Origin of the sequence: Microvirga sp. CF3062 (assembly GCF_036314045.1) — a bacterium.
Lineage (GTDB): Bacteria > Pseudomonadota > Alphaproteobacteria > Rhizobiales > Beijerinckiaceae > Microvirga.
In genome coordinates this window covers 226008-283678 of sequence record NZ_JAYGGN010000002.1, presented here as the reverse complement: position 1 = coordinate 283678, position 57671 = coordinate 226008, and the positions used below count along the sequence as shown (strand labels likewise).

Annotated in this window: 55 protein-coding genes (2 of these 55 cut by a window edge); 20 read left to right on the top strand and 35 right to left on the bottom strand. The window is 60.8% G+C overall.

Annotated elements, in window-relative coordinates:
* The 5 genes in view from VB618_RS04795 to VB618_RS04775 are tightly spaced (at most 4 nt apart) and all read right to left on the bottom strand, a layout consistent with a single transcriptional unit that may run on beyond the window.
* A protein-coding gene (locus VB618_RS04795) for a chemotaxis protein CheA (protein ID WP_329795415.1) crosses the window boundary here: on the bottom strand, positions 1–1833 show its 5' portion. 162 nt of this gene lie to the left of the window's left edge; only the first 1833 of its 1995 coding nucleotides appear in the window; the start codon lies at positions 1831–1833; its stop codon lies off the left edge, out of view.
* Positions 1826–2713, bottom strand: coding sequence for a CheR family methyltransferase (locus tag VB618_RS04790; protein WP_329795414.1), 888 nt, complete (start codon positions 2711–2713; stop codon positions 1826–1828). Before VB618_RS04790 ends, VB618_RS04795 begins: the two co-directional genes overlap by 8 nt.
* Complete coding sequence (gene cheB, locus VB618_RS04785; RefSeq protein WP_329795413.1) at positions 2710–3810, bottom strand: chemotaxis-specific protein-glutamate methyltransferase CheB; 1101 nt, start codon at positions 3808–3810, stop codon at positions 2710–2712. The genes VB618_RS04790 and cheB overlap by 4 nt, the downstream gene beginning before the upstream one ends.
* Positions 3807–5246, bottom strand: coding sequence for a chemotaxis protein CheW (locus VB618_RS04780; RefSeq protein ID WP_329795412.1), 1440 nt, complete (start codon positions 5244–5246; stop codon positions 3807–3809). The genes cheB and VB618_RS04780 overlap by 4 nt, the downstream gene beginning before the upstream one ends.
* Positions 5247–5250: 4 nt before the next feature.
* Positions 5251–7194, bottom strand: coding sequence for a methyl-accepting chemotaxis protein (locus VB618_RS04775; RefSeq protein ID WP_329795411.1), 1944 nt, complete (start codon positions 7192–7194; stop codon positions 5251–5253).
* A gap of 523 nt (positions 7195–7717) precedes the next feature.
* Here VB618_RS04775 and VB618_RS04770 point away from each other — a divergent pair.
* Together VB618_RS04770 and VB618_RS04765 are read left to right on the top strand one after the other, a co-directional pair.
* Positions 7718–7864: a hypothetical protein gene (locus VB618_RS04770; protein ID WP_329795410.1), complete on the top strand. Its 147-nt coding sequence runs from the start codon at positions 7718–7720 to the stop codon at positions 7862–7864.
* A 793-nt stretch (positions 7865–8657) separates the two neighbouring features.
* Positions 8658–9092 (top strand): hypothetical protein, encoded by a 435-nt coding sequence (locus VB618_RS04765; protein WP_329795409.1) that lies wholly within the window; start codon positions 8658–8660, stop codon positions 9090–9092.
* Positions 9093–9190: 98 nt separating this feature from the next.
* On the opposite strand, the gene VB618_RS04760 is transcribed toward VB618_RS04765, so the two are convergent.
* Complete coding sequence (locus tag VB618_RS04760) at positions 9191–10384, bottom strand: hypothetical protein (RefSeq protein WP_329795408.1); 1194 nt, start codon at positions 10382–10384, stop codon at positions 9191–9193.
* 470 nt (positions 10385–10854) lie between these two features.
* Positions 10855–11082 (bottom strand): hypothetical protein, encoded by a 228-nt coding sequence (locus VB618_RS04755; protein WP_329795406.1) that lies wholly within the window; start codon positions 11080–11082, stop codon positions 10855–10857.
* Positions 11083–12042: 960 nt separating this feature from the next.
* On the opposite strand from VB618_RS04755, the gene trhA reads away from it, so the two are divergent.
* Entirely contained in the window at positions 12043–12690 is a 648-nt protein-coding gene (gene trhA / locus VB618_RS04750) for a PAQR family membrane homeostasis protein TrhA (protein ID WP_329795405.1), read from the top strand.
* A 92-nt stretch (positions 12691–12782) separates the two neighbouring features.
* On the opposite strand, the gene mmsB is transcribed toward trhA, so the two are convergent.
* The 8 genes from mmsB to ytfQ form a co-directional block, all read right to left on the bottom strand.
* Positions 12783–13928, bottom strand: a complete 1146-nt coding sequence (gene mmsB / locus VB618_RS04745; protein WP_442931693.1) for a multiple monosaccharide ABC transporter permease — start codon at positions 13926–13928, stop codon at positions 12783–12785.
* Between the two features lie 55 nt (positions 13929–13983).
* Positions 13984–15513, bottom strand: a complete 1530-nt coding sequence (gene mmsA, locus VB618_RS04740; protein ID WP_329795403.1) for a multiple monosaccharide ABC transporter ATP-binding protein — start codon at positions 15511–15513, stop codon at positions 13984–13986.
* 92 nt (positions 15514–15605) lie between these two features.
* Positions 15606–16709, bottom strand: coding sequence for a multiple monosaccharide ABC transporter substrate-binding protein (gene chvE, locus VB618_RS04735; protein WP_442931648.1), 1104 nt, complete (start codon positions 16707–16709; stop codon positions 15606–15608).
* A gap of 214 nt (positions 16710–16923) precedes the next feature.
* Entirely contained in the window at positions 16924–17805 is an 882-nt protein-coding gene (locus tag VB618_RS04730; protein ID WP_329795401.1) for a FadR/GntR family transcriptional regulator, read from the bottom strand.
* On the bottom strand, positions 17712–18677 hold the full coding sequence (gene yjfF / locus VB618_RS04725; RefSeq protein ID WP_442931646.1) for a galactofuranose ABC transporter, permease protein YjfF: 966 nt from the start codon (positions 18675–18677) through the stop codon (positions 17712–17714). The genes VB618_RS04730 and yjfF overlap by 94 nt, the downstream gene beginning before the upstream one ends.
* Positions 18674–19678: a galactofuranose ABC transporter, ATP-binding protein YtfT gene (ytfT, locus tag VB618_RS04720; RefSeq protein WP_329795400.1), complete on the bottom strand. Its 1005-nt coding sequence runs from the start codon at positions 19676–19678 to the stop codon at positions 18674–18676. Before ytfT ends, yjfF begins: the two co-directional genes overlap by 4 nt.
* Entirely contained in the window at positions 19679–21187 is a 1509-nt protein-coding gene (ytfR, locus tag VB618_RS04715) for a galactofuranose ABC transporter, ATP-binding protein YtfR (protein ID WP_329795399.1), read from the bottom strand.
* A gap of 96 nt (positions 21188–21283) precedes the next feature.
* Complete coding sequence (gene ytfQ, locus VB618_RS04710; protein WP_329795398.1) at positions 21284–22246, bottom strand: galactofuranose ABC transporter, galactofuranose-binding protein YtfQ; 963 nt, start codon at positions 22244–22246, stop codon at positions 21284–21286.
* A gap of 159 nt (positions 22247–22405) precedes the next feature.
* Between ytfQ and VB618_RS04705 the strand changes: the two genes are divergently transcribed.
* The 12 genes from VB618_RS04705 to VB618_RS04650 all read left to right on the top strand — a co-directional run bounded on the left by VB618_RS04705 (position 22406) and on the right by VB618_RS04650 (position 35303).
* Positions 22406–24139, top strand: coding sequence for an IlvD/Edd family dehydratase (locus VB618_RS04705; RefSeq protein WP_329795397.1), 1734 nt, complete (start codon positions 22406–22408; stop codon positions 24137–24139).
* Between the two features lie 32 nt (positions 24140–24171).
* A complete protein-coding gene (locus tag VB618_RS04700) occupies positions 24172–25110 on the top strand; it encodes a dihydrodipicolinate synthase family protein (protein WP_329795395.1) in 939 nt (312 codons plus the stop codon).
* Positions 25111–25574: 464 nt separating this feature from the next.
* Positions 25575–27038, top strand: a complete 1464-nt coding sequence (locus VB618_RS04695; RefSeq protein ID WP_329795693.1) for an aldehyde dehydrogenase — start codon at positions 25575–25577, stop codon at positions 27036–27038.
* A 121-nt stretch (positions 27039–27159) separates the two neighbouring features.
* A complete protein-coding gene (locus VB618_RS04690; RefSeq protein ID WP_329795394.1) occupies positions 27160–28359 on the top strand; it encodes an ABC transporter substrate-binding protein in 1200 nt (399 codons plus the stop codon).
* An 88-nt stretch (positions 28360–28447) separates the two neighbouring features.
* On the top strand, positions 28448–29119 hold the full coding sequence (locus VB618_RS04685; RefSeq protein ID WP_329795393.1) for a glutathione S-transferase family protein: 672 nt from the start codon (positions 28448–28450) through the stop codon (positions 29117–29119).
* Positions 29116–29868 carry an ABC transporter ATP-binding protein gene (locus tag VB618_RS04680; protein WP_329795392.1) on the top strand — a complete coding sequence of 251 codons (753 nt, stop codon included), beginning with the start codon at positions 29116–29118 and terminating at the stop codon, positions 29866–29868. Before VB618_RS04685 ends, VB618_RS04680 begins: the two co-directional genes overlap by 4 nt.
* Entirely contained in the window at positions 29858–30565 is a 708-nt protein-coding gene (locus VB618_RS04675; RefSeq protein ID WP_329795391.1) for an ABC transporter ATP-binding protein, read from the top strand. The genes VB618_RS04680 and VB618_RS04675 overlap by 11 nt, the downstream gene beginning before the upstream one ends.
* A gap of 3 nt (positions 30566–30568) precedes the next feature.
* Positions 30569–31456, top strand: a complete 888-nt coding sequence (locus tag VB618_RS04670; RefSeq protein WP_329795390.1) for a branched-chain amino acid ABC transporter permease — start codon at positions 30569–30571, stop codon at positions 31454–31456.
* A gap of 5 nt (positions 31457–31461) precedes the next feature.
* On the top strand, positions 31462–32454 hold the full coding sequence (locus tag VB618_RS04665; protein WP_329795389.1) for a branched-chain amino acid ABC transporter permease: 993 nt from the start codon (positions 31462–31464) through the stop codon (positions 32452–32454).
* Positions 32454–33677 carry a CaiB/BaiF CoA transferase family protein gene (locus VB618_RS04660; protein WP_329795388.1) on the top strand — a complete coding sequence of 408 codons (1224 nt, stop codon included), beginning with the start codon at positions 32454–32456 and terminating at the stop codon, positions 33675–33677. Before VB618_RS04665 ends, VB618_RS04660 begins: the two co-directional genes overlap by 1 nt.
* A gap of 3 nt (positions 33678–33680) precedes the next feature.
* The gene (locus VB618_RS04655) at positions 33681–34610 is read left to right on the top strand and encodes a hydroxymethylglutaryl-CoA lyase (protein WP_329795387.1); all 930 of its coding nucleotides are present in this window, start codon (positions 33681–33683) and stop codon (positions 34608–34610) included.
* Positions 34611–34685: 75 nt separating this feature from the next.
* Complete coding sequence (locus tag VB618_RS04650; RefSeq protein WP_329795386.1) at positions 34686–35303, top strand: helix-turn-helix domain-containing protein; 618 nt, start codon at positions 34686–34688, stop codon at positions 35301–35303.
* Positions 35304–35421: 118 nt separating this feature from the next.
* Here the strand turns inward: VB618_RS04650 and VB618_RS04645 are convergent, their stop codons facing one another.
* From VB618_RS04645 to VB618_RS04560, 18 genes are all read right to left on the bottom strand, one after another.
* Positions 35422–36384 (bottom strand): catechol 2,3-dioxygenase, encoded by a 963-nt coding sequence (locus VB618_RS04645; RefSeq protein WP_329795384.1) that lies wholly within the window; start codon positions 36382–36384, stop codon positions 35422–35424.
* A gap of 75 nt (positions 36385–36459) precedes the next feature.
* The gene (locus VB618_RS04640; RefSeq protein ID WP_329795382.1) at positions 36460–37593 is read right to left on the bottom strand and encodes a 5-methyltetrahydropteroyltriglutamate--homocysteine S-methyltransferase; all 1134 of its coding nucleotides are present in this window, start codon (positions 37591–37593) and stop codon (positions 36460–36462) included.
* Positions 37594–37617: 24 nt separating this feature from the next.
* A complete protein-coding gene (locus VB618_RS04635) occupies positions 37618–38352 on the bottom strand; it encodes an ABC transporter ATP-binding protein (protein WP_329795381.1) in 735 nt (244 codons plus the stop codon).
* Complete coding sequence (locus VB618_RS04630; RefSeq protein ID WP_329795380.1) at positions 38345–39097, bottom strand: ABC transporter ATP-binding protein; 753 nt, start codon at positions 39095–39097, stop codon at positions 38345–38347. The genes VB618_RS04635 and VB618_RS04630 overlap by 8 nt, the downstream gene beginning before the upstream one ends.
* 1 nt (position 39098) lies before the next feature.
* The gene (locus VB618_RS04625; RefSeq protein WP_329795379.1) at positions 39099–40133 is read right to left on the bottom strand and encodes a branched-chain amino acid ABC transporter permease; all 1035 of its coding nucleotides are present in this window, start codon (positions 40131–40133) and stop codon (positions 39099–39101) included.
* A gap of 19 nt (positions 40134–40152) precedes the next feature.
* Entirely contained in the window at positions 40153–41007 is an 855-nt protein-coding gene (locus tag VB618_RS04620; protein WP_329795378.1) for a branched-chain amino acid ABC transporter permease, read from the bottom strand.
* A 65-nt stretch (positions 41008–41072) separates the two neighbouring features.
* On the bottom strand, positions 41073–42230 hold the full coding sequence (locus tag VB618_RS04615) for an ABC transporter substrate-binding protein (protein WP_329795377.1): 1158 nt from the start codon (positions 42228–42230) through the stop codon (positions 41073–41075).
* Between the two features lie 60 nt (positions 42231–42290).
* A complete protein-coding gene (locus tag VB618_RS04610; RefSeq protein WP_329795376.1) occupies positions 42291–43052 on the bottom strand; it encodes a GntR family transcriptional regulator in 762 nt (253 codons plus the stop codon).
* A gap of 39 nt (positions 43053–43091) precedes the next feature.
* Complete coding sequence (locus VB618_RS04605; RefSeq protein WP_329795375.1) at positions 43092–44066, bottom strand: PDR/VanB family oxidoreductase; 975 nt, start codon at positions 44064–44066, stop codon at positions 43092–43094.
* A gap of 7 nt (positions 44067–44073) precedes the next feature.
* Positions 44074–45156 carry an aromatic ring-hydroxylating dioxygenase subunit alpha gene (locus VB618_RS04600; RefSeq protein WP_329795374.1) on the bottom strand — a complete coding sequence of 361 codons (1083 nt, stop codon included), beginning with the start codon at positions 45154–45156 and terminating at the stop codon, positions 44074–44076.
* Between the two features lie 176 nt (positions 45157–45332).
* The gene (locus tag VB618_RS04595; RefSeq protein ID WP_329795372.1) at positions 45333–46508 is read right to left on the bottom strand and encodes an ABC transporter substrate-binding protein; all 1176 of its coding nucleotides are present in this window, start codon (positions 46506–46508) and stop codon (positions 45333–45335) included.
* Positions 46509–46612: 104 nt separating this feature from the next.
* A complete protein-coding gene (locus tag VB618_RS04590) occupies positions 46613–47629 on the bottom strand; it encodes a Bug family tripartite tricarboxylate transporter substrate binding protein (RefSeq protein ID WP_329795370.1) in 1017 nt (338 codons plus the stop codon).
* A gap of 144 nt (positions 47630–47773) precedes the next feature.
* Positions 47774–48088, bottom strand: a complete 315-nt coding sequence (locus VB618_RS04585) for a YciI family protein (RefSeq protein ID WP_329795369.1) — start codon at positions 48086–48088, stop codon at positions 47774–47776.
* 4 nt (positions 48089–48092) lie between these two features.
* Positions 48093–48959: a class III extradiol dioxygenase family protein gene (locus tag VB618_RS04580; protein ID WP_329795368.1), complete on the bottom strand. Its 867-nt coding sequence runs from the start codon at positions 48957–48959 to the stop codon at positions 48093–48095.
* Positions 48959–49312 (bottom strand): extradiol ring-cleavage dioxygenase, encoded by a 354-nt coding sequence (locus VB618_RS04575; protein ID WP_329795367.1) that lies wholly within the window; start codon positions 49310–49312, stop codon positions 48959–48961. The genes VB618_RS04580 and VB618_RS04575 overlap by 1 nt, the downstream gene beginning before the upstream one ends.
* A 4-nt stretch (positions 49313–49316) precedes the next feature.
* On the bottom strand, positions 49317–50072 hold the full coding sequence (locus VB618_RS04570) for an alpha/beta fold hydrolase (RefSeq protein WP_329795366.1): 756 nt from the start codon (positions 50070–50072) through the stop codon (positions 49317–49319).
* Between the two features lie 50 nt (positions 50073–50122).
* Complete coding sequence (locus tag VB618_RS04565; RefSeq protein ID WP_329795365.1) at positions 50123–51109, bottom strand: Bug family tripartite tricarboxylate transporter substrate binding protein; 987 nt, start codon at positions 51107–51109, stop codon at positions 50123–50125.
* Positions 51110–51145: 36 nt separating this feature from the next.
* Entirely contained in the window at positions 51146–52024 is an 879-nt protein-coding gene (locus VB618_RS04560; protein ID WP_329795364.1) for an amidohydrolase family protein, read from the bottom strand.
* Between the two features lie 137 nt (positions 52025–52161).
* On the opposite strand from VB618_RS04560, the gene VB618_RS04555 reads away from it, so the two are divergent.
* From VB618_RS04555 to VB618_RS04535, 5 genes are all read left to right on the top strand, one after another.
* The gene (locus VB618_RS04555) at positions 52162–53124 is read left to right on the top strand and encodes a LysR family transcriptional regulator (RefSeq protein WP_329795363.1); all 963 of its coding nucleotides are present in this window, start codon (positions 52162–52164) and stop codon (positions 53122–53124) included.
* Between the two features lie 96 nt (positions 53125–53220).
* Entirely contained in the window at positions 53221–54309 is a 1089-nt protein-coding gene (locus tag VB618_RS04550; RefSeq protein ID WP_442931644.1) for a 4-oxalomesaconate tautomerase, read from the top strand.
* A 33-nt stretch (positions 54310–54342) separates the two neighbouring features.
* Positions 54343–55062, top strand: a complete 720-nt coding sequence (locus VB618_RS04545) for a PIG-L deacetylase family protein (protein ID WP_329795691.1) — start codon at positions 54343–54345, stop codon at positions 55060–55062.
* On the top strand, positions 55059–55751 hold the full coding sequence (locus VB618_RS04540) for a 4-carboxy-4-hydroxy-2-oxoadipate aldolase/oxaloacetate decarboxylase (RefSeq protein ID WP_329795362.1): 693 nt from the start codon (positions 55059–55061) through the stop codon (positions 55749–55751). The genes VB618_RS04545 and VB618_RS04540 overlap by 4 nt, the downstream gene beginning before the upstream one ends.
* A 39-nt stretch (positions 55752–55790) precedes the next feature.
* Positions 55791–56621 (top strand): DUF1932 domain-containing protein, encoded by an 831-nt coding sequence (locus VB618_RS04535; protein ID WP_329795361.1) that lies wholly within the window; start codon positions 55791–55793, stop codon positions 56619–56621.
* 42 nt (positions 56622–56663) lie between these two features.
* Here VB618_RS04535 and VB618_RS04530 read toward each other — a convergent pair whose 3' ends face one another.
* The gene (locus VB618_RS04530; protein ID WP_329795360.1) at positions 56664–57398 is read right to left on the bottom strand and encodes a response regulator transcription factor; all 735 of its coding nucleotides are present in this window, start codon (positions 57396–57398) and stop codon (positions 56664–56666) included.
* A 58-nt stretch (positions 57399–57456) separates the two neighbouring features.
* A protein-coding gene (locus VB618_RS19770) for a DUF1236 domain-containing protein (RefSeq protein WP_442931692.1) crosses the window boundary here: on the bottom strand, positions 57457–57671 show its 3' portion. It continues 43 nt past the right edge of the window; 215 of the gene's 258 nt are visible here — the last part of the coding sequence; the start codon falls outside the window, past its right edge — the gene reads right to left on this strand; it ends in the stop codon at positions 57457–57459.

The window sequence follows — 57671 nt, the reverse complement described above, 5'->3', positions numbered from 1 at the left end:
GTCACCCACCTCCATCACCACCACCTTCATGCCTGACCGCGGCTCTGCCGGACGCGGAATGTCCAGCAGGTCGGCAAGCCTGACAAAAGGCAGTGTCCGGTCACGCAGAACGAAGGCTTCGGCATCCCGGACAGGAAGGATGCGGGAGGCAGGCACGAAAGCGGCCTCGACGATTCCATCGAGGGGAATGCCATAGAGCTCGCGACCGACCCTGACCGCCATCACCCTTGTCATGACCACCGTCAGAGGCAGGGAAAGGCGAATCGTTGTGCCGCGGCCTTGTGTGCTTCGAACACTGGCCTGACCACCCAGGCTCTCCACAGCAAAGCGCACGGCATCCATGCCGACACCCCGGCCCGACAGATCTGTCACCTCCGATGCCGTTGAGAAGCCCGGGGCAAAGATCAGCTCAATCACCTCGGCATCACTCATGCACTCGAGATCATCTGCGGAGGAAACTCCACGCTCGCGAGCCACCCGCCGGATTGCAGCCGGGTCGATGCCGCGACCGTCATCCTCGACCTCCACCATGACCCGTTCGCCAATGCGACGGGCCCGGAGCACGATCCTGGTTCTTGTAGGCTTTCCGGCCTCCTGACGTACATGTTCAGGTTCGGCGCCATGACCGACGGCATTGCGGAGCACATGGAGCAAAGGCTCGAACAAGCCCTCCACGACTGCCTTGTCGGCCTCCACGTCCTCCCCTTCCATGGAGAAGTCGATAGCCTTACCCAGATGACCTGCGATATCGCGCACGACGCGGGGAAACCGCCGGAAGATGTCCCGCATAGGCATCATGCGTACATCCATGACGGCCCTGTGCATTTCGGCCACGAGACGGTCGATGGCAGCCTGACTCGCAAGCAGCCCGTGGGCAAAATCCTTCCTGTCCAACCCGTCGGCCGCAAGGCCTGCCAGGTGCGCCAGGGCGTTCTTGGCAACGACCATCTCACCGACAAGGTCTGCCAATCGGTCGATCCGTGCCGCATCGACGCGAAGCATTCGCGCGCTGGCTCCTCCGGTCGTGCCTGCCGCCGGTCCGGCAAACTGATGTCCGGCTTCTGCCACGTGAGCATGATCGCCTGGACTCTGGGCGATCTCATGAATTTTTACCTGATCCGGGACGAAGCGGAAGGCAGCCTTCACAGCATCAAGCCCTGCACTGGAAAGCACCTCTATCCTGAGATTGCAGGCGAAGGGATCGATCTCCGCCGCAGGGGGCCACGGATCCCGGGTCGCGAGGCGGACAGCCACGAGATCCGGCACTGAGCGCAGGAGCGCAATCGGATCATCGCCGGCGAAGAAGCAATCGGCGCGCGGCGTGTACCGGACCGCCACGAGAGGTTTATCCTGCTCCCTCGAGGGAGTCGAAACATCGCTCCGGGCCATCAGTTCGCCGACCCACCCCAGATCGGCCTCAGGAATTGCCGGAGCCACACTGGTGGACCCATTATCAAGCTGAGAACGCATAAGGCGCGCCAGACGGTAGCCTTCCTCGGCAGCATCTGAAGGCAGCTTACCCGTCTGCTCGATCGTTCCAGCCCAACGCTCTGTTTGATCGATACAGTCGAGAAGGCTGTCGATCACGTCGCTATCGATATGTCCCTGGCCTGCCCTGAGGGCGCCCAGCAGATCCTCGGCAGCATGGAGAGCAAGCCCCATCGGCGCGAAGTCGAACAGGCCAACCGATCCCTTGAGCGTGTGAACGGCCCGAAAGGCGCTGTCCAGGTGCATAGTCCCGGAAGGATCGCGCTCCAGAGCCAGAAGGTCATCCGTGGCCTGCTGGATCAGCTCGTGTGCCTCGACGATGAAGTGCTGAAGAAGATCATCCATCGCGGTCACTTCCCGGCCGCTGGTAGACGATCGCATCCTCGAAGCGGCGAAGGTCGAACCGTTTCGAGATCCGGGTCATCGACTCGGTATGGCCGAGGCAAATGTAACCTCCCGGATGTAGGGCGTCGTAGAGGCCGTTGACCGCCAGGAGGCGGGAGGCATCGTCAAAATAGATCAGGACATTTCGGCAGAAGATGACATCGAACCGACCCTGCTTCGCAACGGACGCCGCGTCGATGAGATTGGCCGACGTGAGTTTCACCGACTCCCGCAGATCCTGGATCAGCTGACGCTGTCCATCACAGGCTGGTTCAAAGTAGCGCGCGACAACATCCGGAGACAAGCGCGAAAGGGCACGCTCGCCATAATGTCCGGCCTGCCCCTCCAGCAGCACCCGCGTATCGATGTCGGAGCCGACGATCTCGATGTTGTAGGCGTCGACCAGAGGCCAATTCTCGAGGAGCCAGATGGCAATTGAATAGGGCTCCTCGCCAGACGAGCAGGGCACTGACCAGATGCGCACGAGATCACCCGGCTTCCTGTTCTGCACGATGCCCGGCAGGAGCGAGCGGCTTAGACACCGCAGCTGGTGCTCCTCGCGGTAGAAATAGGTTTCATTGACCGTGAAGCTGTTGATCAGGTGCTCGACTTCGCTCTCGTCGGATTCGAGATGGGCGAAATAGGCAGGGAAAGGCAGCACCCTGGTCGTCGCCATGCGGTCGGCGACACGCCTTTCGATGTAATAGCGCTTGCTTTCTCCGAAGATCATTCCGGTGCGGCGATAGAGGAACGTGCAGAGATGACGCAGTTCATCGGCAGAGAGAGCGCGCGCCTTTCTGGTGCTGGCGGCCTTGTCCGTCGCCCCGGGAGGTCTCCTCATGAGCGCCCGACCATGCTCAGGATCCGATCGACAATCTGCTCCAGGGGTGCGACGACGTCCGCGCCACCACGGCGAACCAGTTCGCCGGGCATGCCCCAGACAACCGCACTCTCTTCTGCCTCCGCAATCGTTCGGCCGCCGCTCTCGTGGAGCCTCGCCATGGTCTCGGCTCCATCACTCCCCATCCCGGTCATCAGCACGCCGATCAGGCTTCCGGGTGCAAAGTGCTGCATGGCGCTGTCGACCAGCCGATCAACGCTTGGATGCCAGCGATGCTCCGGCAGCGAGGGAGCGGCCATCACCACAGGACCATCCGGTCGAACACTGATGATGACGTCAGCGTCCCCCTTGCCGATATAGACATTGCCCGGTGCGAGCGGCATCGCATGGGTCACTTCTGTCACCGTAAGGGCGCACAGCTTGTCGAGCCGGCGTGCCAAGGGGCCCGTAAACGAGCCCGGCATGTGCTGAGCCACCACAATCGGCCAAGGAAAGTCTGCAGGCAACCGGGACAGCAGAGCATCAAGTGCCGGCGGACCTCCGGTGGAGGTTCCGATCAACACAATTCCAAGCGCTGGCGCAGCCTTGATCTCTCGCATCGTCGGTGCGGAAGGCGCGCGCATTCGTGGCGCTGCAACCGGCGCCTGGCGTGCCAGACCACTGCGCATTCGGACCCGTTCAGCCAATCTCAGACTGCTCGGCAGACGGGCCTTCAATGCCGCCCGGACCCTCTCGATGAGTTGGGGGGCGAGGGTTTCCATCTCGAGAGAGACCGCACGATCAGGCTTTGTAATGAAGTCGACGGCCCCAAGCCCGAAGGCTTCCAGCGTGACGCTCGCACCTGCCTCTGTGAGGGATGAGACCATCACCACCGGGCATGGCTTCTCCAGCATGATCCTGTCGAGGCAGGCAAGGCCATCCATCTCGGGCATGTTCACATCAAGCGTGATCACGTCCGGCTTGAATGCGCTCAGCTGCTCCAGGGCCTCGACGCCGTTGCGGGCGAAGGCGATCTCGAAATCTCCCTCGTCCGTGAAGACGTTGCCGAGGAGACGTCGCATCAGGGGGGAGTCATCAACAATCAGCAGCCGGATCACGAAGCGGGTCGCTCTGCATCATCGCCCAATGCTGCGAGCAGATCCCTCTCTGCCCTGTCCAGCAGTTCGCGTGGATTGAGCAGGAGGATCATTCTCCCTGCTATCTCTATATTGGCAATGCGATCAATCACCTGACTCCCGTCTGCAGCCAGATCGGGCGTCGGGCGAAGCTGGATCTGGGGGATTTTGAGCACCTCCGACACGCCGTCGACAATGAAGCCTGCGTGCATGTGGTCAATCCTGACGACGATAATGCGTTCCCGTCGCTTCTCACCCTGCCCTTCGAACTGGAACCGGCGGCGCTGGTCGATGACCGGAACGACACGGCCCCGCAAATTCATGACGCCGTCGATGAAGGCAGGAGCCTTGGGCAGCCGCGTCAGCGCGTCCGGGACGCGCACCACCTCGTTGACGGCCGCGATGGGCAGACCGTATTCCTCGCCGCCGAGCTGAAAGACGATGAATTGCTCGTCGGCTGTCGAGAGCCCGTCGGCTGCGCCCATGTCGTGGCTATCCTCCCTTTGAGCCGAAATCTGCTCCACTAATGCCTGATCGCGGAATAGATGCTCAGTCGACAAGATCGAGACCAGCCGCTGCCCGCCCTCAAGTCGGCAGATGCCTTGGATCTGGGCCTCAGCGTCTCCCCGGGTCAGGATGGTCGGGACGGGATCGATCGTATGAGATGGGACGCGGAGAATCTCCCGCATCCTATCGATGGCAAGGCCCACCAGCCCCTGCTCGATCCGCGCCACCACAACACGGGATCTGCCGTTCCCCAGCCCGTCTGCCTGAAGCCCAAGGAGCCCGTGAAGTGAAACCAGAGGCAGCAGACGTCGGCGAAGGGTCATAACGCCGAGCATCAACGCATCCGTCTGCGGAACCGCCGTAATGCCATCGGGAAGAGCCACCACCTCATGGACTGACGTGAGGGGGAGCGCGAAATCCTGGCCTGCCACGGCAAAGCACACGAGGGCGATTTCGTCCCGGTCCGCAGCGGACTGCTCCCGAATTGCTTGAGGGGAGAGGAACTGTTTGTGCTGCCCCCGGCGGCTGAATCCGCCGAAGTCTCTGGCTAGCAGTGCATCCAGATCAATCTGCCGTGTCGGCTCGCTGCTGTCGACAGCATCATCCGTCGCTATTCCCAGCGACGCGACCCTATCAATCACAAGTCCGACAGGAGCGCCGCGATCAATCACGACGACGCGCGCATTTGAGGAGGGGCTGCCGTCACGCCCGAGAAGTCTATGCAGCGACACCACCGACATGACTGCACCTCGCAGGTTAGCCACTCCGAGCAGACTTGGAGGACCGAGCGGGACGCGGGTCACAGCCGGAGGCCGTATCACCTCGGCAACATCGGAAGCAGGCAGGGCGAAGCGCTCGTCTCCCACATGCACCGTTAGGAACGACTGCTCGACAGCCGAAGGGACCGTCACGGTCTTACGACTCCACCATCTGGAGTTCATCAGCCAGAGAAGCGATCTCCTCGATGGCAGCTGCCAAGTCCTCGGCTCCTCGCGCCTGCTGGCGTGCCGCGGTAGCGGCCTGCGCCGCGGCACTTCCGGCTTCCTCGGCGACAGCCGCAACCTGCTCTGCGCCAAGCCTAATTTCGCGTATGGCGGTCATAATCGTCTCCGAGCCTGACAGGATGGCGACGCTGCCCTGACGGAGTGCGCTGACATCGGCTTCCACGGCTCCCACTCTCTCGGCCACCAAGGTGTTCTTGGCAGATTCCGCCTCGGCCATAGCGGCGCTCTGCTCCAGATCGCGCCGGACGATGGTAATCTGGTCGCGGATTTGGCGTACGACATCCTTGATGCGGTCGGCATTTTCGGAGGCATCGCGAGCCAGGTTGCGAATATCCCCCGACACGATCGCAAAGCCACGCCCTGCTTCACCGGCCCGTGCGGCCTCGATGGAGCCGCTCACGGCCAGCATGTTGGTCTGCACTGCTACGAGAGCGATGCCATCAACGATCTTCTCGATCCGTCTGCTGGACTCGTCCAGGCCACCCATTAATCCGATAACCGCCCGGGTCTCACGCAACCCATCTTCAACCCCTGAGGCCAATCGCATGGTCGTGGTGCGATTGGACTCCAGGTCGGTCGCCAGGGTTCCGATGCGCTCGACGGCTGCGGTGGCGACCTCCCGCGAGGAGGTCGTTACGCGATCGATCTGCTGCATGGCCACGTTGGCTTGGTGCGTGGCCGCAGCCTGTATCTGGGCACCCCGGTTGATCTGATCGACAGCCGTCATGATCTCACCGGCCGCTCCCGAGATCTCCTGAATGGCCGCCGACAGTTCCTCGGCGGCCGATCCGACCTGCTCGGCGCTGGATGATCCTGCGGTATTTGCCTGTAGATCATCCGCCAGAGCAGCAAGCGCCTGTGCGGTCTGCTGGCTCTGGTCCAACGCCACACTCTGCTGCTGCACAGCCCGCTGGGCTTCGGCTGCTGCTGCTGCCTGCTCCTCGGCGGCGCTGGCGACCTGCTCGGCCCCACGTTGCGCCTCGCGGATGGCAGCCTCGGCCTCGACGGCAGCAACGAGAATGGATTGGCTGCCCTCAGCCAGGAGCGCGACATCGGTTCGGATCTTGTCCAGAGCCGCGACCACCGCGCGCCCGATCTGAGCCTCGCCGGTCGCGGCTTCGGCTGCCGTCCGGATCCTCTCAGCAACGGACCGCACCTCGCGGACAATGCCTTCCGCCAGGGTCTGGATGTCCTGCGCACTTCTCTCTGAGGTGCCGGCGAGAGCCCGGACCTCATCGGCCACGACGGCAAAGCCGCGTCCGTTCTCCCCGGCTCTGGCCGCCTCGATGGCTGCATTCAAGGCAAGAAGGTTGGTCTGGTCGGAAACATCGCCGACCACCCGTGTGATCTCGCCGATCTCGGTCGCCTGCTTTTCGAGGAGAGAGACAATGTCCACCATGGCCCTCTGGCGTGCCGCGTTGGTTCCGACAGCGACAACGGAGGCGTCGATCTGGGCTCCGGTCTCAATCAGCAAGGACTGGAGGCTGGTGGTTTTGGCCCGCGCAGCCTTGGCATGTGTCCGGGCCTCGGAAAACGAGGTACCCAAACTCACGATCGCCGAGAGCGACTGCTGGGAGGCACCGGCCGCCTCTTCCGCTCCGGTGGCGATCTGCTCCATGGCGCGCCGCAACTCCTCGGCGGCCGACGACGCCTCCGCTACCCCGCTCGCCAGTTCCTCGGTAGCGACACCGATACGCTCCGCGGCCTTCTGTTGCCGAGCCCTGATGCGCTCAAGGGTTCGGCGCTGGGACGCCGCTCCTGGCGTGGGGGCTTGAGCGCCCTGGGGAGTTCCCTCATCGCTTAGCGGCCGTAAGCCACCCCTGTCCGACAGTGCGGACGTCTTGACCAATGCCATCGGGATCCCTTGAGATTTATCAGAGAGTGTCAGGCCGCACCGCCTCGACCAACCAAGCCAACTGCTGGTTTAATCGAAATGAGCGAAGAAAGCTTATGTTTTATAGGCCTCTATACTCTCCAAGCAAGGCGCCGGGTGGATTGCTCTCCGACATAGGAGCGGCAGGGTACTCCGTGGTCTCCCAGGACCTGTTGTTCGGTAGCCTTGCCTCTTAAGAGACCGGGTTAGGTCAATAGCCGATATTGGAGTTCTATGACGAAGGTCTGCTTTCTGATTAAGACCAGAACCTGGGGGAGTTCTAGTCAGACCCATTTGGGATTGGTGGCCTAATCCCTTACGGCTCTTGGATAATACCTACCTGACAGGCCTTGCAGATCGCTGATGTTCCGCTTCTTGATAACCGACATTCAGGCCATTGAGCGGCCAAGCTCCGGAAACACTCATACACAGTTTGTGAAGGAATAGCCCGACGGTTGCCTGCGTTTGCCAGCCATGCATTCGCACTCAAACGCAGGATAGGCTCATGACCCTCGGCCAGGACTCACAGGATATCAATTCGAAGCAGATCGATGGCTCCCACACTGGCCCCTCCCTCGGGCGGGCTTCGATCCTCTTCGTTACCTCCGTCAGTTCCTTAATCGGGGCGAGCCTCTTGCTCGCCAGCATCTGACAAGATAGCGCCAGAACATCCCTACCCTCTGGAGCAGGAGGCCTCATTATGGGCAAAATCGGAACTGACCATACAGTGGAGCTCGTGGCTCGAGCGATTTACGAAGCTGAGCAACACGCACGCTCATGGGACAACGGGTCTGCTACGAGCAAAGAGCGCTCCAGAGAGTATGCTCGGAATGCGATCAGGCTGCTGAATGACGATATTGGTGTTCTTCTGTTCGCGTTGAATGAAGCTGCAGCAAAACATTCTTCGAGAGGCTCGGAAGCGGTGACCTAAATCCGAGGCTGACGCGAAGGCGTCAACGCAGAGCCACGACCGAACCTGCAGCATTGAGCCGGCACCCAACGCGGGACTGGCGAACCTGACGTGCATTCGCACGGGCATACACGATGCTGACCTGGAGAGGAGCCATGACCCCGCCATCCGGCAGACGGCTTGTCCGCCCAGCGCCTGCCGCATCCACCCGGATGGCTCCAAAGCGAAGTGCTGCTGCTGCGATGGAAGTGCGACATACCTCGACAATCTGGCCTGAAACGCCGTTTCGCGGAGTACGCGCGTCAACCGAGCCTCCCCTCTCCGCATCAGAGGGTTCAAAACGAGGGATAAGTGACGATGGCAGGCTCAACTCGGCCGAGCTCGCGCGAGTTGGGAGCGATGCCGTTGCTGCCGGTACATTTCTTGAGGCCCTCGCATTTGGCGCAGCCTGCACGCCCACACCCCTGGCTTCCCGATTGTCGATACCCCTGACGCTGGCGGATCCTCCTTGTGCACGGCCAGTGCTTCCGTTGTCTTGGCTGCTGGCTCCTCCGGCAGTTCCGCCGCCGATATTGTTTCCCTGGCTGCCACGGCCCTCAGCGCCCCCTCCGCTCTTGCCGTTGCCTCCCCCATGGCCTCCGTTACTGTGCCCCCCGTTACCGTGAGCGGCACCGCTGCTTCTCCCGCTATCTTGATCGCTGCGTCCACCACTGCCGGTGTTGCCGCCAGCACCACTGTTTCCGCCACGGTCGCTATTGGCGTTGCCACTGCTGTTACCGTTGCCGCCACTGTTTCCACTGCCATCGCTGTTTCCTTGACCCTGGCCACCACCGTTTCCATTCCCTTGGCTGTTCCCACCGTCTTTACCCCCGTTGCCATTGCCGTGCCCCCCGCCATTCCCACCGCCGCTTCCTCCACCATTGCCTCCGCCGTTGCCCTCATTCTTGGCGACGACAGGATGAGCGGCTAACAACGCAGCGATGACGATTGAAGTGAGAGGTATCCGGAGCATGGCTCCTCCTGATGTAGGGGTTCCTGTGACCACTGAGACTGAAGGCCGACGAGATTTCACCAAAGCCTGCTGTCAGGCAGTAAATCACTCGGCAGGTTAAGAGCGCCAGGGTCGCGCAGCTTGTGAGTGTCATGAACAAGCAGTCGAGACTGCTGACTTGCTCCTTGCGAAGGCTTTCCAACTGACCGCACACTTTGGTTTCCTGGCTCGTGTCGCGGTTTCGTCAGTCTTGATGCGTCGGGCTCAAGCGTGCGAACGGAAGCTGCCGCGGTCTTGTTGACTGGTCTGGTCGGCGGTTTGACCCCAGTATTCAAGAGAACTTGACGAGGTTTTTCGATCAGCGCCCTCTCACTTTTGTCCGATCGAACACTTTGGAGCGGAACTGGTCTTTGCTTGTGAGATGAGGTCGTGCTTGTCCCAGTAGGCAGAGGGAGCTTGGAGACTCGCTCTGCTGGATGGGCATCTCTAGGGTTACTTGAAGAGGGCTCATCAACAATCTGGTCGTCTTTTGCCCGCCGTTGGCTGTTGATCTCTGTCCCGTCATTATCCCGCACAGTGACAGCAGCCAGCTGACGTTGCACAGCGTCCAGTTGCTCAAGCGCAGAAACAGCTCTCACCTTCTCGCTCTCTGCTGCTGTCTTGTCTTTAAGGATCTCTGTGCTCAGAATCGCCAGTTCCTCCTGCAAGGCGGCCACCCTCAAACGTGCACTTTCCGCCGATTTCTTCTGCTCAACCTCCGGGCTTGAGCGCTCGGTCATCTGCTTTGCATGCGCCTCTGCATCCGCGAGCTGCTCTCGGAGAACCAGGACCTCCTCCCGCTTTTCCCGCATGTCATTCAGTTGCTCCTGGAGGGAGACGACCTGCAGTTGCGCAGCAGTGGCGCTGCTTCGCTCCCTCTCAAAAGCTGCCTGGAGTGCAAGAAGCCTGACCTCACCACCTGCAGCAACCTCTTCGGAGCCTTGCGACGCGAGCAGGGGCAGGCGCTGCCATTCCTGCGCTGGCGAGGAATACAAGTTGAGCGGAGTGCGGCTGGCAACCTCAGCGTTGTTCGGAGCGGGCTGAATATCGGCCACATCCGGCAAGTGACCTCCTGTTTCACGCCGCCCATCTGCAAAACTTGGCAATAGATATGCCGTGGCGCCTCCCGCCATCAGAGCACCAACCATGCCCCACCACTTCTTGCCGAAGGCAAACTGGGCGAACCTTCCCTCGTGCCCCATTCTAGAACGCCGAAATATCTGCCGGATCATAGGCGTCTCTCTGTTATCTAGTCGTCAGCCCAGCAATGGATAATAAAAAGGGCGACCCGCCATCTCGGTATGAAAATTCTCGCTTCGATTACTTCGCCTAGGTAGTCACCTAATACGGGACTGCATTGTGGCTTCGTCATGTACCCTTATTGGGAATTCTGAACGATGATACCTTTGAGCTTACCAGTGCCCATAAGGAGGGCCAGGATCCCGAGCACAGAATCTAAAGACTGTAGTGTCAACCGGCTTTACTCTCGGCGTGATGCTTTGAGGCGGAAGACATTCCGTCAGATATGGCGATGGCAGAAGAGCCCTTTCACTGGATCCGCACGACGCAGCAAACACGCCTTCACATTCGTCAGCGCGAGCCCAACCAGCAGAGGCGCGACCTGCGAGGCGCAGGCGACTCACCTGTAGTATCCGGGCATCTTCATGCGCCATATTCACAACCTGATAGGATGATTTTCTTTCTACGGGGCTTTCTCAACATTCGGAGGCGCAGGACGCGGCATCCAGTGGGTTGCGTCATCCACGTCGATGTAATCGCGCAGATGAATGTCGTAGAAGACGAACGCACCCTGAGGAAAATCAGGGCCGTGATGCCAGAACACGTCGATGTAGCGGATCCCATTCTCTGTCCATACATCGAGCCTGGATCCGTCCCGAGGCGCGGTCTCTAGCGGCCGCCACTCGCACATTGATGGCCTCCTGAAAAGGAAAGAGCTTCAGTTTGGGTCAACCCACAACATCCCAACCATGGCTTCGTTATAGCGACAGCTGGCTCTCAAAGAGACAGGACGCAAGAACGATACTTTATAGGTATGGCTGGAACCAAGGTAAGCTTTGCATTATTTCGAGGGCACGGCCAGTTGTTGGGGAAGGGTGAGCACGCACGTGACCGGCGGATTAGAAAGCGATGCTCGAGCTTTGATGCCCATGAGGGATCGACGAAGCCCTCTGCATTCGCCCAGAACGAAACCTTTTTTTCGACGCCGGTGAGAGAGCTGCGCTTAGAACCTCGCTTAAGCTCTGGAGTCCCTCCTGAAGGGACTTAAGGCGCGTTAGCAACTCGGCATCTGACATTCTGGCGGCTGATCCATTAACGTTCAAGGGCTGCTGCTCGCCCGTGGCTTGGCGGATGATCGCCAATGCAGTCCGCCCGATCCCCGGAACAGCTAACCAGCTTCTATCACAGATCCGGTCGACCTCTCGAACAGTAGGCCTGCGTCCTTTGAATTCGCGCAGGATGGCAATCCTCACCCAGGATGGAACGATATCCAGCGGGAATAACTTGTGCTCATGCATCTCAGATCTCCGCACACCCCAACGACGCTCAATAAGTCAAAGACCAATCGAGGCAAAGGCGCGACGAGAGTTAGACTGATTTGAGATCTTGCATCGCCATATACAGAAGAGCTCAGCCTCCCTCCTTATGCTTCAGCGTCTGCATAACCATGGTTAGCACGCAGGCCGAGAGAATTTCCATAAGCATGCAATCATCTTTCGGGATTACTCTATACTGAATCCACTCTCCCAATTTCAGGGCCTCGCCTTGAAGCGATTCAAAATAGATCTAAATACCCGCAGAATGTTGTCGCATTTACATTTCGTAAGCTGAGTTAGTATTATGCGATCACCCTACCGTAAAGGACGCAAATTTGAGATGGGACTACGATAAGCAGGAGGTGATCGCGGATGGCATTGTACATGCTGTAGGCGTGACAGTCGGAACTGTCTCCATCATTTCCTTACTCATCATGGCCGCCCCATCCGTTGGAGTGTGGGAGTTCACCTCCATTCTGGTCTATGGCATCGGCTTACTGACTGTTCTCACCGTATCGGCGCTCTATAACCTCTGGCCGGTCTCGCCCATCAAATGGATGCTGCGGCGGTTTGACCATTCAGCCATCTACCTCCTGATCGCGGGCACCTACACCCCGTTCATCACCCAGGTGAAGACAAGCACGGTGTCTCTGGCGCTCCTGATTGGCGTGTGGCTAACGTCCGCAGTGGGCATCGCACTCAAACTCCGCTTTCCCGGCCGCTTCGATCGTCTCTCGATTGTGCTCTACCTGCTCCTGAGCTGGAGCGGCGTCATGGCCTATGAATCCGTTTTTGGTGCGCTCACCACGTCTACTCTCTGGCTTCTGGCCGTCGGAGGCATCATCTACACGGCTGGTGTCGTTTTCCATCTCTGGGAGAATTTACGCTTTCAGAACGCGATCTGGCATGGCTTCGTTCTCGTTGCGGCCGCCTGTCACTATGGGGCGGTGCTCGACAGCTTGGTACTTGCACGGTCCTGGTAAAGCACATTCCTGGGCGCAGCCACTATAAGCTCTATCAACATGAAGGCTGTGCAACAGTGCGATTTGCTCAGCGCCTCGTTCCTAGCACTAGCTCACTTCTTCCTGTTGTAAACGTCCAAAGAGACAGCCGCGAGCAGCACGAGGCCTTTGATAACCTGCTGGTAGTCGATACCGACGCCCAGGATCGACATGCCATTGTTCATGACGCCCATCACGAAGGCACCGATGACGGCACCCGTCACCTTGCCCACGCCCCCGGTGGCCGAGGCGCCGCCGATGAAAACGGCCGCGATCACGTCGAGCTCGAAGCCAAGGCCAGCCTTCGGCGTGGCCGTGTTGAGACGTGCCGCGAAGATCAGGCCCGCAAGACCTGCCAGCACGCCCATGTTGACGAAGGTGAGGAAAGTCAGGCGCTCTGTCTTGATGCCTGAGAGCTTCGCCGCCTTTTCGTTGCCACCCAGCGCATAGACCCGTCGGCCGATCGTGGTGCGGTTGGTCACGAAGGCATAAAGTGCGATCAGCACCGCCATGATCACAAGAACATTCGGCAATCCGCGATAGGTCGCCATGAGATAGCAGAACGCAATCATGAGAACGGCAAGCAAGCCGTTCTTGAAGAGAAAAAGGCCGAAGGGCGCTGCCTCGACTGCATGCTTGAGTTGATTGGCTCGGCTGCGGAAGCTGAAATAGATGATCGCTGCAACACTTGCGATGCCTAGGAATAGAGCCGTGTAGTTGAACCCCTGGCCACCAAGGGCATCAGGGATGAAGCCGGAGCTCAGGCGCTGGAATACCACCGGGAAAGGCCCCACCGACATGCCGCCGAGAAGCGCCAGGGTCAACCCTTTGAAGACGAGCATGCCCGCGAGCGTCACGATGAAGGAGGGAACCTTGAAATAAGCTACCCAATAGCCCTGCGCCGCACCGATGAGACCACCCACAATCAGGCAGGCGATGGTGGTCGTCACGGGATCAAAGCCCCACCGCACCATCATCATGGCCGCCAAGCCGCCGACGAAGCCGACGACAGAGCCGACTGAAAGGTCGATATGCCCCGCCACGATCACGAGCAGCATGCCGAGCGCCATAATGACGATGTAGCTGTTTTGCAGGACAAGGTTGGTAAGATTGAGGGGGCGCAGGAGCGTGCCGTTGGTCACCACCTGGAAGAACAGCATGATGACCAGAAGCGACAGCAGCATCCCGTAATCACGGAAATGAGTCTTGATGAAATCCATCCACGAGGTCTTCGCCTGAGAAACGTGAAGCTCGTCAGCGGTTCTCGTGTCCATCTCAGCGCCTCCCCGATTTCACGATAGCATGCATGATCTTTTCCTGAGATGCCTCGGCAATGTCGAGCTCGGCGATCAGGGAGCCCTCGTTCATCACGTAGATCCTGTCGCACATGCCGAGCAATTCCGGCATCTCCGAGGATATCATGAGGACACCCTTACCGGCATCGGCCAGCTTGTTGATGATCGTATAGATTTCGTACTTCGCGCCTACGTCGATACCCCGGGTCGGCTCGTCGAGAATGAGGATCTCCGGATCGGAGAAGAGCCACTTGCTCAAAACGACCTTCTGCTGATTGCCGCCCGACAGATTCACCGCCTCCTGAAAGACGCTGGGGCTCCGGATGCGCATCTTGGTGCGATAGTCGTTGGCGACCGCCAGTTCTCGGATATCATCGATGATGAGCCTCTTTGAGACGCCATCGAGATTAGCGAGGGTAATATTCTTGCGGATGTCCTCGGCCAAAACCAAGCCGTAGGTCTTGCGGTCCTCGGTGGCATAGGCGATTCTGTTGGAGACCGCCTTCTCCACCGTGCTCACATCGATCTCTTGGCCGTGCAGCATCACGCGTCCGGAGATGTTCTGACCGTAGCTGCGGCCAAATAAACTCATGGCGAACTCGGTTCGCCCAGCTCCCATCAGCCCGGCGATACCGACAATCTCGCCGCGCCGGATGTTCAGGTTGACGTTCTTGACCATCTGCACATGGGTGTGGATCGGGTGGTAGGCGGACCAGTTCTCGACTTGCAGGATAGTCTCGCCGATCTTCGGATCACGCTTCGGGTACCGGTCCTCCATGGTGCGCCCCACCATGCCGCGGATGATGCGATCCTCACTGACAGTTTCCGCCCGGCAGTCGAGCGTCTCGACCGTGCCGCCATCCCGAAGGACCGTGATGGCATCGGCAACCTTCGAAATCTCATTGAGCTTGTGCGAGATCAGGATCGAGGAAATGCCTTGAGCCTTGAACTGCAGGAGCAGGTTCAGGAGCGCGTCGCTGTCCTTCTCATTCAGGCTGGCGGTCGGCTCATCGAGGATGAGAAGCTTTACCTTCTTGGAGAGCGCCTTGGCGATCTCGACAAGCTGCTGCTTGCCGACACCGAGATTTGTGACGAGCGTCTCGGGAGATTCGTTAAGGCCTACGACCTTGAGCAGTTGCTTCGTCCGCGCGAATGCCGCTGACCAGTCGATGACGCCGTATCTCGCCTGCTCATTGCCGAGGAAGATGTTCTCTGCAACGGACAGAAGCGGCACCAGCGCCAACTCCTGGTGGATGATGATGATGCCGAGCGCCTCGCTGTCGGCGATTCCCTTGAAGCGCCTTTCGCTGCCCTCGTAGATGATCGATCCTGAATAGGAGCCGTGCGGATAGACACCGCTCAGGACCTTCATGAGCGTGGACTTGCCGGCGCCATTCTCACCCACTAATGCGTGGATCTCGCCGGCCTTGACGGTGATGTTGACATCGTCGAGCGCTTTCACGCCCGGAAACGTCTTGGTGATCCCCCGCATTTCAAGGATCGCATTCATCGCATGACCTCAAGCCGCACCGGACGGGCAGTCTCTCCAGCAACGAGGAAGGACCCCACGCGAATGCGCAGGGTCCACTTGCATTAAGCCAGTTACTTGAACTCGGTTTCCTTATAATAGCCGCTACCGACCAGAACTTCCTTCCAGTTCGAAGCATCGACACTGACCGGCTTCAGCAGGTAGGCCGGCACGGTCTTCACACCGTTCTCATAGGTTTTGGTGTCGTTGACTTCTGGCTGTTTGCCCGAGAGCACTGCATCGACCATGTTGACCGTAACCTTGGCGAGCTCACGGGTATCCTTGAACACCGTCGAGGTCTGCTCCTTAGCAAGGATCGACTTGATCGAGGGCACCTCGGCATCCTGGCCGGTGATCACCGGCATCGGCTGCTTCGGCGTGCCATAACCCACGCCCTTGAGTGAGGAGATGATGCCGATGCTCAGGCCATCATAGGGCGATAGCACCGCATCGACCCGCTTGTCAGTGTAGTAGGCGGAGAGCAGATTATCCATGCGGGACTGGGCGACCGCGCCGTCCCAACGTAGGGTGGAGACCTTGTCCATGCCGGTCTGCCCACTGACGACCTTGAGCTTGCCGCTCTTGATGTAGGGATCGAGAACGGACATGGCGCCGTTGTAAAAGAAGAAGGCGTTGTTGTCGTCCGGCGAGCCGCCGAACAGCTCGATGTTAAACGGGCCCTTGCCATCCTTCAGGCCGAGCGCCTTCTCGATATATCCGCCTTGAAGGACGCCAACCTGGAAGTTGTCGAAGGTGGCGTAGTAGTCGACATTCTTGGAGTTACGGATCAAGCGATCATAGGCAATAACCTTGATGCCCTTATCGGCAGCCTGCTGCAGCGCGTCGGACAGTGTCGTGCCATCGATCGCCGCAATCACCAGCACCTTGGAGCCCTTGGTGATCATGTTCTCGACTTGGGAGAGCTGGTTCGGGATATCGTCGTCCGCATATTGCAGGTCGACGTTGTAGCCCTTCTCCTTCAGCACCTTGACCATGTTATTGCCGTCGTCGATCCAACGTGCGGACGACTTCGTGGGCATGGCCACGCCGACAGTACCCTTATCCTGCGCCTGTGCGGCACCAAGCAGGCCGAAGGCTCCGAGAGCCAGAGCCGCCACTGTGGTGGTAAATGTCTTCAAGGTCGTTCTCCCTCTTGTCCATGCTCGGGCTTTCGTCATGACGCCCGACACAAATCGGCACCCACCACTCAAGAGCTTTTCGTCAGTTGCAGCCATGGCCTGAGCCGAACCAGCTGCCTGATCTTGTTATCGGCAGGTGCCGCTTTGGTGCAGCCCTGCTCTTCTGTTGCTTGACCGAGTGTTCATTCGATCCGGTCAAGAATAAATCATACTATAAGACTTACTTCTACAACAAACATGCCATCCGTTCGCGTCAATCAGCTCCCGTAAAGGCATGGATCTGGATCTTAGCCAGTGCACTCTCGGCATGCTTGATTTGGACCCTCTCCGCCGCCTGCATAATGAGTGCGGCCATGGCGTTGCTCGCGGCGGGCGAGTTTCGCCTCTCAATGGCATCGAAGACGGCTTGATGCTGTCGCATCACCTCCCTGAAGCGGTCGTCACTCGATACCGGGGAGCTGATCGTGAACGATGTGGCCAGTGCCGCACCGATGACAGAACCGATCGACTGCAGAAAGGGATTGCCAGAAGCCTCCAGGATGGCCTGGTGGAAGGCCAGATCGGCTTTCGTGAAACCCTGCCGGTTGCTCTCGCACCCATACATGCCCTGAAGAGCCTTGTGCATCACTTTAAGCTGCTCCGGCGTCCGCCGCAGGGCTGCTGTTGCGCAGGCAAGCGGCTCAAGCATCTGCCGGATCTCGAACAGCCATCCGAGGAAGCGAGCATCGACGCCCATCTCCAGATGCCATTCGAGGATGTCGGCATCGAACATGTTCCAGTTGTTACGATCCAGAACTTTGGTGCCAACCTTCGTCTTAGACTCGATCAGGCCTTTCGCGGCCAAGGTCTTCAACGCTTCCCGGAGGGCCGTGCGCGAAACCCCGAAGAGCTCCATCAATTCTACGTCGCCCGGCAAGATGCTTCCGATAGGAAAGCGGCCCTGCATAATGTTCTGACCGATCCCATGGGTGACGAGATCATGGGCCGACCGGGCTCTTGAAGGCCTCTGGAATCCGCTCACTAACACCATGGCCTGTTCTCTCATTTGGACCGGGATCGAACAGATGCCGCCGACAATCCCCGCTGCAAGACAATGAATGCGAACAGGAGAGCACCAATGGCAATTTTCGTCCACCAGGAACTCAGGGTCCCCTCGAAGGTAATGTAGGTCTGGATCAATCCCTGGATCAGCACGCCGACAAGGGTGCCGATAATCGTTCCATAGCCACCCGTCAGCAACGTGCCGCCGATGACCACCGCCGCGATAGTGTCGAGCTCGACTCCGGTTGCGGCCAGGGAATAGCCTGCGGATGTGTAGAAGGAAAAGACAATTCCCGCCAGGGCGGCAAGGAGGCTCGACAGCATGTAGATCCGGACTGTCGTCTTCCCTACGGGAATGCCCATCAGTTCGGCGGACGTTCTGTTGCCGCCCAGAGCATAAACATTGGCACCGAAGCGTGTGAAGTGGGCTAGGACAATGCCGGCCGCGAAGGTCAGCAGCATAACGATGGCGATGAAGGTCAGTCGCCCCCCGCCCGGAAGCGCGAAAGCAATGTCGGTAATATGGCCGTAGGCTGGAGCATTGATCGGGATCGAGTCCGTGGTGAGCACGAAGCAGAGGCCACGAGCCAGGAACATGCCCGCCAACGTCACGATGAAGGCCGGAATCTGGAAGGCGTGGATCAGGAAGCCCATACCGGCTCCAAAGAGCGCTGCAAGGCCGAGGATGAGGACAAAGGCCAAGTATGGGTTAAGGCCGTATCGCTCGATGGCGACTGCCAGGAACACGCCCGTGAAGGCGATCACCGAGCCGACCGACAAATCGATACCGCCGGACAGGATCACGAAAGTCATGCCAACCGCCACGATACCGAGAAAGGCATTGTCCGTTAGGAGATTGCCGATCACCCGCGTCGAGGCGAAGCTCGGAAACTGAGCGAGGCAGATCAGGTATCCGACGATGAAGACGGCAAGCGTGATGAGAACCGGGAGATGGCGCCTGATCATGCTTTTGCTTTCCACACGGAACGGATAGCCGACAGAACCGGCGACTGGGCGAGCAGCACGGCTAGCACCACGATGGCTTTCACGATAAGATTGTACTCGGGAGGGTAGCCGCTCAGCAGGATGCCGGTGTTCATGGCCTGGATGATGAGCGCACCGACAACCGCGAGGCCAAGGCTGAAGCGCCCGCCGAACAGGGAGGTTCCGCCGATCACCACGGCGAGGATGGCGTCAAGCTCAAGCCACAAGCCTGCGTTGTTGGCATCAGCCCCACGGATATCGGCGGTGACGATCAGACCCGCAATGGCCGCACAGAGGCTGCACCACATATAGACTGAAATGGTAACCGCCTTGGTGCCGATCCCTGCATAAGCGCTCGACCGGGTATTGGCCCCAATGGACTCGATGAAGAGCCCAAGCGCCGTGTAACGGACCACGAGATGGGTCACGAGCAGCATCACGAGGGCGATGACAACCGGCATCGGCATCATCAGGAACGATCCCCCGCCGATCACGGCAAAACCTTCGCTCACGAAGGTGATAATCTGACCCTCCGTGATGAGCTGCGCGAAGCCTCGCCCGGCCACCATCAGGATCAGGGTCGCCACGAACGGCTGAATCTCAAGGACAGCGACGAGGATGCCGTTCCATAAACCACAGAGGAGCCCGACACCGGCAGCCGCCGCGAATGCGACAGGAAGCGGATAGCCCTGCGCTGTCAGAGTCGCGGCCACCGCACCTGCAATCGCCATGACGGCACCGACGGAGAGATCGATCCCTCGTGTGGCGATGACGAGAGTCATGCCCAAGGCGAGGATGGCGACGGGCGCGCCCCTGTTCAGCACGTCGATAAGACTGCCGAACAGACGGCCGTCCTGCAGGCGCAGGGCGAAGAAGTCGCGGAAGACGAGCCAGTTGACGATAAGAACGATCAGGAGCGCTACAACCTGCGGCAGCCCCTTGGGTAAAGTGCGTGGAGCAATGGCCTGGATCATGCCGCTCATTCAATGGCTCGCGATGGTTGTCATGATGGTATCGGCACTCACCTCGTCTCCTGAAAGCTCGCGTACATGCCGACGATCCCGCAGCACAACCACGCGGTCGCTGTAGGAGGCGATCTCTTCGAGTTCCGAGGAGATCACGAGGAGCGCAAGCCCTTCCTCGCACAGCCGCTCGATCAGGCGGATGATCTCGGCATGAGCTCCCACATCGATCCCGCGTGTCGGCTCGTCGAGGATCAGGAAGCGGGGTTCGGTGGCAAGCCAGCGGGCCAGCAATGCCTTCTGTTGGTTGCCGCCGGAGAGAAGACCGATCGGCTTTTCCGCATCCGGTGTGCGGATATCGAGAAGTTTGATGAAACGACTTGCGATTTCATCCTGCTTGGCTCTCGGGATCTTATGCAGCCATCCACGCTGCGCCTGCAGTGCCAGGATGATGTTCTCGCGGATCGAGAGCTCTGCGACGATGCCCTCCGTCTTGCGATCCTCGGGCGTAAAGCCGAAGCGCAATCGCGCGGCATCGCGTGGGGACGCGAGACGAACAGCCTTGCCGTCGACGAAGGCCTGCCCGCTGTCCGCCCGTTCGATGCCGAAAGCCAGCTTGGCAGTCTCTGTCCGGCCGGAGCCGAGGAGACCGGCCAGCCCCACCACCTCACCGGGGCGCAGAGCCAAATCGAACGGCTCGATCAGACGGCTCTTGCCGTAGTTCCTGAAAGCGACGAGCGGCTCTCCCGTAACGGCAGGACGCTGGTTGCGGTGGAGAGCCTCGGCGGCAAGTTCACGGCCCAGCATCATGGACACGAGTTCGATCCGCGGCAAATCGGCTATAGGGCGGGAGCCCACAAGGCGCCCGTTGCGGAGAACGGTGATGCGGTCGCAGACGGCATAGACCTGCTCTAGGAAATGCGTGACGAACACGATTCCGATGCCACGGCTCTTCAAGCGCTTCAGAATCCCGAAAAGCGTCTCGACCTCCTGGGCATCGAGGCTTGCGGTCGGCTCGTCGAGGATCAGGACCTTGGCCGAGAGATCGACCGCACGGGCAATCGCAACAATCTGCTGAATGGCGACGGAATAGCTGCTCAAAGGATTGGCGACATCGATGACGAGGCCATAGCCTGTGAGCAATTCGACGGCGCGGCGGCGCATCTCGCCGGTTCGCACGAGGCCGAAGCGGTGCGGCTGACGGCCGATGAAAAGATTTTCCGCCACGGAGAGGTTCGGCAGAAGGTTGACCTCCTGGTAGACGGTGCCGATCCCTAAGGAGAGCGCATCGGCAGGATCGCGCGCTGTCACCTCCTGCCCCTCGAGACGGATGGTGCCGGCATCACGCCTGAACACACCCGTGAGCACCTTGATCAAGGTCGACTTGCCAGCCCCGTTCTCCCCGAGCAGGCCGTGGATCTCTCCGGCATGGAGAGTGAAATCGACCTGATCGAGTGCTTGTACACCCGGGAACCCTTTCGCCAGCCCTCTGATCTCAAGAAGCTGAGGCTGCTCTCTCGATGGCTGCATCACGTCCTCGCCCGGCCATGCGCAAAACCGCCGAAGCCCGGCGGGGTCAAACAGGCAGCAGGCAGAACCCGCCTGCTGCCATTGTAGCTTAAGATCTCAGTAGAGATCCTTGCGCTTGTCATACTCCGCCTTCGCCGTCTCAGGCGTATAGACCTTGGACTCCGTCTGGATCCACTTCGGCGGCTGCTTGCCATCCTTCTTGAAGGCCATCAGGGCGTCGAGGGCCGGGCCTGCCATGTTGGGGGTCAGCTCGACGGTCACGTTGGCCTCACCGTCGGCCATGGCCTTGAAGATATCGGGCACGGCATCGATGGACACGACCTTGATGTCCTTGCCGGGCTTCAGGCCCGCTTCCTTGATGGCCTGGATGGCGCCGATCGCCATGTCGTCGTTGTGCGCATAGACGGCGCAGATGTTCTTGCCGCCACCCTCGGCCTTGATGAAGCTTTCCATGACTTCCTTGCCCTTGGTGCGAGTGAAGTCGCCGGATTGGGTGCGGACGATCTTCATGCCGGGATTGGCGGCAACGACCTGATCGAATCCCTTCTTGCGGTTGATCGCCGGGCTCGATCCGACAGTGCCCTGCAGTTCCACCACGTTGCACTTGCCGCCTGTCTCCTTCGCCAGCCACTCGCCGGCGACCTTGCCCTCATACACGGTGTCGGAGGTTACGGCCGTCAGATAGAGCGAATCATCCTTGGTTTCGATGGACCGGTCGAGCAGGACCACGGGGATCTTGGCGTCCTTGGCCTCTTTGAGAACCGCATCCCAGCCTGTCGACACGACCGGCGCAATGAAGATCCCATCGACGCCCTGCGCGATGAAGGACCGGACAGCTCGGATCTGGTTTTCCTGCTTCTGCTGCGCGTCGGAGATCTTCAGGTCGACGCCGCGCTTGTCGGCCTCGATCTTGGAGACCTTGGTCTCGGCAGCGCGCCAGCCGGATTCCGATCCGACCTGCGAGAATCCGATGGTCAGTTTGGACTGGGCGTAAGCGGCACCCGAGGACAGCATCAGTGCAGCCATGCCGATTGTCGTCAGAAGATGACGGGCCTTCATGCGTTCTCTCCCTAAATTTGTCGTTGCTCTTCGACTTTAGCAGCCTTAACAGCTGCCTATTAGTAGTATTATATGAATTAAAGAGAGCGCCTATACAACCAAAGTCGTGGGGTCACTGCCCATCCGGTTGGGTGCGATAGCGTGTCAAAGGCGAGCACGATGAACGAAGACAGGAAACGCCAGCTCCGCAGCCAGGCTTGGTTCGGGCGCCAGGATAAGATGGGGTTTTATTACCGCTCCTTCCTCAAGAACAGCGGCTTCCCCCAGGACCAGTTCGACGGTCGCCCCGTCATCGGCATCTGCAACACCTGGTCCGAGCTCACCCCCTGCAACGCGCATTTCCGCACCATCGCCGAGCACGTGAAGTACGGCGTGCTCGATGCCGGCGGCTTCCCACTTGAGTTCCCGGTCTCCTCGCTGGGCGAGGTGACCATGCGTCCCACCGCCATGCTGTTCCGCAACCTCGCGGCCATGGATGTGGAGGAGGCGATCCGTGCCCATCCGCTCGATGGTGTCGTCCTGCTCATGGGTTGCGACAAGACCACTCCAGCCCTCCTCATGGGCGCAGCCTCGGCGGACCTGCCCACCATCGGTGTCTCCGGTGGGCCGCAGCTGCGTGGGGTCTATCGCGGCAAGATCATCGGGTCCGGCACCAACATCATCTCCATGAGCGAGCAGTTGCGCGCCGGCGAAGTCACGCTGGAGGAGTTCCATGAGGCGGAAGGCGGCATGAACCGCTCGGCCGGTCACTGCATGACCATGGGCACGGGCTCCACCATGGCCTCCATGGTCGAGGCGCTGGGCGTCGGCCTGCCGGAGAATGCCGCCATTCCGGCAAGCGATGCCCGTCGCAACCAGTTAGCCCGCATGTCAGGACGACGTATCGTCGAGATGGTGCACGAAGACCTCGTCCTCTCCAAGATTATGACCCGCGAGGCTTTCGAGAACGCTATCCGCACGCTGGCGGCGATTGGCGGCTCGACCAACGCGGTGGTGCACCTGCTGGCGATTGCCGGTCGCGTCGGCATCGATCTCACCCTCGATGACTTCGACCGGCTCGGGCGCGACATCCACTGCCTCGTCGACCTCATGCCCTCCGGCCGCTTTCTGATGGAGGACTTCTACTATGCCGGCGGCCTGCCGGTCGTCCTGCGCACGCTCGGTGAGCGCGGTCTTCTGCACAAGGATGCGCTGACCGTCAACGGCAAGCTGATCTGGGACAACGTCAGGGATGCGCCGTGCTGGAACCGGGAGGTGATCACCTCCTTCGAGGAGCCCTTCAAGCCGGAAGCCGGCATTGCCATCCTCAAAGGCAACCTTGCTCCCAATGGCGCCGTCATCAAGCCCTCGGCGGCTTCTCCGGAACTGATGCAGCACACGGGCCGCGCGGTCGTGTTCGAGACGATCGAAGACCTGCATCACCGCATCGATGACGAGGATCTCGATATCGACGAGACCTGCATCATGGTGCTCAAGAACTGCGGCCCTAAGGGGTATCCCGGCATGGCTGAGGTCGGCAACATGCCCTTGCCGCAGAAGCTGCTTAAAAAGGGCATTCGCGACATGATCCGCATCTCGGATGCGCGAATGTCGGGCACCGCCTATGGGACCGTGGTGCTGCACGTGGCGCCGGAAGCCGCCGCCGGCGGACCGCTGGCGCTGGTGCAGAACGGCGACCTGATTACCCTTGATGTGCCAGCCCGCAGCCTGCATCTTCATGTGGAGTCGCACGAGATGGAGCGCCGGCAGGTTGCATGGGTAGCGCCCGAGCCGCACGCGACGCGCGGCTGGGCCAAGCTCTATGTCGATCATGTCCTGCAAGCCGACCGAGGGGTCGATCTGGACTTCCTGGTGGGTCGCACCGGCTCACCTGTTCCGCGTGACAACCACTAGAGAATGACACTGCCATCATGAAGGAAAAGATCATGTCTGCAACCGGCAGCAGCTCCACCCGCCCCTATCGTGGTGTGTTTCCGGTAGCGCCCACCATCTTCGACGACAGCGGCCGCCTTGATCTGGAAGGCCAGAAGCGCGCCATCGACTTCATGATCGATGCGGGCTCCGACGGTCTGTGCATCCTGGCGAATTTCTCCGAGCAGTTCCTGCTGCGCGACGATGAGCGCGACGCCGTAATGACGACGGTGCTCGAGCACGTCTCGGGACGCGTCCCGGTCATCGTCACCACCAGCCACTTCTCGACTGAGATCTGCGCCGAGCGCAGCCGACGCGCGCAAGAGGCAGGCGCGGCGATGGTCATGATCATGCCACCCTTCTTCGGCGCGACTCTGCGGGTGTCGGAGCCGGGCATCTACGCGTTCTTCCGGCAAGTTTCGGACGCGATCAGCATCCCGATCATGATACAGGATGCGCCGATGGCCGGTACGTCCCTGTCGGCGCCGTTTCTCGCGCGGATGGCGCAGGAAATCGCCAACGTGTCCTACTTCAAGATCGAGGTGGCTGGCACCGCCGCGAAGCTGCGGGATCTGATCGCGCTCGGGGGCGACGCCATCGAGGGCCCATGGGATGGCGAGGAGGCCATCACGCTGATGGCCGACCTCGATGCAGGCGCCACGGGTGCCATGACGGGCGGCGCCTATCCGGACGGCATCCGCCAGATCATCGACCCATACTTTGCCGGTGATCGTGAGGAAGCGGCAGCAGCCTATGAGCGCTGGCTGCCGCTGATCAACTACGAGAACAGGCAGTGCGGGCTCTCAGCTGCCAAGGTGCTGATGAAGGAAGGTAGCGTGATCCGCTCGGAAGCGGTGCGCCATCCCCTACAGCCTCTGCATCCTGAGACCAGAAAAGGTCTCATCGAGATTGCAAAACGTCTCGATCCGGTTGTTCTGCGCTGGGGACGATAAAGACTTAAAGCAGTCTGGCCGCCGCATGAGCACATGCTCTGCGGCGGCAGGGCCAGATATAGTTGGTGCTCATGTGTCGTCTTCCTGATCTGGCTCGGTCGCACAGCTGAAGCTGAAGCGACATCACGGAAGCCCTGAAGACTTGGGATTAAGACTGAACTCTTGCACCTTGGGCTTCTCCTGAAAATTTCTCGTCTCATTAGAGCGCTCGACCTCAGCAGGCTATAACCACAACCTGTAGTTTATAACACCCCATCTCCCAGGCGCCCTGCTCACAAAATCCACTATAGGAGATTTTCTCTATTGCTCAGCTGATTTCTACCATGGTAGACATGGCAACATAATAATGAACCATAAGTCGGTGGGGCACGGTTCGGAGCCTACGGATCATCCCACTGCAGCCTGAACGGGAGAGTGTCGTGGGATCCTCAATCGTCGGAACATCGCCGCTCCAGGACTTCCGAATGCTGATCGGAGGCGAGTGGTGCGGGTCTTCATCAGGAGCTTGGTTCGAAACGAAGGATCCGTATAGCGGAAAACCGTGGGCGCGGCTCCCGCGTGGCAATGCCAGCGATGTCGATTGCGCAGTCCAGGCCGCCCATACTGCATTCACGTCAGGCCCGTGGTCGAAGATGATCGCGAGCGATCGCGGGATGCTCATGTATCGTCTCGCCGACCTCATCGAGAAGAACGCCCAGCGCCTGGCCGAACTCGAGGTGCGGGACAACGGCAAGCTCATGGTCGAGATGCTGGGGCAGATGCGCTACATTCCGCGCTGGTTCCAATACTATGGTGGGCTTGCAGACAAGATCGAAGGCGCAGTGACGCCGATCGATAAAGGGGACATGCTCCACTACATCCGCTACGAGCCCGTGGGTGTTGTCGGGGCGATCACTCCTTGGAACTCGCCGCTTCTCCTAACCGTATGGAAGCTCGCGCCCGCACTTGCGGCCGGCAACACCGTCGTCATCAAGCCGTCTGAGCATGCATCCGTTTCGATGCTGGCCTTCCTCGAGCTTTTCGAACAGGCGGGCTTCCCTCCCGGCGTGGTCAATGTGGTCACCGGCTTCGGCCATGAAGCGGGCGCTGCGCTGGCGGAACATCCGCTGGTGGACCGCATCGCCTTCACGGGATCCGACGTCGGAGGGCGGCTAGTCTCCCGCGCGGCGGCGGAGAGCTTCAAGCGTGTGTCGCTGGAGCTCGGTGGCAAGTCGCCTCACATCATTTTCGAGGATGCTGATCTCGATGCAGCGGTGAAGGGCGTCATTTCGGGCATCTTCGCGGCAGCGGGGCAGACATGCATGGCCGGCTCGCGTCTCATTGTTCACGAGAGCATTCACGACAGCTTTGTCGAGAAGCTGGTGGAGCGGATGCGGCAGGCGCGCCTTGGCGACCCGCGCAGCGACACCACCGATGTGGGTCCCATCGCGACCGAACCGCAGTTGGCGAAGACGCTGGAATTCATTGACATCGCCCGGTCGGAGGGAGCGGTTTGCGCACTCGGCGGCAAGCGCCCCGATGCCGACGGCCTGAAGGAGGGTTGGTTCGTCGAGCCCACCATCTTCACGGGTGTCGACAACACGATGCGCATTGCGAGGGAAGAGGTGTTCGGACCGGTTCTTTCGGTTCTCAAGTTCCGAACCGATGACGAAGCAGTGGCGCTTGCCAACGACACGCCCTACGGGCTGGCGGCCGGAATGTGGAGCCAAAGCCTGGAGCGGGCGATCACGATGCCGCGTCGGCTGCGGGCAGGCACCGTCTGGGTGAATGCCTATCGCGTCGTCAGCTACATGGCGCCGTTCGGAGGCTTCAAGTCTTCGGGGATCGGTCGTGAGAACGGCAAGGCCGCAATCTACGAATACCTTGAGGCGAAGAGCGTCTTCATCAATCCGAAATCGAGAATTTCCAACCCGTTCACCCTGCAATAGAGGCAGCGAATTGCCCAGGGCAGGCTGAACGGTTTGGAAATTGAGAGGGACTTGGCAGGCGGTCCCATCGTCGCGCGGAGAGAATATCCGCAGAACCTGCCGAAGTTAGAGGGAGGAAGATATGAAGAACAAGTGGAAGACACTGCTGAGTGCTGCATTTCTATCGACGGCCGTACCCATGGCGGCAGTCGCTCAGGGAGGGCCGCTGAAGATCCTGGTGCTCGATGACATGTCCGGCATCTTCGCGGCCAACGGAGGACCCGGTACGCTGCTGGCCGTGCAGATGGCGGTTGAGGATGCAGGCGGCAAGGTACTGGGTCGTCCCATCGAAATCGTGCAGGCGGACCATCAGAACAAGCCCGATGTGGGCTCAGCCCAAGCCCAACGCTACATCCAGGAGCAGGGCATCCGTGCCATGACCCTTGGCGGATCGAGCGCGGTCGGACTTGCCGCACAGGCGCGGGCCGCCGAGGCGAAGGTGTTTACGCTCGCCAGCGGCGCCTACGCACCGAATTTCTCGGAGGCGCAGTGCTCGCCCTACGGCTTCCAGTTTGCGCCTTCAACGCAGGAACTCTCGCGTGCCGTGACCACGCGAATCGTCGGGGAAGGCAAGAAGACCTGGTACCTGATTGCGGCCGACTACGTGTTCGGTCACACCCTGATCGCTGACGCCACCAAGTCGATCCAGGCTGCCGGCGGCAAGGTGCTCGGACAGACCCTGCACCCGCTCAACTCCAACGACATGGCCTCAGCCTTGCTGACGGCGCAGGGCTCGGGTGCCGACATCATCGGTCTGGCCAATGCAGGCACCGATCTTGAGACCACGGTAAAGCAGGCAGGCCAGTTCGGCGTCGGCGGCAAGCTCGCCGCCATGATGGTCTACGAGAACAACATCGAGGCGCTGACCCTCGCTGCCTCCAAGGGCATGCGCATGTCGGTCTCGACCTACTGGGACCTGAACGACAAGACTCGCGCGCTCGCCAAGAGAATGATGGCGAAGAATGGCGGCAAGACTCCGACCATGGGCCATATGGGCGCTTATGGCGCGGTCACGCACTACCTGGAAGCGGTGAAAGCGGCCGGCACGGAGGATCCGGACAAGGTGGCGGCGAAGATGCGGGAACTCCCCATCACCACCGGCATCTGGGAAAACCCGCGTATTCAGGCAAACGGCCGCGTGACCTATGACATGCTGCTGGTCGAGGTGAAGACTCCTGCGGAATCGAAGGGGCCGAACGACCTCTACAAGATCGTCGCCAAGATCCCGGCCGAGGGCTTGTTCCGCACTGCCAAGGAAAGCGGCTGCCCCTTCGTGAAGTGATCCCGCTGGGCGAGATCATCCACCTCCAACCTCTTAGAACCGCTTGGACCTGCTCGCCAGAGCAGGTCCAAGATGATGGAGATCTCTCATGAGACTCTATGTCAGTCCGACATCTCCCTACGCGCGCCTGGCGTGCGTCATGTGCCTTGAGGCTCATCTTGAGGGGCTGGAGATCGTCATCCTGGATCCCTGGCAGAATCCTCCCGAACTGCTGGAGCATAATCCGGCCGGCCGGGTTCCGGCTCTGGTTCTCGGACCGGATGACGATAGCGGCAGGCAAACAATAACGGAGTCGCTCCTGATCGCGGACTTCGCAGCGCGCCGCTCGGGCGAGTCAGAACGTCTTTGGTTCCAAACCGAAGCCCAGCGCCAACTCGCCGGCATTTGCTTCGGCATCATTGACGCCGCCGCCGCCATCATGGCCGGGCGCATGGTGACCTCGGGATCGGTCGGCGATACGGCCTTTGATTCCTCCTCTGTCGCTCGCCGGCGGCAGGACGCCATGCACCGCAGCCTGGACCGGCTGGAGCAGTTAATCCTTGAGCAGCGCGACGCATTGCTGAGCCGGCCCGGGATTGCGGCCTTTCTTCCGGTAATCGTCGTGGAATACCTGCAGATGCGGTTTGGCGGCGCTTTCGACTCCGCAGAGCGCACGAACCTTTCCGCTTTAGTTGCAGCACTGAAAGATCGCCCCTCGCTCGCCACCACAAAACCCCTCTTTACCAAGTTCACACCACGCGACGGAGCGGCGACCCGATGAGCATCGTTCTCGAGGCCCGGCAGGTCAGCAAGAGTTTCGGCGGATTCTTCGCCGTCAGGAACGTCGATCTCAAGGTGCGGGAAGGCAGCATCCATGCCCTGATCGGCCCAAATGGAGCGGGAAAGACTACGCTTTTCGGACTCCTGACCCGGCTTCATTCCACAACATCAGGCAGCATCTTCCTCAAAGGCGAAGATATCACGAGCAAGGGGCCTGCCGACGTTGCATTGCGTGGTCTTTGCCGATCTTTTCAGATCTCCTCTGTCTTTCCAGGCCTGACCCTGCGCGAGAATGTGCGTGTCGCTCTGCAGCGCCGCCATGGCTCCAGCCATCAATTCTGGCAGCCATCGCGCGTTCTGCGTCGCTTCGACGATGAGGCCGATCGGCTGCTCCATCGCGTCGGACTGACGCCACTGGCGGACCGGCTTTGCTCGGAGGTTTCCTACGGGCGCAAGCGCGCTCTTGAGATCGCCACCACTCTGGCCATGGAGCCGAAGGTCCTGCTTCTCGACGAGCCGATTGCCGGTATGTCGGCGGGAGACATCCCGATGATCGTCGAGCTGATCCGCAGCGTTGCGAAGGATCGCACTGTGGTGATGGTCGAGCACAACCTCTCGGTCGTCGAGAGCCTCTGCGACAAGGTCACCGTTCTGGTGCGCGGCGAAGTCATGGCGGAAGGCACCTACAGCGAGATCCGCGACAACCCGGCAGTGCGCCAAGCCTATATCGGAGCCGGCTATGAGGTATGATCCCCTGCTTTGGATCGAGAATCTCCAAGGCTGGTACGGCGAGAGTCATATCCTGCACGGGGTCAACCTGTCGGTTCCCCGCGCCCAGACCATCGCCATCCTGGGAAGGAACGGTGTCGGGAAAACCTCGACACTGCGCGGCATCGTGGGACTTCTGTCGCGAGCCACGGGTTCCGTCCGCATGAACGGGACGGAACTGATCGGCATGCCGCGTCACCGCATCGCCTATACGGGCATCGGCTACGTTCCCGAGGAGCGCGGCATCTACGCGTCGCTCTCGGTTCAGGAGAATCTCGATCTGCTGCCGAAGATCAGCGATCGCGGCATGAGCCTGGAGCGGATCTTCGATCTCTTCCCCAATCTGAAGGAGCGGCGGCGCTCCGCGGGCGGGACCCTATCAGGCGGCGAGCAGCAGATGCTCTCCATCGCCCGCGTGCTGAGGGCCGGCCCCGAGCTTCTCGTGCTCGACGAACCGACCGAGGGGTTGTCGCCCGTTATTGTCCAGCACATCGGCCGCGTCCTGAACACGCTGAAAAAGGATGGCCTGACCATGCTGCTGGTGGAGCAGAATTTTCATTTCGCGCGCCATCTGGCGGATCATTTCTACCTGATGGAGGAAGGGCGAGTGGTTGACGACTTCCCTGCCCGCGATCTCGATGCGCGTCTCGAAACCGTCTCCAGCCTGATCGGAGTATAGGCCGTGACAATGATCTTCGGCGTTCCTCTCGTGGCATTGGCCTCTCAGCTCGTGATCGGCCTGTTCAACGGCGCGTTCTACGCGCTTCTCAGCCTCGGACTCGGTGTGATCTTCGGGCTGCTGCGCGTGGTCAACTTCACCCATGGCGCCTTCTATACCGTGGGAGCTTTCGCGGCCTTCCTTCTGACCAGCTACGCCGGCCTCAGCTTCTGGGCCTGCCTTGTCATCGCTCCCCTGATCGTCGCTGCGCTCGCCGCAGTACTGGAGCGAACGCTCCTGAGAAAGCTCTATGGACTCGATGCGCTCTACGGACTGCTGCTGACCTTCGGAATCGCCTTGCTCATCGAAGGATTGCTCCAGTTCTACTTCGGCGTGGCGGGACAGCCGTACCAGGTGCCGGACGTCCTCAGCGGCACGAGCAATCTCGGCTTCATGTTCCTGCCGCACTACCGTGCGTTCGCCATCGGAACCTCGCTTCTCCTGTGCCTGCTGACCTGGCTGATCATCGAATACACTTCCCTAGGCGCGAAGCTCCGCGCCGCGACGGAGAACAGCCGCCTGCTCGAAGTCTTCGGCGTCAACGTCCCTCTCGTCCTGACATGCACCTACGCCTTCGGCGGAGCTCTGGCCGGTTTTGCGGGCGTCGTCGCCGCGCCGGTCTTTCAGGTCAGTCCACTGATGGGCGCCAACCTCATCATCGTCGTGTTTGCGGTGGTCATCATCGGCGGCCTCGGCTCGATCACCGGCGCCATCGTCAGCGGGCTGATGCTGGGCGCGCTGGAAGCGCTGGCGAAGGTCTACTGGCCGCCTTCTGCAAATCTCGTGCCATTCCTCATCATGGCTGTGGTGCTCTTCCTGCGCCCACGCGGACTTTTCGGAAAAGGGGAGTGATCACCATGGCCTCCGCATCGCTGCCAATTCCTCAGCAACGGCGCAAGCACCTCACCATCGTTCTGCTGCTTGCGAGCCTAGCGCTCCTGGCCATAGCACCCCTGTTCCTTTATCCCGTCTTCCTGATGAAGCTCTTGTGCTTCGGCCTCTTCGCCGCGGCATTGAATCTCGTCCTGGGCTATGGCGGCATGGTGGCGTTCGGCCATGCAACCTTCTTCGGAGGAGCAGCCTATATCACTGCGCATGCCCTCAAGGTGTGGGGCTTCGGGGCAGGCTCCGGCCTCATGATCGGCGTCGCCTTCGCCCTAGTGACCGGCTTTCTCATGGGCATCATCGCAATCCGCCGGCAGGGCTTCTACTTTGCCATGACGACGCTGGCGCTCTCGCAAATGGCCTACTTCGCCTTCTTCCAGGCGCCATTCACGAATGCCGAGGATGGCATCCAGCGCGTGCCTCGTCCCGACTTCCTCGGAATCGTGTCGCTCTCCGACAATCTGTCTCTCTACTACTTCGTCCTGGCCGTTTTCCTGCTCGGCATGGCGGTGATCTGGCGGGTCATTCACTCACCATTCGGCGCGTCGCTGACCGCCATCCGCGAGAATGAACCGCGCGCCTTGTCGCTTGGCTACCATACCAACCGCTACAAGCTGACGGTCTTCGTGATCTCGGCCGGACTCTCGGGGCTCGCCGGGTCGCTCAAGGTCCTCGTCTTCCAGATTGCGACGCTCACAGACGTTGCCTGGCAGATGTCGGGAGAAGTGATCCTCATGACGCTGCTGGGCGGGGTCGGAACCTTCCTCGGCCCTGTCATTGGCGCCGCGCTCGTTCTGACAATCCAGAACTACATGGCCTCGACGGCGATTCCTGTCAGCATCTTCATCGGCCTCGCTTTCATCACCTGCGTCATGCTGTTTCGCAAGGGCATCGTCGGTGAAATCATCGCGATTCTTCCGAGCGCGTCGTCGAGCGGCTCGGATCGCCGTAAGCTGGAACCATGATGACCGCTACTCAACCGATTAAAGCCGAGAGCCTGCCGCTGGAAGGCCTGCGGGTTCTGGAGATCGGTCACTACATTGCCGCGCCTTTCGCGACGCGGCTGCTGGCTGATTTAGGCGCGGAGGTGATCAAGGTCGAGCCTCCGGTTTCCGGTGACCCAGTACGCAAATGGGGAGCGGCTCATGATGGACATAGCTACTGGTGGTCGGTCCATGGCCGGAACAAGAAATGCATCACGCTCGACCTGAAGTCCGAGGAAGGCCGCTCGCTCCTCAAGGAGCTGGTGGCTAAGTCGGATGCCCTGGTAGAGAATCTGCGGCCTGGACAACTGGCAAGACTTGGCTTCGATGACGCGCGGCTGCACGAGATCCGTGAGGACTTGGTCATATGCCACGTCTCCGGCTATGGGCTGACAGGGCCACTGGCCGACCGGGCCTGTTTTGGCGCGATCGGAGAAGCGCTGGGCGGACTGCGACATCTTTCGAACCATACGCCCGGCACGACCCACCTGCCTCCCGTCCGGGTGGGCATCAGCATCGGCGATTCACTGGCCGGCCTTTATGCCGCGATAGCAGTCCTGGCGGGTCTCTGGTCCAAGGCACCCAGCGGCCGGGTCGCGGACGTAGCCCTCACCGAGTCTGTTTTGAGCGTTATGGAAGGCGTGCTGCCAGAGTATGGCGCCACGGGCCTCGTGCGCGAACCCTCGGGTGGACGCATCAGCACCGCTGCGCCCACGAATGCGTTCCCGACTTCTGACGGCGGCTGGGTCTTAATCGCGGCCAATTCAGATGCGCTGTTCCGAACCCTCTGCGGTGCGATGGAGCGGCCGGAGCTGGCGCAAGACCCCCGCTATCTCGACAATCCCGCTCGCTGCCTGAACGTTGATGCTCTCGAGACCGAGATTACCGCGTGGACCCGGCTGCACGACGCGAGGTCTCTTGAGCGCCGGCTAGCCGAAGCCGATATTCCATCCAGCCGCGTCTATACGGCTGCGGATATCGCGGAGGATGACCAATATAACGCGCGCAGGATGGTGCAGTGGGTGGAGGATCCCAAATTGGGCCGCGTGCTTCATCCCGGAACCGTGCCTATGTTCGGCCTCGCCTCACGTCAGGTCCGCTGGGCTGGCCCTGCAGTCGGAGAGCACAATCGGGAAGTCTATTGCGGTCTGCTAAGCATGGATGAGGCTCAGTTGGATCGCCTTTCGCAAACCGGGACGATCTGAGCCGTGGGCCGTTTACCCGACCGCGTGTCAATCACCGAAGTCGGCCTCCGCGACGGCTTGCAGATCGAGAAGCGCATTCTCCCCCCGGACGAGAAGCTGGCATTGGCCAAGGCGCTGATCGATGCGGGCCACACCAGTCTGGAGGTGACGTCCTTTGTCTCTCCAGCGCGCGTACCGCAGCTGGCCGATGCTGCAGACGTTCTTGCTGCGCTTGGCCACACACCTGGAGTAGAACTCAAGGCATTGGTCCCCAATATTCGTGGCGCCGAACGTGCCTTAGCGGCAAAAGCTGATGTGCTGGTGTTCGTTCTCTCAGCCACCGACACACATGGTGTACGCAATCTCAACCGAAGCTCTCACGAGTCCCTGGCAGAGTTGCGCGAAGTTGTCACAACGACTTCTGCTGCCGGAGCTCGGATTGATGTATCGCTCTCAGTTGCATTCGGCTGTCCATTCGAGGGCGATGTACCGGTTGAGGAGGTGATCGACCTTGCAGGTAGAATTCAGCAACTCGGCGTCTCACGAATGAGCTTCTGCGACACCACTGGAATGGCTACACCGCGCCAGATTCAAGCGCTCGCCGAAGCACTGAGGGAGAGGTTGCCGGAACTTGATCCGGCATTTCATTTCCACAATACGCGAGGTTTGGGACTTGTGGGAGTGCTCGTCGCACTGCAGGAGGGGATCGTGCGCTTCGAAAGCAGCGTCGGCGGGTTGGGAGGATGCCCGTTTGCGCCCAGCGCCGCCGGAAATGTCTGCACAGAGGACATGGTTCACATGCTCCATGAAATAGGCATCGAAACAGGCTTGGATCTTACGCGCCTGATGGAAGCGGCACGACTGGCCGAGCAGTTCGTGGGGCGTACCCTCGACGGACAGGTGATGAAGTCAGGGCCCCGCCTGCATCTTCATGGCCGTGATGGTTGCAAGTGATAAGTGCTCAAAGCATAAGTCCGTTCACTTTATGTCATCTCTGGTAGGCTCGATCTTATGCATATACCCCCTCCCATGATCAAAGAGACTGAGGGTAGCAGCGAATCCGGTGAGGAGTTGCTGGCAGTTCTTGGATTGCGCCTGCGAGAACTTCGCCGGACACAAAGCCTGACCCTGGAAATGCTGGCCCAACGGGCCCAAGTCAGCCGGGCGATGATTTCGAAGATCGAACGCGGGGAAAAGATGCCGACTGTCGGGATTCTTGTTCGTATCGCGGCCGGGCTCAGCGTGAGCCTTTCCGCATTGCTTGGCGAGCAAGCCCAGTCTGCCGCTATTCAACTGCAACGCGCCAACCGTCGTAGCCACTTTCGGGATCCCTCGACGGGCTTCGAGCGGGAGGCCGTTTTCTCGCCTGCAGAGGGTGACGACATCGAATTGGTTCGACACGTTCTGCCCGGATTACAATCAACAGGCCAGCTCTCTCCTTATCCTGTGCCGACCCGCAAGTTGATTTTCTCTCCGAGTGGGCCGCTTGTCGTCAAGATCGGTGATGAGACATTTTACATGGAGCCCGGTGACGCGTTGCGCTTCGATGTGACATCGACCTACAGCTTCTCCAATCCAGAGGCGGCACCCGTCAGCTACTACTTGTTCATGTCCAGGCAGAGGATCGCCGTGATACCAGCCCCATAGATGATCTTTGTACCACGAGTTCCTGTCACTCCTGACGGAGCGCAGAAGTTTCTCTTACCTCACCATCAGATCATGGTGTTCGCCTGCGTGACGGCTTGGAACTGATCAACGATCAGGCTCAGCCCACATCCTCAACAGGCGGTGTTCCGTAGGTGTGGAACGACTCGACCGTCTTCATCCCCCAGGCCTGACCCTTCTTGCGCTCCTCCTCGGTCCAGACGATGGGCTTCCAGTCTGGTGCGAGGATGAGGCGGGCTCCCGCATTGCAGACTTCGATGCGGTTGCCGCCCGGCTCATAGACATAGAGGAAGAAGGTCTGCTGGACTGCGTGCTTGTGCGGTCCGGACTCGATGGGCACACCCGCTTCGAGAAAGATGTCGGCAGCCCGGAGGACATCCTCCCGGCTGTCGAGGGCATAGGTCAGGTGGTGAAAGCGTCCCTTGGCTCCCGTGTGGTCGCGGGTGAAGGCGAAGTCGTAGCTCTTGTTCGTGAGCGTCATCCACATGCCGGCCTCGGCTCCGTCATCCTGGACAATCTGCTCGGTCAGGCGGCAACCGAGATAATCCTCGAAAAAGATGCGGTTTGCGCGAATGTCGGACGCTAGGCAGTTTAGGTGGTCAAGGCGGCGCACGTTGACGCCACGTGCCGGGAAACGTTGAGCCTGGTTCTTCAGCGCGGGCTTCAGTTCAGGCGGAGCCACATACCACTCGGTCTCGTAATAAAGCTCGATTGCATGTCCGTCAGGATCGCGGCACAGGAAAGCCGGGCCGTGCCCCAGGTCTCCGTCCGTCCAACCGATGTCATAGCCGGAACCCTTGAGAGCGGCGGCCCGCCGCTCCAGCGCCTGTTGACTCCGGGCCCGAAAAGCCATGTGGCCCATGCCAGGCTTCTTCGAGGTGGTCAGCTTGAGCGAGTGCCGCTCGTAATCGTCCCATCCGCGAAGGTAGACGGAGTCACCCTGCCGGCCGCTCTCTGTCATGCCGAGCACGTCGACGAAGAAGCGCAGGCTCTCGTCCGGCTTCGGCGTCAGTAGCTCAAGATGCCCAAGATGAGCGAGATCGAGCACAGGTTCGTCTTGCATCGTCATGTCTCTCGCTTCAGGGAGCCTGCAGAACGGGAGCCCGGAGCGCTTAGCATCCGGGCCCCCAGCTGATGATCAGGCTGCCTTCTTGGCGCCGGAGCCGGGGCTGCCCCAGACTTCCTCGGCGATCTCGACGATCATGCGCAGCTTCGCCCACTGCTCCTCCTCGGCCAGCGTGTTGCCTTCCTCAGTGGAGGCGAAACCGCATTGCGGCGAGAGGCAGAGCTGGTCGAGGTCAACATACTTAGCAGCTTCGTCGATGCGGCGCTTGATGTCGTCCTTCTTCTCGAGAACGCCGGTCTTGGAAGTCACGAGACCCAAAATGACGGATTTGCCTTTCGGCAGGAAGCGCAGGGGCTCGAAGCCGCCAGCACGATCCGTGTCCCACTCCATGAAGTAGCCGTCGACCGGCATACTGTTGAACAGCACGTCGGCTACGGGCTCGTAGCCGCCGGAGGCGATGAAGGTGGAACGGAAATTGCCGCGGCAGAGATGCATGGTGATCGTTAAATCATCCGGCTTGTCCTTGAGCGCCTCGCGCACCATGCCGGCATAGATCTCGGGCTGCTTCTCCGGGTTATCGCCGCGCTGGCGCAGCATTTCGCGCTGGTCGGGATCGCAGAGATAAGCAAACGAGATGTCGTCGAGCTGAAGATAGCGGCAGCCTGCGTCGTAGAAGGCGTGCACGGCCTTGTTGTAGGCGCTGCCGACATCGGCATAGAAGTCGTCCATGTTCGGGTAGACGCCCATGTTCATCATCTTCCGCCCACCGCGGTAGTGCAGCATGCTCGGGCCGGGGATCGTCATCTTGGCAACACGACCCGTGTTGTCCTTCACGAAACGGAAATGGTCGATCATCGGATGACGGCCCGAGAAGCCGACCTTTCCGGTCACGCGCAGCGCCTTCGCAATGCCGACGCCGCCTTTGAAGTTCATGCCGGAATCGGCCTCGACAGACGTGACGCCGTCGAGGTGCTCCAGGAAGTCAAAATGCCAGTAGGCTCGGCGGAACTCGCCGTCGGTCACGGCCTGCAGGCCGATCTCCTCCTGGCGTTTGATGAGCGCGCGGATCTCCCGATCCTCGACCTCCTTTAGGACCTCGCTCTTGATCTCACCCTCATGGTGCTTGTGACGGGCTTCCTTCAGGGCCGCGGTGCGCAGAAGGCTGCCGACCATGTCGGCGCGGAAAGGCGGTTTGGTACGTTGCATGGATCGATCCTCCAATGAGTTGCTTCAGTGAGATGCGGCGCGCATCGGCTTCTTCTTCGCCGTGACACCCAGGTGCTGTTCGAGAGCCGCCGGATCCTCGATGAGAGCCCGGCTCGAGCTCGCATGAACGATGGCTCCCCGGTCGAGAATGAGCGCGCTGTCGGTCACGCCGAGAATTTTCTGCGCATGCTGCTCGACGACGATGGCCGACATGCCCTCCCCGCGGATGATCCGCGTCAGTGCTGCAAGCAGCTCCTCGATGATAATGGGCGCAAGCCCTTCCGTCGGCTCATCCAGGAGCAGAAGCTTGGGATTGAGAACGAGTGCGCGGGCGACCGCGAGCATCTGCTGCTCGCCGCCGGAGAGTTGATTCCCGAGATTGGTCCGGCGCTCTTTGAGACGGGGAAACATCTCATAGACGCGGCTCACGTTCCAGGGCCCTGGACGGGACACTGCCGTAAGGTTCTCCTCCACTGTCAGCGACTTGAAGATGTTACGCTCCTGCGGGACCCAGCCGATGCCGGCGTGCGCACGCTTGTCGGAGCGCATCGTCGTCAGGTCCCGACCATCAAACACGATCGAGCCGCCACGCTGGCGGGTCACGCCGATGATGGTATTGAGGAGCGTCGTCTTTCCCGTGCCATTGCGGCCGAGCACGGCAAGAGATTCGCCGGACTTGAGGCGCAGGTCGATGTTCGAGATCACGACCGCATCGCCATAACCTGCGGAAACCTTCTGCAAGGTGAGAAGATCACTCATCGACGCTCTCCCCGAGATAGACAGCCCGGACTCTTGGATCGGTCGAGACCTCCTCGACTGTGCCTTCCGTAAACAGCGCACCGTTGACCATAACCGTGATGCGGTCGGCGAAGCTGAAGACTAGATCCATGTCATGCTCGATCAGGAGGACGGAAACATCCCGCGGCAGCGCCGCCACAGTCGCGAGCAGGTCGTGTCGCTCCGCCTCCGGCACCCCGGCGGCTGGCTCGTCTAAAAGGAGCACGCGTGGCCTGCAGGCGAAGGCCACCGCAATCTCCAGAAGACGCTGCTTGCCGTATGCCAAGTTCGAGGTTCGCTCGTCCAGCACATCGGTGAGGCGGAAGCGTTGAGCGATCTCGACGATCTCGACGATGATCTCTCGCTTGCTCCCTGTCACGCGCCACCAGTCGCGCCCCCCACCTGTGCGCTCGGAAACCGCAAGGCCGATGGTTTCAAGTGGGGTCATGGCCGGAAAGAGCTGGTTGATCTGGAAGGTGCGAGCAAGTCCACGCTGCACCCGCAGTTCCGGGCGCAGCCCCGTGATCTCCTGACCCTCGAGGAAGATCTGCCCGGCCGTCGGCTTGATGACACCGGTGAGCAGGTTGATGAACGTGGTCTTGCCGGCGCCATTGGGGCCGATCAGCGCATGGCGTGCGCCCTGCTCCAGCTTGAATGACACGTTATCCGTCGCCACGAGGCCGCCGAAGCGCTTAACGAGGCCTTTGGTTTCGAGAGCGATCGTCATGTCATACCTCCCGGGCGGACGTTTTCGGCAGCGTCTCAGGGCTCTTGGCCGCGCGGCCAGCTATGCCCTTCCACAGCACCCTTACCCGCTCAATCAGGCGCTCGCGCCCGGCGAGCACGATGATGACCAGGATCAGCCCGATCCAGAACTGCCAATATTGCGGCGTCCAAGCCGAGATAACATCCTGCAGCACCTTGAAGATGATGGCCCCGATGAGGCCGCCATAAAGGTAACCGACGCCGCCGATCACGAGCACCAGCATCACGTCCGCAGAACGATGGAAGGCGAGGACGTCAAGCGACACGAATTGCGTGGTCTGCGCCAGCAGGGCGCCCGCCACGCCCGCATAGGCTGCCGCAAGCGTATAGATTGCCACGAGGCGACGATTGACCGGGATACCGACGGCACGGGCTTTCAGGGGATTGTCGCGGATCGAGCGCAGCGAGAGGCCATAGGGCGAAACGACAATCCTGCGCGCGATAATGAAGAGCAGGAAGGTCACCGTGAGACTATAGGCATAGGCCGTCGTGCCGAAGATATCGAACTCGAACAGCCCGAGGATGGGACCCATGGTAATTCCCTGGAGACCGTCCGCGCCACCTGTGAGCCACGAGGCCTGGTTGGCAACCTCCCCGAGGACGAGCGCCACGCCCAGCGTCACCATCAGCTTGGTCAGATCGGAACCACGCAGCACGAGGAAGCTGGTCACGAAGCCCAGAATCGCCGCGGCGATTGCTGCAGCTCCCAACCCCAGCAGTGGATCCGCAATCCCATCCCTCGCCAGGATTCCGGCCGTGTACGCTCCCAGCCCGAAGAAGGCTGCATGGCCGAGCGATACGATGCCGGCATAGCCGAGGATGAGATCGAGAGAGAGTGCGAAGAGACCGATGATCGCGATCTCGTTCATGATCAGATGGCGCTCGGGCAGGAAGTACAGGGTCGCAGCGGCGATCAGCCAAAAAAGAATTTCGCCGATCTTCCATCGCCCTCTTCGGACCAGGGTGGTTCTGACGTAATCGGCGATGTTCGTCGACATGGTTTCAGGTCCTGTTGGATCAGCGTGCACGTTCGAAGAGCCCTTGCGGTCGCAGAACGAGAACGACGATCATCAGCGTGTAGATGACGAAGGCGCCGACGCTCGGCACGTAGTACTTGCCGGCCACATCGGCGATGCCGAGGAGGAGCGAGGCCAGAAACGGCCCAGTGATGCTTGTCGTACCGCCGACGGTGACGACGATCAGGAAGTAGATCATGAACTTGAGCGGGAATGTCGGGTCGAGACCGAGGATCTCCGCGCCGAGTGCGCCGCCCAGGCCCGCAAGTCCGGAACCGAAGGCAAAGGTCGTGGCGAAGATCAGGCTCACATTGATGCCGAGCCCGCGCGCGACGCGAGGGTCATCTACTGCAGCCCTCAGGCGGCTGCCGAAACGGGTTTTAGTCAGGATCAGCTGCAGGGCGACTACGAGCGCGCCGCAGATGACGATGATGAAGCTGCGGTAGAGGCCAACCTGAACGCCCAGAATATCGATGCGGCCCTGGAGCCAACCCGGCAGCTGGATCAGCTGCTGCTGCGAGCCGAAGCTGTAGTCGATGGCAGCGACCGCCATGAAGACAAGCCCGATGGAGAACAGCACCTGATCGAGATGGCTGCGGGTATAGAGCCGCTTGTAGAGGGTTCTCTCAAGCACCAGACCGAGGAGCGCAGGACCGATGAAGGCGAGCGGCAGGGTTGCCAGGAAGGGCACCCCGCTCCGATTCATGAGCACGGCCGTGATGTACCCGCCCGCCATGGCGAAGGCGCCATGGGCAAGATTGACGAAGTTCATCAGGCCGAGCGTGACGGCCAAGCCACATGCCAGCACGAACAGCAGCATGCCGTAGGCAATGCCATCGAAGAGAATGGTGAGCACCGCGTTCTCCGAAAAACTTAAGGGAAGCGCCGCCCTTCAGCGGCGCTTCCTGTGGTGTGGTGAGATCAGTTGGCCTTGGCGGCTTTGACCGGATCCTTGACGTTCGGGATCGTGGCGAACTCCACGTTGTAGAGCTCCCCGTTCACCCGCTCGACCTTGCGCACATAGATATTCTGGATGATGTCGCGGGTCTGCGGGTCGATCGACACCGGCCCGCGCGGGCTGGTCCAGCTCATGCCCTTCATGGCGTCGATCAGCGCCTGACCGCCCTGGCCATTGGTCTTCTTCAGGCCCTCGTAGATCAGGTGCATGCCGTCATAGCCGCCCACCGCCATGAAGTTCGGCCGCATGTTGGGATTGGCTTTCTTGAACGCCTCGACAAAGGCCTTGTTCTCAGGGCTGTCATGGGACGCAGAATAATGCTGCGTCGTAATAGCACCGAGAGCGACATCGCCCATGCCGTTCAGAATATCGTCGTCGGTGACATCGCCGGGTCCGATCAACTTGACGCCGCTCTTGTCGAGTCCACGCTCCACGAACTGCTTCATGAACTGCGCACCGATGCCCGAGGGTACGAACACGAACAGCGCATCGGGCTTGGCATCCGCCACCTTCTGCAGGAAGGGCGAGAAGTCCGGGTTCGCCAGCGGCACCCGCAGGTTCTCTACCTGACCGCCTTTGGCTGTGAACGCTCCAGTAAACGCCTTCTCCGCATCGATGCCCGGACCATAGTCGGAGACCAGCGTCACGACCTTCTTGATGCCGTTCTGCGAGGCCCAATCCGCCATGGGCACGGTGGCTTGTGGCAGGGTAAAGCTGGTGCGCACGATGAACGGCGAGGCTTCCGTGATGGTAGCCGTAGCAGCAGCCATCACCACGGCCGGAACCTTCGCCTGCGTGGCCAGCGGCGCAGGTGCGAGAGCCAGCGGCGTGAGGCCGAAGCCTGCCATGACGGCGATCTTGTCGTTGACGATCAGTTCCTGTGCCAGGCGCTTGGTCACGTCCGCCACACCGGTGTCGTCCTTCACGATCAGCTGGATCTTCTTGCCTGCGACCGTGTCGCCCTTCTGCTGCATGTACAGCTTGGCCGCCGCCTCGATCTGCCGGCCCGTCGAGGCGAACGGCCCCGTCATCGGCAGGATGAGGCCGATCTTCACCGTCTCCTGTGCTAACGCTGCCCCGCTCAGCGCCAGCGTTACGGCGGCTGCTCCTGCAGCACGCATAAATGTCCGACGTCGCATGTGCTTCTCTCTCTTTCTCTCTAGCGTATTCGCCTTTGCATGTTAGGCGCGGATGCGCCTCTTGATGAGTGCGGAACCAGGCACGAGATCCATGTCCCTCTGGTTTGTCAGTGCGCGTTCCAGGTTGCGATGAGCGATGCGGGCATGCTCGCGCATGATGGCTTCGGCGCGGGCTCCCTCCCGCCGCTCGATGGCGGCAAGAACGCAGTGATGCTGGTCCTGTGCCACGCTGAGGATGTAATTCATCTCCGGGGAGCGTGACTGAACAGGAACCAAGGCGCTGGGCGAGGCGAAGGGCAGCGCGCTGGCCCGTTCGAGCTGCCGGGTCAGGGCCTGACTGTCAGCCATGCCAACCAGGATCTCGTGAAATTGAGCGTTCAGCTCCACATAACGCGAAAGATCGATATCCGTCGTATCGCGACGCATGAGCTCGTCGATGGCCTCAAGGCAGTTGGCAGCGTTCCGGATCTCCGTCCGGCTGACGCCCCGCTCGGCGGCCAGACGTGCTGCGAGGCCCTCAAGGGTCCCGCGGATCTCGATGGCCTCGAACACTTCCTTCTCCGAGAAGGTCTTGACGGAGAAGCCGCCGGATGGGATCGCCTCCAACAGCCCCTCTTCCTCCAACCGGATTAGCGCGGAGCGGACAGGCGTCCGGGAGACGCCGAGGCGCTCGACCATCTGCAGCTCGGAAACCCGTTCGCCGGGATTGAGCTCGCCGCGCAGGACAAGATCGCGCAGGGCAAGCTGCGCCCTCACGGTCTGCGTCACCGAGCGGTCGTTGCCATTTTCCGCGGCCTTGATCATGGTCCCCTCAATCCCTTTTCCGCGTTCAAGCTAGGCCGTTCACGCGGCCCTGTCAGCCGTGTCGATGGTAATATCCCCGCCAGCGACCCTGGATACGCAGGTGCAAAGCTTCCTGTTCTCGGCCTTCTCCTCGTCGCTGAAGAACACATCCCGGTGATCGACCGCCCCGGTCGTCTCGACAATGTACAAGGCGCAAAGGCCGCACTCGCCCCGACGACAGTCGGAGATCATCGCAACACCGGCTGCCTCCAGAGCTTCCAGCATGGTCCTGTTCGGCGGAACCTCAAGCTCCATGCCGAGCCGTGGAATCTTCACCTTGAAGGCTTCGGTGGCGAAGCGGCCGCTGTTGCCGAAAGTCTCGAAGCGCAACTGGTCCACAGGCCGGCCGCTCCTCTGCCAGGCGCGCTTGGCTGCCTCCAGCATCCCAATGGGACCGCAGACATAGAGCTCCCCGCCGGGTGCAAGCCGGGCGATCTCCGCGTCCAGATCGACACGAGCTCCCTCTTCATCGAGATACATCTGCAGTCGATCTCCGACCTGCGCCCGCATTTCATCAGCAAGGGCCATGTCCTGCCGGCCTCGGCACGCATAGAGCACGCGGAAATTCGCGCCGGCCTGCGCCAGGGCAAGCGCCATGGTGTAGATCGGCGTGATGCCGATGCCGCCCGCAAGCAGGAGGTATTCCGGCCGTCCCAAGCTGAGATCGAAGTGGTTGCCAGGGGTCGAGATGCTGAGCTGAGCGCCAGGCGAGAGGCTCCACATGTAGAGCGATCCGCCGCGGCTGTCGGGAAGGCGTTTCACGGCGATCCGGTAACGCCTGTCCGTGCAGGGGCCGACAGCGGAATAGGATCGGACATCCGGCCGCTCCCCGATCTGCACCCCCACATTGATATGGCTCCCCGGCGTCGGAGCGACGAACTCACCCTCTGGCTCGATCTCGAAGAGCCGGATGTCCGGGGTGAGGTCCCGCACCGAGCGCAAGGTTCCTTTGCGCCATTCGACCTGCTTACTCATCGCGAACCTACTCGGCCGCCTCGCTCGGCACGTGAGCTGGCTGCCCATGCTCGGCCTCCAGCATCGTGTCGATCAGCTTGCGGGCCCAGAGAGCACCGGCATCAATGTTCAGGTTGTAGAAAGGCAGGCGCGGGTTCTTGTCGATGGCCACCTGTTGCGCCTCGAGCACCACGTGATCCTGATCATAGACGCCTTTACCCTCGTTGACGTGCGCCTTGTTGATGTCGCGCGTGAGCTGCTCGTCATCCTTGCGGAACGTTCGCACGAAGTTCCAGAAGTAGTGACAGGTCTTGTCGGTTTCCGGTGTGATGGCGGCGAGGAACGCGCCATTCACGCCCTGCGAGCGATCACCCTGCGGCGCGCCGGTTCCGGTCACGGCCACACCTACGTCGCCGACCACCGTCGAGGGCGCCTGGAAGTAGATGATCTGCCACCGGTCCACGTGCTCGCCGGGCCTGTCGAGCTGCTTGGCCCAGAACGGCGGCGGCTCGATGTCGATCATCCAGCGGGTCACGGTTGCCGTGCGGTCCGTATGCGTGACGTCGAAGGGCGCGCTGGTGATCGCTTCGTCGCCGATACTGCCCGCATGGACATAAGTCTCGTGCGTCAGGTCCATGAGGTTGTCGATCACGAGGCGGTAATCGCATTTCAGGTTGTAGAAGGTGCCGCCTTCGCCCACCCAGTCAGCCCCGTCGTTCCAGTGGAAATCGGGAATTTTGTTTGGATCGGCAAGTGCCGGATCGCCGGGCCATACCCAGACAAGACGATGGCGCTCGGCCACCGGATAGGCGCGCACGCAAGCCGAGGGATTGATGGTCTTCTGGGCCGGCATATAGGTGCAGCGGCCTGCAGCATTGAAGACGAGGCCATGATACCCGCAGACCACCTCGTCGCCTTTGAGATGGCCCATGGAGAGAGGCAGCAGGCGATGCCAGCACGCATCCTCGAGCACGGCCACCTGACCATCCGAGCGACGGTAGAGCACCATATCCTTGTTGCAGATCGTCCGGGCAGCGAGCTCATGCTTGATCTCATGGCTCCAGGCCGCAGCGTACCAAGCGTTCAGCGGAAATGGTCGGGCATCTGTCATGGTCTTCCTCCACGGATGCAGAATGTATACAGACAGGGCGCCAAGACAACTATACGAAGTGCTATTGTGGCCCTTTTTCGTTGCTGCATAGCAGCAATTAGCGCGAGAGCGAGGTTGGTGTATACATAAAGGAAAAGCGCCGCATGTGCTGCGGCGCTGCCTGTGGTGTGGTGCGATCAGTTAGCCTTGGCGGCTTTGACCGGATCCTTGACGTTCGGGATCGTGGCGAACTCCACATTGTAGAGCTCCCCGTTCACCCGCTCGACCTTGCGCACATAGATATTCTGGATGATGTCACGCGTCTGCGGGTCGATGGACACGGGTCCACGCGGGCTGGTCCAGCTCATGCCCTTCATGGCGTCGATCAGCGCCTGACCACCCTGGCCGTTGGTCTTCTTCAGGCCTTCATAGATCAGGTGCATGCCGTCATAGCCGCCCACCGCCATGAAGTTGGGACGCGTGCCGCCACTCGCCTTCTTAAAGGCTTCCACGAACGTCTTGTTCTCGGGGCTGTCATGCGCGACCGAGTAATGATGCGTGCTGATGGCGCCGAGAGCCACATCCCCAATGTTGTTGAGCAGATCGTCGTCCGTCACGCTCCCTTCAGCGAGGAGGCGAATGCCGCTCTTGTCGAGGCCGCGCTCCACGAACTGCTTCATGAACTGCGCACCCACGCCGGAAGGCACGAAAGCGAGAAGCGCGTCGGGCTTGGCATCCGCCACCTTCTGCAGGAAGGGCGAGAAGTCGGGGTTCGCCAGCGGCACTCGAAGATTCTCTACTTGGCCTCCAGCTTTGGTGAAGACTTCCGTGAAAGACTTTTCCACGTCGATGCCTGGGCCATAGTCGGAGACCAGGGTCACGACTTTCTTGAGGCCGTTCTTGGCGGCCCAATCGGCAAGAGGGACGGTGGCTTGCGCGGCTGTGAAGCTGGTGCGCACGATGAAGGGCGAAGCTTCCGTGATGGTTGAGGTCGCGGCTGCCATCACTACGGCCGGAACTTTGCCTTGCGTGGCGAGCGGACCCGACGCGAGGGCCAGCGGCGTGAGGCCGAAGCCTGCCATGACGGTGATCTTGTCGTTGACGATCAGCTCCTGTGCCAGGCGCTTGGTCACGTCCGCCACACCGGTGTCGTCCTTCACGATCAGCTGGATCTTCTTGCCCGCCACCATGTCGCCCTGCTGCTGCATGTACAGCTTGGCCGCTGCTTCGATCTGCCGACCCGTCGAGGCGAACGGCCCCGTCATCGGCAGGATGAGCCCGATCTTCACGGTCTCCTGCGCCAGGGCTCCCCCGCTCAGGGCCAGCGTCACGGCTGCGGCTCCCACAGCACCTATGAATATCCGACGTTTCATCTCTTCTCTCTCCTCCCTTTGTGTTCCCTCAGCCTTCCTGCCAAGACACTTGCGGCCTCTTCACAGGAGCGGAGGTAAGGAGCGCCTTCAGGGCGCTCCTCAGCTCATTCTGGCTTAATTCCGGTGCGCTTCACGAGATCACCCCAGCGCACCATTTCCGTGGCGATATGGTTGCGGAACTCATCCGGCGAATTGGTCCAGACCTCGGCACCTTCCAGCGACAACCGCTCTGCGATCTCCGGAGCAGCCATGGCTGTTCTGATTTCGGTGTTGAGACGATCCACCACCGCTTTGGGCGTACCGGCCGGAACCAGGATGCCGTACCATTGCGATGCCTCGAAGCCTGGATAGCCCGACTCAGCAACGGTTGGGATAGTGGATGCTCCCTTGAGGCGTGAGAGACCGGAAACCGCAAGAGCCCGCATCGTACCGGCCTCTACATGCTGGAGCAGGTTGGGAGCACCAGTGAATGTGAGTTGCACACGTCCTCCAAGCAGATCCGTCACGGCAGGCGCGGTGCCCCGGTAGGGGACATGGGTCATGGAGATGCCGGCACGATCGGCAAGCGCCACCATGGCGATGTGGGCTGCACTTCCGATACCACCCGAAGCATAATTCAACTTTCCAGGGTTCTGCTTGGCGTACTCGATCAACTCCTGGAGCGTCTTGGCCGGCACATCCGGGTGAACGACGAGCATGTTGTGCACATTCGCAATACCGCTCACGGGCTCGAAGCTCTTCATCGGGTCATATTGCAGCTTTGGGTAAAGCGCCGGGTTGACCGCAAAGGTGCCGATATGGCCCATCACGAGCATGTGCCCATCCGCAGGAGAACGGGCAACGGAGGCTACGCCCACCGACCCCCCGGCACCCGGACGGGACTCCACGATCACCGGATTCTTGAGTGCTGTCTCAAGCCTTTGTCCGAGCAGACGGGCCAAGATGTCTGTCGATCCGCCAGGTGTGAAAGGCACGACCAGAATAATGTTCTGGCTCGGATAAGTCTGTGCCGGAGCGCGTGTGGACAGCGTAACGGCGGTCGTCCAGGCTGCCGCTCCCATCAGAACATGGCGGCGGGTGATGCTGGAGCGGACAGTTCCTCTGAACATGCCGTTTGTCATGCGAAGTCTCCTCCCAGGGCACCGCTCAGTTCATGCTGAGCAGTCGTGCCCATAAGACGCCATCAAACGACTCCTGAAACAAATTAATTCTTCGGCGGCATTGCTTAAAGAAATTCATATATGCGGGGCGGCCGCTCCTCTTCCTCAAGCGGTCATGGGATCAATGCGATGGGCCTGGAACCGTGAGGCCAGGGCTGTGATCTCGATCAATTCGACGAGGCCCGCGCGAGCGAATGGATCGTTCTGCGCAAAAGCCTGAGCAGCCTCCCGCGTGGGGGCCTCCAGGATCCCGAAATTCCCCATCGGGCTCTGCGCGTCGTCCTCCGTCAGAGCGCTGCCGATCAGCACCCTGGCGAGGCCGCCCCCGCCCGTAGCGACGTGCTGGCGGTGCGCATCCCGGTGCTGCTCGCGCAGTTCCGACATGCCCGGCTTGTGGCGGCAGATCATGAGCCAGTACATGACGCTATGCCGCCACCGCTGGAGAAGCCGGTGCCTTGTTCTCCATCACGATCATGCCGGCCCCCGTCATGGAAGCGGGCACGAAGTAGTGCTTGTGACGCACCACCACATCAGCATCCATTGCCCCGCGCATGACGAGCCACATCATCAGTTCCGCGCCTTCGCTGCCGAACATCTCCACGTATTGCTCGCGGGACATGCTCGCGAGCTTGTCGGGATCGGTCGCGATGTCATTCAGGAAGGCTTGGTCTGCCTTTGGATTCACGAAACCCGCACGAGCCCCCTGGAGCTGGTGGGACAAGCCGCCGGTGCCGAGAACAACGAAGCGTTCGTCGCCGGGATAGCTCTCGATGGCCTGCCGCAGAACGCGCCCCATCTCGTAACAGCGGCTCGGAAGCGGGATAGGATATTGGATCACGTTGACGAAGATCGGCACCACCCGCACCGGCCATTCGGCGGGGCGGCCCCAGAACAATTCCATAGGAACCTGAATGCCGTGATCCACCTCGATCTCCTGGCAGATCATCGGGTCGAACCGGTTCTCGATCAGGGTATCGATGAAATGCCAGGAGAAATCGACCGCACCCCTGAAAGGCGGAATGGCTCGAGGTCCCCAGCCCTCGTCGATCGGGCGGTATTCCTCGGCGCAGCCCACGGCGAAGGTTGGCACCTTGTCGAGGAAGAAGGAGTTGCCGTGGTCGTTGAAGATCACGACCGCCACGTCAGGCTTATGCTCCTTCACCCATTCCTGCCCTGGAATGTATCCGTCGAAGAACGGCTTCCAATCCGGCGTGTCACGCAAGCCTTTGTCAATCGCTGCGCCGATCGAGGGAACGTGGGACGTCCCTAATCCTCCGATGAGCTTCGCCATTATACTTTCTTCCCTAAACGGTTGCGCAGAAAATCATCGTGCTCCATCCCCGCCTGATGGGCACCGATCTCGGTGATGCGGACAGGATCGACGGCGGAGATCTTGAGGATGAAGAAGAGATTTCCGCCAAGCCGCACCATCTCACGCCAGTTGCGCGTCATGACGGCTTCCTTCTCCTCCGGTGTCAGGCCGAAGCGGTCGAGATAGGCGTTCTCGTCCTGCTTGAAGGACTCGCGGTTTTCAGGCTTGCTCAGACCCATCGCCATCTTGTTGATGCGGTATCCGCCCAACGAACGCTTGCGGTCGAAGAGCGGTGTGTCGGGAATGCGATCCTGTCCTGGCTTCTCTTCCATGGTGTCACCTCTCCATCGCTGCGCCGGTGTGCGTGCCCGCAAGCTTGGTCCCAACGCCCAGCCAGCGCAACAGGACGTTCGACACTTGCTCCGGCTGCTCGAGCAGGGTCATGTGGCCGCTGTCCTCGATCACCACGAGTTCCGCATTTGGGATCCTAGCAGCCATCTCCTCGTGCTGTGCGAGCGGACTCCACCGATCCTGGCGTCCAACCATGACCAGGGTCGGGCAAGCGATGCCAGCCAGACGGGGCATCAGATTGGGGCGGTTGAGGAGCGCCCGGATCTGTCGCTGGTGCTGCTCGGGCGTTGCCCGCATGACCATCTTTTTGAGAGGGGCAAGAAGCGCCTTATCCTCCGCCCGGTCCGCATGGACCATGGGCGGGAGCCATCGGTCGGCGAGAGCTCCCATGCCCTCTGCATATGCCAGATCCACCAGCACCTGCCGCTTGGCCTCCTCGCCTTCCCGGCGGGAGTCGACGCCAGTATCGATGAGGGCGAGCTTCACGATGCGCTCAGGCGCGAGGTGGACCATCTCCATGCCGACCCGGGCGCCCATGGAATGACCTATGGCGATGACCGGCCCCTCTACCATCGCCAGCGCGGAACGGGCCATGGCCCCAAGGGAGTCGTGCTGCGAGAAATCAGCGACGAGAACATGTGCATGGGGGCGTAGGGCCTCGATCTGCGCCGTCCAGACACTCGCATCGCAGAGGAGGCCTGGCAGAAGGAGGATCGTCGGATGCTCGTTCGTTGCCGTCATTGCTGCACTCCTCGGTGTGGCTGGGGAGGACAGTGATCAGAGGCCTCTCCTCATTGCTTCGGAATGCCTGCCTTCTCAATCACCGCCCGCCACTTTTCGATGTCGGCCCGGAGTCGCTCCTTGAGTTCCACAGGCGTCTCGCTGCGCGCTTCGATTCCGAGCTCCAGCAGCCGCGACTTGATTTCAGGAGCCGTAAGGATCTCCTTCAGGCTAGCGTTCAGCTTCTGAATGATCGGTTCCGGAGTGCCCTTCGGTGCAAAGAGAGCATTCCAGGATGTGACGTCAAAGCCAGAGATGCCAGTCTCCTGAACGGATGGAACATCAGGCAGTGCCGCCGAGCGGCGCGGACCCGATGTCGCCAGCGCCCTCACCTGCTGCCCCTCCAGGGCCGATTTCAATGCAGCCTGGGAGTCGATCAGGAGATGCGTGTCATTCCGGATCAGCGACACAATTGCGTCCGGCGTGTTGCGGAACGGGACGTGCCGGAAATCGACGCCTGCCTCGCCCTTGAACAGGACGGAGGTGAGATGCTGCGTGCTCCCGACCGCAATGGTCGCAACATTCAGCGTCCCTGGCTTGTCCTTGGCAGCCTGGATCAGGTCCTTGAAGGACTTGTACTCGGAATTCGCGTTCACCACGAAGAGGAAGTCGAAGGTGCCAAGGGTGGAGATCGGGACGAAATCGGTGAGCGGATCGAACGGCAGGTTGGCGAAGAGCGGCACGCTCACGGCCGTTCCGTTGGTGAGCATTGCCAGCGTCTGCCCATCGGGCGCGCTCGACAGGGCCGCACGCGCAGCCGTAATGCCGCCGGCGCCCGGCATATTCTCGACGACGAACCGCTGCCCCATCTTCTCGCTGAGCTTCTCGGCGACGATGCGGATCGTGACGTCAGCCACGCCGCCAGCGCCGAACGGCACAATGATCTTGACCGGGCGTGTGGGATAATCCGCCTGCGAGGACGCGGGACCGGGCAAGGTCAAACCCGCTGCCATTGCCAGTCCCAGCAGCATGGATCGTCTGGTGGTCGTTGCGAACATGCGTGCGTTCCCTCTTTAGCTTTTGATCTTGTTGTGTCACTGCCCGAAGCGGAACAGACGCGCCGGGTTGTCGACGAGAAGCTTCTGCCGGGTGGCAGCATCCGGCGCATAAAGCGGCACCAGATCGACCAGATCGCCGTCGTCCGGCATGACGGGCACGTTCGGATGGGGCCAGTCTGTTCCCCACAGAACACGGTCCGGCGCGGCCTCGACCAGAGCGTGACCGAAGGGGGCCACGTCGTGGAACGGCGGGCCTGCACGCGAAATCCGCTCCGGACAGGAGACCTTCACCCAGCACTTCTCGTCATCCCGCAGGAGATCAAGCAGGGCGACGAACCCGGGCTGCTCGAGTCCCTGGCTCGCATCGACCACACCCATGTGGTCGATCACATAGGGCACCGGAAGGCTCATCAGTCGGGGACGGAACTCGGGGATAAGAGTTGCCGGGAGATAAAGATCGACATGCCACCCAAGACCCGCGATACGCTCGACGACCCGGTCGAAGACGCTCATGTCGGGCATCCTTCCGAGCCGCGGCAGGAAGGTGAAACGGCACCCTTCGATTCCGGCCTCCGCCAGATCCCTCAATTGCCGGTCCTCAAACGTCTCATCGACATTGGCGATGCCTTTGTACCGTCCGCCGCTTTGCGCAATGGCATCGGTGACGACCCGGTTGTCGCGTCCATGCGGTGTGGCATTGACGATCACTGCCCGCTCGACTCCGAGACGATCGTGCAGAGCGCGAAACATCTCCAGCGGTGCATCCGGCGGCGTGTAGGGCCGCTCCGGGACATAAGGATAGAGGCGGTCAGGTCCGAAGATATGGCAATGCGTGTCGCAGCTTCCGGGTGGAAGCTTGAACGAGGGGACCCGCGGGTCGGGATGCGGCGGCGGGATCGTAGGCACTGACGTCATTCGTCTGATCGGCCCTCATCATGAAATTGATGACTCTCAGGAAACGCGACAGGACTGCAATGAAGCAAATGGTTTATTTTTGGCAATTGATGAATATGCTTCATATATAGCGGCAGCTCTCCTCCCTTGGAGCCTCCATGCGTATCGACTTCCTCGGCCTTCACGCCTTTGTGGCCATCGCGGAACGCGGCAGCTTCCAACTGGCGGCGGCTCATCTCAACCTGTCGCAGACAGCGCTCAGTCACAGGATCCGTAAGCTGGAGGAGGATCTCGGGGTGAAGCTCCTGTCCCGGACCACGCGAGAGGTATCGCTGACCCAGGCCGGCCTCAATCTGCTGCCCAAGGTGAAAGCCACCATCGAAAGCCTGTCGGTATCCCTGGATGCTCTCCGTGACGAGGGGCGCAGCCGTCAGGAGACCCTGTCCATCGGATGTCTGCCCACCATCGCGTCCGGGCGCCTTCCTTTTGCCCTGCGCCGCTTCCAAGAGAGGCATCCTGACGTTGTGCTGCGGATCTACGACAACTCCGCCACCGAGATCAGCAATCTGGTTCAGGATGGCACCATCGCCTTCGGCATCACCCTGGTCGCCGCCCATCGATGGGACTTCGACATTGAGATGCTGATCAAGGACCCCTTCACCCTCGTCTGCCCGGAGGATCACCCCCTGGCCTCCCAACCTACCGTGAGCTGGTCCGATCTCACGGAAGAGCCCTTAATCAGGATCAGCCCGCAGACTGGTAACCGCATGATCATCGACGATGCTCTGGGGAGCCGCCGGGAAGGCCTGACCTGGCGTTTCGAGGTCCAGCACATCCAGACGGCTGTCGCCCTGGTCAAGGCCGGGGTCGCCCTGACCGTGATCCCCAGCCGGGCCTTCGACTCCGTCGATGAGCGCGGCCTCAGGCTGGTGCCCTTGCGCAACCCGAGCATCACCCGCCAACTCGGCATCGTTTCACGGCGGGGAACGCCGCTATCCCCGCTTGCCGACGAGCTTCGCAAGATTGTCGTTGAGATCTTCACTGGCGAAGAGCGCACCCCTCTCAAGCGCACAGCCAAGAAGCCTGCACAGAGCGTGAAAAAAATTCATCAAAAGCCATAAACAAACCATTTGCTGCATAAAGCCCCCTGATGCACCCTCCCCGAACTTCATTTGTCACATCAGGGGAGAAGGACCATTCAGCCTCGCATTCCTTGCATGATCCTTCGGGGTGGCACCTCCAAGGGCGCCTATTTCCTGGCTGACGATCTTCCGTCCGATCCGGCGCGGCGCGATGCGCTGCTCCTGTCGGTCATGGGATCGCCCGATCCGCGCCAGATCGACGGCATCGGTGGCGCTCACCCTCTGACGAGCAAGATCGCCATCGTGTCCAAATCCAAGCACCCCGACTGCGATATCGACTTCTTGTTTGGGCAGGTCGGCATCGACAAGCCGAAGGTGGATGTCACGCCTAATTGCGGCAACATTCTTGCGGGCGTCGCGCCTTTCGCCATCGAGCGCGGCCTCGTGAAGGCTGTTGATCCCGTGACACGGGTGCGGGTGCATACCGTCAACACGGGAACGATCGCAGAGCTGACGGTGCAGACGCGTGACGGTCATGTGATCTATGGCGGCGATGCTCGCATCGACGGTGTGCCGGGCACCGCAGCGCCCATCGCAGTCGAATTCCTTGATGCTGCCGGCTCCGTCTGCGGCTCCCTGCTGCCGACCGGCAACGTGGTGGATCGCGTCGCGGGTGTAGACGTGACCTTGATTGACAACGGCATGCCGGTTGTTGTGCTTGAGGCTTCCGCCGTCGGGCGCACGGGATATGAACTGCGCGATGTGCTCGACAAGGACACGGAGCTGAAGGCCCGCCTGGAGGAGATCCGCCTGGAGGCCGGCAAGCTCATGGGGCTCGGCGATGTCTCGTCCAAGGTTGTCCCGAAAATGACCCTGGTGGCGCCTCCCGCTGCCGGCGGCCATGTCTGTACGCGCAGCTTCATCCCTCACGAATGCCATGCATCGATCGGCGTCTTTGCTGCCGTGACGGTTGCAACAGCCTGCGTGTTGCCGGGCTCTCCCGCATCGCGGATGGCCCAGATCCCTCCGGGACGCGAGAAGACCCTCTCGGTCGAACATCCTACCGGCGAGTTCAGCGTGGTGATCGAGGTCGGGGGCACTGAGGAGAACCCCGTCGTCGAGAAGGCCGGTCTTCTCCGCACCGCCCGCCTGCTCTTCGAAGGTCATGTTTTTGCGCATGAGTCGCTTGCGCTGTCTTCTGAAGCCGACCGCGACGCTGCTTAGCTTCTTTCAACACCTCCTTTTGAGGCCTCTATGATGACTGGAAAGACCGGACTTGTCGTCACCGCCCATCCTGGCGACTTCGTATGGCGCGCAGGCGGCGCCATCGCCCTTCATGCGAAGAAAGGCTATCGCATGAAGATCGTCTGCCTCTCGTTCGGCGAGCGCGGCGAAAGCCAATGGGCCTGGAAGAAGGGCGAAGTCTCGCTGGCCGAGGTCAAGGCGCAGCGGCGCGAGGAGGCTGAGCGCGCCGCCGAAACGCTCGGCGCTGAGATCGAGTTCTTCGATGCGGGTGATTACCCGCTCCACACCACTCCTGAGATGCTGGATCGTCTGGTCGATATCTACCGGAAGCTCAAGCCCTCTTTCGTGCTCACCCATTCCCTGGAGGATCCCTACAACGTGGATCATCCGGAGGCGACACGCTTTGCGCAGGAGGCCCGCATCGTCGCCCAAGCGGCCGGGCACAAGCCCAACCCGGACCTGGCCTACAATGCGCCACCGGTCTTCCTATTCGAGCCGCATCAGCCCGAGCAGTGCAACTACAAGCCCAACGTGATCCTCAACATCGACGACGTGTGGGAGACCAAGCGCAAGGCCTTCGAGATCTTGGCGGCGCAGAAGCACCTGTGGGAATACTACACCCGCGTGGCGCTGAACCGCGGCATGCAGGGCGGGCGCAACTCCGGACGTGCCATGACTTATGGCGAAGCCTATCAGCGTATCTTCCCACAGATTGTCGAGGAACTCGCATGAAGCCGGTTGTCGTCACCAACACGCCGCGCATCGGCCAGGACGTCGTCGACCGGCTTGCGGAGCTCGGCGTCGCAACCGCCCACGAGGCCATGGGCCGCTCAGGGCTCATGAAGCCCTATATGCGGCCGATCTGGTCGAGTGCCCAGGTGGCCGGCAGCGCCGTGACGGTGCTGGCGCAGCCAGGCGACAACTGGATGATCCATGTGGCCGTCGAGCAGTGCAAGCCGGGCGACGTTCTGGTCGTAGGAGTCACCACCGACAACACCGACGGCATGTTCGGTGACCTGCTGGCGACATCCCTAAAAGCCCGCGGGGTGGTCGGCCTCGTCATCGACGCCGGTGTACGCGACGTGAAGACCCTGACCGAGATGGGCTTCCCCGTCTGGTCTCGCGCCATCTCGGCCAAAGGGGCGGTGAAGGCGACCCTGGGCTCCGTCAACGTTCCCGTGGTCTGCGCGGGCGCGCTGGTGAAGCCAGGTGATGTGGTCGTCGCCGACGACGACGGCGTTCTGGTGGTGCCGAGACGGGAAGCCGAAACCGTGGCTATCGCTGGTGAAGCGCGTGTTGCCAATGAGGGCTCAAAGCGCGAGCAACTCGCTTCTGGCATTCTAGGCCTCGACCTCTACAAGATGCGAGAGCCGCTCGCGAACGCGGGTCTCGTCTACCTCGAATACAAGGATGAGGAGTAAGGGCAAAGCCCTTCTCCTGTCGAAGGATGGTGGGAACACATGAGCCTTGAGATCGCCTTCATCGGTTATGGGGAAGTCGGGCAACTCTTCTCACGTCAGCTCGCGGCCAAGCCGGGCATTCGCGCGACCGTCTACGACATCCTCTTCAACGACCCAATCCGAGGCCCCGAGCTGAAGCGGCGCGCCTCAGCTGGCAAGGTTCATGCGGCCAACAGCACGGCCGACGCCTGCCGGACAGCAGAGATCGTTATCTCGGCTGTTACAGCGGACTCCGCCGTTACGGTAGCACTGCAGGCTGCGCCTCACCTCAAGCCCCAGCAGACCTATGTTGATCTGAATTCAATCTCCCCTGCTACGAAACGGAGCGTAGCCGACAAGGTTCGCCAGGGAGGTGCATCCTTCATCGAGTTTGCCGTCATGGCTCCCGTGAACGGTGTCGGGATCGAGGTTCCTATCCTGAGCGGCGGTGAGACGGCCGAAACAGTTTCTGCCCGACTCAACGAACTGGGGATGAGGATCACGCCTGTCAGCCCAGAGATCGGAACGGCCTCTGCCACGAAGCTCTGCCGCAGCATCGTCATCAAGGGCATGGAGGCGCTCATGGTGGACTTCACGCTCGCATCTGAAAAGGCGGGTGTTATGCCGGCTGTACTGGCGAGCTTGAAAGCCTCCTATCCAGGCATGGATTGGGAGAATGTAGCGAAGGTGATGATGTCCCGCGTGAAGCAGCACGGCATTCGGCGCGCCGCGGAGATGCGTGAAGCGAGTCGCATGGTTATCGAGTTGGGCCTGGACGGATCATTGGCCGCGGCCATAGCCGAAAGGCACGAAACTTTCGCCAGATCCGAAGTACCGTCAGGAACCGATTGAATCCGGCGGAAGGATCTGCAGAGCCCTTCTTCCTGCAGATGCTTAGGCCTCAGCATCCGTCGAGACATGGCGTGTTGCCCAAAGCGCAGCCTGAGTTCGATTGCAGGCACCAACTTTCTTCAAGATCGCCTTGACGTGCACTTTCACAGTCGACTCGGACAGGTTGAGCTGGCGGGCAATGACTTTGTTCGGCGCTCCTTCCCTTAGGAAATCCAAGATCTGCGCCTCTCGCACCGAGAGCTTTCGGCCTGGCATTCGATAATCTTCGCATCGTCTCAAGTCATCTGCCGGCGCAGTCGCAGCATGATCGGCATTCGGCCCAGTCATGGATAGAACGAAGGCTGATGGCAGAACGATCTCACCAAGCATGACAAGCTCGAGAGATCCGACGAGGATCTCGCGTTGGCTGTTAGAGAGGCAAAAGCCGTGTGCCCCTGCCTGACATGCTGCGGACACAGCGTTAAGCTCGAACGTTTCTGCCAGAATCACGATTCTTCCATCGGGAAAGAGCGCCTTAAGTTGGGTGATGATTCCGACGGCGCCATCGCTGTATCTCTGCCCATCAATGATGAAGAGAGAATGCTCCCCATTAAGAGCTTCTGGTAAGTTTGATATATCGTCGATGACTTCGTGCCATACGTTGAATACTCCGCCGGCCAGAACAGTTTCTAGGCCGATCCGCAAGAGTGGATTGCTGCAGATCGGGAACACTGTCGTTGAAGGCTTTTCCTTCAATTGAAGGATTTGCCGCTCTTCTATCAAGTTTTGCAATGACATGGATTAAACCGCTATTTTCATGAGCAGAGGGATGCTCCCATTAACTAGGAGATGGACTCTAACGAAGTACGTAAACAATCCTGCGCGAGGCCGCGTCCACGATAACCCGATGGTCGTTCACGAGAGCATATCGATAGGTTTCATGGTGCGGTATCAGGTGGAGTTCGATATCCTCAGACAGCGTCTCTCCGATAAGTGCGCCTCGGCTGAAATGAGAGGCCAAATTGAAATCCTGCCGCGGGCTGGTTCTCACCGGGGCGGGCGAGGCAATGT

What these genes read in the sequence shown, in the direction of transcription:
- VB618_RS04610 (WP_329795376.1), bottom strand. Translation starts at nt 43,052, where the DNA reads ATGATCAAGGCCGCGGAAAATGGCAACGACCGCTCGGTGACGCAGACC.
- VB618_RS04695 (WP_329795693.1), top strand. Translation starts at nt 25,575, where the DNA reads ATGCTGATCGGAGGCGAGTGGTGCGGGTCTTCATCAGGAGCTTGGTTC.
- VB618_RS04585 (WP_329795369.1), bottom strand. Translation starts at nt 48,088, where the DNA reads ATGTACTGGCTCATGATCTGCCGCCACAAGCCGGGCATGTCGGAACTG.
- VB618_RS04775 (WP_329795411.1), bottom strand. Translation starts at nt 7,194, where the DNA reads ATGGCATTGGTCAAGACGTCCGCACTGTCGGACAGGGGTGGCTTACGG.
- VB618_RS04630 (WP_329795380.1), bottom strand. Translation starts at nt 39,097, where the DNA reads ATGACGATCGCTCTCGAAACCAAAGGCCTCGTTAAGCGCTTCGGCGGC.
- VB618_RS04665 (WP_329795389.1), top strand. Translation starts at nt 31,462, where the DNA reads ATGGCCTCCGCATCGCTGCCAATTCCTCAGCAACGGCGCAAGCACCTC.
- VB618_RS04545 (WP_329795691.1), top strand. Translation starts at nt 54,343, where the DNA reads ATGACTGGAAAGACCGGACTTGTCGTCACCGCCCATCCTGGCGACTTC.
- VB618_RS04575 (WP_329795367.1), bottom strand. Translation starts at nt 49,312, where the DNA reads ATGGAAGAGAAGCCAGGACAGGATCGCATTCCCGACACACCGCTCTTC.
- VB618_RS04675 (WP_329795391.1), top strand. Translation starts at nt 29,858, where the DNA reads ATGAGGTATGATCCCCTGCTTTGGATCGAGAATCTCCAAGGCTGGTAC.
- mmsB (WP_442931693.1), bottom strand. Translation starts at nt 13,928, where the DNA reads ATGGATTTCATCAAGACTCATTTCCGTGATTACGGGATGCTGCTGTCG.
- VB618_RS04680 (WP_329795392.1), top strand. Translation starts at nt 29,116, where the DNA reads ATGAGCATCGTTCTCGAGGCCCGGCAGGTCAGCAAGAGTTTCGGCGGA.
- VB618_RS04540 (WP_329795362.1), top strand. Translation starts at nt 55,059, where the DNA reads ATGAAGCCGGTTGTCGTCACCAACACGCCGCGCATCGGCCAGGACGTC.
- VB618_RS04570 (WP_329795366.1), bottom strand. Translation starts at nt 50,072, where the DNA reads ATGACGGCAACGAACGAGCATCCGACGATCCTCCTTCTGCCAGGCCTC.
- VB618_RS04660 (WP_329795388.1), top strand. Translation starts at nt 32,454, where the DNA reads ATGACCGCTACTCAACCGATTAAAGCCGAGAGCCTGCCGCTGGAAGGC.
- VB618_RS04605 (WP_329795375.1), bottom strand. Translation starts at nt 44,066, where the DNA reads ATGAGTAAGCAGGTCGAATGGCGCAAAGGAACCTTGCGCTCGGTGCGG.
- VB618_RS04645 (WP_329795384.1), bottom strand. Translation starts at nt 36,384, where the DNA reads ATGCAAGACGAACCTGTGCTCGATCTCGCTCATCTTGGGCATCTTGAG.
- VB618_RS04565 (WP_329795365.1), bottom strand. Translation starts at nt 51,109, where the DNA reads ATGTTCGCAACGACCACCAGACGATCCATGCTGCTGGGACTGGCAATG.
- VB618_RS04705 (WP_329795397.1), top strand. Translation starts at nt 22,406, where the DNA reads ATGAACGAAGACAGGAAACGCCAGCTCCGCAGCCAGGCTTGGTTCGGG.
- yjfF (WP_442931646.1), bottom strand. Translation starts at nt 18,677, where the DNA reads ATGATCAGGCGCCATCTCCCGGTTCTCATCACGCTTGCCGTCTTCATC.
- ytfR (WP_329795399.1), bottom strand. Translation starts at nt 21,187, where the DNA reads ATGCAGCCATCGAGAGAGCAGCCTCAGCTTCTTGAGATCAGAGGGCTG.
- VB618_RS04635 (WP_329795381.1), bottom strand. Translation starts at nt 38,352, where the DNA reads ATGAGTGATCTTCTCACCTTGCAGAAGGTTTCCGCAGGTTATGGCGAT.
- chvE (WP_442931648.1), bottom strand. Translation starts at nt 16,709, where the DNA reads ATGACGAAAGCCCGAGCATGGACAAGAGGGAGAACGACCTTGAAGACA.
- VB618_RS04625 (WP_329795379.1), bottom strand. Translation starts at nt 40,133, where the DNA reads ATGTCGACGAACATCGCCGATTACGTCAGAACCACCCTGGTCCGAAGA.
- VB618_RS04595 (WP_329795372.1), bottom strand. Translation starts at nt 46,508, where the DNA reads ATGAAACGTCGGATATTCATAGGTGCTGTGGGAGCCGCAGCCGTGACG.
- VB618_RS04755 (WP_329795406.1), bottom strand. Translation starts at nt 11,082, where the DNA reads ATGTGCGAGTGGCGGCCGCTAGAGACCGCGCCTCGGGACGGATCCAGG.
- ytfQ (WP_329795398.1), bottom strand. Translation starts at nt 22,246, where the DNA reads ATGAAGGCCCGTCATCTTCTGACGACAATCGGCATGGCTGCACTGATG.
- VB618_RS04650 (WP_329795386.1), top strand. Translation starts at nt 34,686, where the DNA reads ATGATCAAAGAGACTGAGGGTAGCAGCGAATCCGGTGAGGAGTTGCTG.
- VB618_RS04615 (WP_329795377.1), bottom strand. Translation starts at nt 42,230, where the DNA reads ATGCGTGCTGCAGGAGCAGCCGCCGTAACGCTGGCGCTGAGCGGGGCA.
- VB618_RS04700 (WP_329795395.1), top strand. Translation starts at nt 24,172, where the DNA reads ATGTCTGCAACCGGCAGCAGCTCCACCCGCCCCTATCGTGGTGTGTTT.
- VB618_RS04690 (WP_329795394.1), top strand. Translation starts at nt 27,160, where the DNA reads ATGAAGAACAAGTGGAAGACACTGCTGAGTGCTGCATTTCTATCGACG.
- VB618_RS04685 (WP_329795393.1), top strand. Translation starts at nt 28,448, where the DNA reads ATGAGACTCTATGTCAGTCCGACATCTCCCTACGCGCGCCTGGCGTGC.
- VB618_RS04600 (WP_329795374.1), bottom strand. Translation starts at nt 45,156, where the DNA reads ATGACAGATGCCCGACCATTTCCGCTGAACGCTTGGTACGCTGCGGCC.
- VB618_RS04790 (WP_329795414.1), bottom strand. Translation starts at nt 2,713, where the DNA reads ATGAGGAGACCTCCCGGGGCGACGGACAAGGCCGCCAGCACCAGAAAG.
- mmsA (WP_329795403.1), bottom strand. Translation starts at nt 15,513, where the DNA reads ATGAATGCGATCCTTGAAATGCGGGGGATCACCAAGACGTTTCCGGGC.
- VB618_RS04530 (WP_329795360.1), bottom strand. Translation starts at nt 57,398, where the DNA reads ATGTCATTGCAAAACTTGATAGAAGAGCGGCAAATCCTTCAATTGAAG.
- VB618_RS04770 (WP_329795410.1), top strand. Translation starts at nt 7,718, where the DNA reads ATGACCCTCGGCCAGGACTCACAGGATATCAATTCGAAGCAGATCGAT.
- VB618_RS04590 (WP_329795370.1), bottom strand. Translation starts at nt 47,629, where the DNA reads ATGACAAACGGCATGTTCAGAGGAACTGTCCGCTCCAGCATCACCCGC.
- ytfT (WP_329795400.1), bottom strand. Translation starts at nt 19,678, where the DNA reads ATGAGCGGCATGATCCAGGCCATTGCTCCACGCACTTTACCCAAGGGG.
- VB618_RS04560 (WP_329795364.1), bottom strand. Translation starts at nt 52,024, where the DNA reads ATGACGTCAGTGCCTACGATCCCGCCGCCGCATCCCGACCCGCGGGTC.
- VB618_RS04535 (WP_329795361.1), top strand. Translation starts at nt 55,791, where the DNA reads ATGAGCCTTGAGATCGCCTTCATCGGTTATGGGGAAGTCGGGCAACTC.
- VB618_RS04580 (WP_329795368.1), bottom strand. Translation starts at nt 48,959, where the DNA reads ATGGCGAAGCTCATCGGAGGATTAGGGACGTCCCACGTTCCCTCGATC.
- VB618_RS04760 (WP_329795408.1), bottom strand. Translation starts at nt 10,384, where the DNA reads ATGATCCGGCAGATATTTCGGCGTTCTAGAATGGGGCACGAGGGAAGG.
- VB618_RS04555 (WP_329795363.1), top strand. Translation starts at nt 52,162, where the DNA reads ATGCGTATCGACTTCCTCGGCCTTCACGCCTTTGTGGCCATCGCGGAA.
- VB618_RS04640 (WP_329795382.1), bottom strand. Translation starts at nt 37,593, where the DNA reads ATGCAACGTACCAAACCGCCTTTCCGCGCCGACATGGTCGGCAGCCTT.
- VB618_RS04550 (WP_442931644.1), top strand. Translation starts at nt 53,221, where the DNA reads ATGATCCTTCGGGGTGGCACCTCCAAGGGCGCCTATTTCCTGGCTGAC.